Origin of the sequence: Oculatella sp. LEGE 06141 (genome assembly GCF_015207605.1) — a bacterium.
In the GTDB taxonomy this organism is placed as follows: Bacteria; Cyanobacteriota; Cyanobacteriia; order Elainellales; family Elainellaceae; genus Oculatella.
The window spans coordinates 1-45397 of the sequence record NZ_JADEWO010000051.1; the positions used below are offsets into that span (position 1 = coordinate 1).

41 protein-coding genes are annotated in these 45397 nt (G+C 52.1%); 24 read left to right on the forward strand and 17 right to left on the reverse strand.

Annotated features, from left to right (window positions below):
- The 5 genes from IQ268_RS24825 to IQ268_RS24845 all read right to left on the reverse strand — a co-directional run.
- Positions 1 to 1162, reverse strand: a 1162-nt coding sequence (locus IQ268_RS24825) for a serine/threonine-protein kinase (RefSeq protein ID WP_193884865.1), incomplete at its 3' end; no start/stop codon positions are given.
- A gap of 278 nt (positions 1163 to 1440) precedes the next feature.
- Positions 1441 to 2652: an esterase-like activity of phytase family protein gene (locus IQ268_RS24830; protein WP_193884867.1), complete on the reverse strand. Its 1212-nt coding sequence runs from the start codon at positions 2650 to 2652 to the stop codon at positions 1441 to 1443.
- 119 nt (positions 2653 to 2771) lie between these two features.
- Positions 2772 to 3317: a GAF domain-containing protein gene (locus tag IQ268_RS24835; RefSeq protein ID WP_193884869.1), complete on the reverse strand. Its 546-nt coding sequence runs from the start codon at positions 3315 to 3317 to the stop codon at positions 2772 to 2774.
- A 16-nt stretch (positions 3318 to 3333) separates the two neighbouring features.
- Positions 3334 to 4098, reverse strand: a complete 765-nt coding sequence (locus IQ268_RS24840) for an MBL fold metallo-hydrolase (protein WP_193884871.1) — start codon at positions 4096 to 4098, stop codon at positions 3334 to 3336.
- A gap of 151 nt (positions 4099 to 4249) precedes the next feature.
- Complete coding sequence (locus IQ268_RS24845) at positions 4250 to 5320, reverse strand: ABC transporter substrate-binding protein (RefSeq protein ID WP_228035694.1); 1071 nt, start codon at positions 5318 to 5320, stop codon at positions 4250 to 4252.
- 224 nt (positions 5321 to 5544) lie between these two features.
- Between IQ268_RS24845 and IQ268_RS24850 the strand changes: the two genes are divergently transcribed.
- Entirely contained in the window at positions 5545 to 6672 is a 1128-nt protein-coding gene (locus IQ268_RS24850) for an aromatic ring-hydroxylating dioxygenase subunit alpha (RefSeq protein ID WP_193884873.1), read from the forward strand.
- Positions 6673 to 6703: 31 nt separating this feature from the next.
- Here IQ268_RS24850 and IQ268_RS24855 read toward each other — a convergent pair whose 3' ends face one another.
- Together IQ268_RS24855 and IQ268_RS24860 are read right to left on the reverse strand one after the other, a co-directional pair.
- Positions 6704 to 8422, reverse strand: coding sequence for a serine hydrolase (locus IQ268_RS24855; RefSeq protein WP_339383561.1), 1719 nt, complete (start codon positions 8420 to 8422; stop codon positions 6704 to 6706).
- A gap of 351 nt (positions 8423 to 8773) precedes the next feature.
- The gene (locus IQ268_RS24860) at positions 8774 to 9574 is read right to left on the reverse strand and encodes an RNA methyltransferase (protein ID WP_193884875.1); all 801 of its coding nucleotides are present in this window, start codon (positions 9572 to 9574) and stop codon (positions 8774 to 8776) included.
- A gap of 100 nt (positions 9575 to 9674) precedes the next feature.
- Between IQ268_RS24860 and IQ268_RS24865 the strand changes: the two genes are divergently transcribed.
- The 14 genes from IQ268_RS24865 to IQ268_RS24930 all read left to right on the forward strand — a co-directional run bounded on the left by IQ268_RS24865 (position 9675) and on the right by IQ268_RS24930 (position 23715).
- Positions 9675 to 9824: a DUF2256 domain-containing protein gene (locus IQ268_RS24865; protein WP_193884937.1), complete on the forward strand. Its 150-nt coding sequence runs from the start codon at positions 9675 to 9677 to the stop codon at positions 9822 to 9824.
- 164 nt (positions 9825 to 9988) lie between these two features.
- A complete protein-coding gene (locus tag IQ268_RS24870; RefSeq protein ID WP_193884877.1) occupies positions 9989 to 10942 on the forward strand; it encodes an isoaspartyl peptidase/L-asparaginase in 954 nt (317 codons plus the stop codon).
- Positions 10943 to 11506: 564 nt separating this feature from the next.
- On the forward strand, positions 11507 to 13213 hold the full coding sequence (locus tag IQ268_RS24875) for an iron uptake porin (RefSeq protein WP_193884879.1): 1707 nt from the start codon (positions 11507 to 11509) through the stop codon (positions 13211 to 13213).
- A 328-nt stretch (positions 13214 to 13541) separates the two neighbouring features.
- Complete coding sequence (locus tag IQ268_RS24880; protein ID WP_193884881.1) at positions 13542 to 13979, forward strand: Rrf2 family transcriptional regulator; 438 nt, start codon at positions 13542 to 13544, stop codon at positions 13977 to 13979.
- A 90-nt stretch (positions 13980 to 14069) separates the two neighbouring features.
- Positions 14070 to 15029 (forward strand): cysteine synthase A, encoded by a 960-nt coding sequence (gene cysK, locus IQ268_RS24885; protein WP_193884883.1) that lies wholly within the window; start codon positions 14070 to 14072, stop codon positions 15027 to 15029.
- 54 nt (positions 15030 to 15083) lie between these two features.
- On the forward strand, positions 15084 to 15812 hold the full coding sequence (locus IQ268_RS24890; protein WP_193884885.1) for a J domain-containing protein: 729 nt from the start codon (positions 15084 to 15086) through the stop codon (positions 15810 to 15812).
- Between the two features lie 155 nt (positions 15813 to 15967).
- Positions 15968 to 17338 carry a ribosome biogenesis GTPase Der gene (gene der / locus IQ268_RS24895; protein ID WP_193884887.1) on the forward strand — a complete coding sequence of 457 codons (1371 nt, stop codon included), beginning with the start codon at positions 15968 to 15970 and terminating at the stop codon, positions 17336 to 17338.
- A 127-nt stretch (positions 17339 to 17465) separates the two neighbouring features.
- On the forward strand, positions 17466 to 18410 hold the full coding sequence (locus tag IQ268_RS24900) for an energy-coupling factor transporter transmembrane protein EcfT (protein ID WP_193884888.1): 945 nt from the start codon (positions 17466 to 17468) through the stop codon (positions 18408 to 18410).
- Between the two features lie 40 nt (positions 18411 to 18450).
- A complete protein-coding gene (locus IQ268_RS24905) occupies positions 18451 to 19908 on the forward strand; it encodes an anthranilate synthase component I (RefSeq protein WP_193884890.1) in 1458 nt (485 codons plus the stop codon).
- A 423-nt stretch (positions 19909 to 20331) separates the two neighbouring features.
- The gene (gene pipX, locus IQ268_RS24910) at positions 20332 to 20601 is read left to right on the forward strand and encodes a transcriptional coactivator PipX (RefSeq protein ID WP_193884892.1); all 270 of its coding nucleotides are present in this window, start codon (positions 20332 to 20334) and stop codon (positions 20599 to 20601) included.
- A gap of 125 nt (positions 20602 to 20726) precedes the next feature.
- Entirely contained in the window at positions 20727 to 21410 is a 684-nt protein-coding gene (locus tag IQ268_RS24915) for a YggS family pyridoxal phosphate-dependent enzyme (RefSeq protein WP_193884894.1), read from the forward strand.
- Positions 21411 to 21828: 418 nt separating this feature from the next.
- Positions 21829 to 22413 carry a cell division protein SepF gene (locus IQ268_RS24920; protein WP_193884896.1) on the forward strand — a complete coding sequence of 195 codons (585 nt, stop codon included), beginning with the start codon at positions 21829 to 21831 and terminating at the stop codon, positions 22411 to 22413.
- Between the two features lie 46 nt (positions 22414 to 22459).
- Positions 22460 to 23260, forward strand: a complete 801-nt coding sequence (gene proC, locus IQ268_RS24925) for a pyrroline-5-carboxylate reductase (protein WP_370584699.1) — start codon at positions 22460 to 22462, stop codon at positions 23258 to 23260.
- A 161-nt stretch (positions 23261 to 23421) separates the two neighbouring features.
- Positions 23422 to 23715 (forward strand): hypothetical protein, encoded by a 294-nt coding sequence (locus IQ268_RS24930; RefSeq protein WP_193884898.1) that lies wholly within the window; start codon positions 23422 to 23424, stop codon positions 23713 to 23715.
- Between the two features lie 5 nt (positions 23716 to 23720).
- Here IQ268_RS24930 and plsY read toward each other — a convergent pair whose 3' ends face one another.
- From plsY to IQ268_RS24950, 4 genes are all read right to left on the reverse strand, one after another.
- Complete coding sequence (gene plsY, locus IQ268_RS24935; RefSeq protein WP_193884900.1) at positions 23721 to 24395, reverse strand: glycerol-3-phosphate 1-O-acyltransferase PlsY; 675 nt, start codon at positions 24393 to 24395, stop codon at positions 23721 to 23723.
- A gap of 78 nt (positions 24396 to 24473) precedes the next feature.
- Positions 24474 to 25613: a DUF3086 domain-containing protein gene (locus IQ268_RS24940; protein ID WP_193884902.1), complete on the reverse strand. Its 1140-nt coding sequence runs from the start codon at positions 25611 to 25613 to the stop codon at positions 24474 to 24476.
- Positions 25614 to 25698: 85 nt separating this feature from the next.
- Positions 25699 to 26091: a DUF3119 family protein gene (locus tag IQ268_RS24945; RefSeq protein ID WP_193884904.1), complete on the reverse strand. Its 393-nt coding sequence runs from the start codon at positions 26089 to 26091 to the stop codon at positions 25699 to 25701.
- A gap of 134 nt (positions 26092 to 26225) precedes the next feature.
- On the reverse strand, positions 26226 to 27023 hold the full coding sequence (locus tag IQ268_RS24950) for an MlaE family lipid ABC transporter permease subunit (protein WP_193884907.1): 798 nt from the start codon (positions 27021 to 27023) through the stop codon (positions 26226 to 26228).
- A 717-nt stretch (positions 27024 to 27740) separates the two neighbouring features.
- Here IQ268_RS24950 and IQ268_RS24955 point away from each other — a divergent pair.
- The 5 genes from IQ268_RS24955 to IQ268_RS24975 all read left to right on the forward strand — a co-directional run bounded on the left by IQ268_RS24955 (position 27741) and on the right by IQ268_RS24975 (position 33597).
- Positions 27741 to 28031 carry a hypothetical protein gene (locus IQ268_RS24955; RefSeq protein ID WP_193884909.1) on the forward strand — a complete coding sequence of 97 codons (291 nt, stop codon included), beginning with the start codon at positions 27741 to 27743 and terminating at the stop codon, positions 28029 to 28031.
- Positions 28032 to 28203: 172 nt separating this feature from the next.
- The gene (locus IQ268_RS24960; RefSeq protein WP_193884941.1) at positions 28204 to 29829 is read left to right on the forward strand and encodes a pitrilysin family protein; all 1626 of its coding nucleotides are present in this window, start codon (positions 28204 to 28206) and stop codon (positions 29827 to 29829) included.
- 64 nt (positions 29830 to 29893) lie between these two features.
- Positions 29894 to 31429 carry a pitrilysin family protein gene (locus IQ268_RS24965; protein WP_193884943.1) on the forward strand — a complete coding sequence of 512 codons (1536 nt, stop codon included), beginning with the start codon at positions 29894 to 29896 and terminating at the stop codon, positions 31427 to 31429.
- Positions 31430 to 31665: 236 nt separating this feature from the next.
- The gene (locus IQ268_RS24970) at positions 31666 to 32823 is read left to right on the forward strand and encodes a beta-ketoacyl-ACP synthase (protein ID WP_193884911.1); all 1158 of its coding nucleotides are present in this window, start codon (positions 31666 to 31668) and stop codon (positions 32821 to 32823) included.
- A 165-nt stretch (positions 32824 to 32988) separates the two neighbouring features.
- The gene (locus IQ268_RS24975; RefSeq protein ID WP_193884914.1) at positions 32989 to 33597 is read left to right on the forward strand and encodes a response regulator; all 609 of its coding nucleotides are present in this window, start codon (positions 32989 to 32991) and stop codon (positions 33595 to 33597) included.
- Positions 33598 to 33636: 39 nt separating this feature from the next.
- Here IQ268_RS24975 and IQ268_RS24980 read toward each other — a convergent pair whose 3' ends face one another.
- Positions 33637 to 34431 (reverse strand): S-adenosyl-l-methionine hydroxide adenosyltransferase family protein, encoded by a 795-nt coding sequence (locus IQ268_RS24980; RefSeq protein WP_193884916.1) that lies wholly within the window; start codon positions 34429 to 34431, stop codon positions 33637 to 33639.
- Between the two features lie 340 nt (positions 34432 to 34771).
- Here IQ268_RS24980 and IQ268_RS24985 point away from each other — a divergent pair, with 340 nt between their 5' ends.
- Complete coding sequence (locus IQ268_RS24985; RefSeq protein ID WP_193884918.1) at positions 34772 to 35143, forward strand: response regulator transcription factor; 372 nt, start codon at positions 34772 to 34774, stop codon at positions 35141 to 35143.
- A gap of 55 nt (positions 35144 to 35198) precedes the next feature.
- Here the strand turns inward: IQ268_RS24985 and IQ268_RS24990 are convergent, their stop codons facing one another.
- Together IQ268_RS24990 and IQ268_RS24995 are read right to left on the reverse strand one after the other, a co-directional pair.
- Positions 35199 to 36524, reverse strand: a complete 1326-nt coding sequence (locus IQ268_RS24990; protein ID WP_193884921.1) for a four-carbon acid sugar kinase family protein — start codon at positions 36522 to 36524, stop codon at positions 35199 to 35201.
- A 113-nt stretch (positions 36525 to 36637) separates the two neighbouring features.
- Entirely contained in the window at positions 36638 to 36922 is a 285-nt protein-coding gene (locus tag IQ268_RS24995) for a hypothetical protein (protein WP_193884923.1), read from the reverse strand.
- 197 nt (positions 36923 to 37119) lie between these two features.
- Here IQ268_RS24995 and IQ268_RS25000 point away from each other — a divergent pair, with 197 nt between their 5' ends.
- Positions 37120 to 38871, forward strand: a complete 1752-nt coding sequence (locus IQ268_RS25000) for an EamA family transporter (protein WP_193884925.1) — start codon at positions 37120 to 37122, stop codon at positions 38869 to 38871.
- Between the two features lie 86 nt (positions 38872 to 38957).
- Positions 38958 to 39350: a DUF4359 domain-containing protein gene (locus IQ268_RS25005; RefSeq protein ID WP_193884927.1), complete on the forward strand. Its 393-nt coding sequence runs from the start codon at positions 38958 to 38960 to the stop codon at positions 39348 to 39350.
- Positions 39351 to 39438: 88 nt separating this feature from the next.
- Here the strand turns inward: IQ268_RS25005 and lnt are convergent, their stop codons facing one another.
- The 3 genes from lnt to IQ268_RS25020 form a co-directional block, all read right to left on the reverse strand.
- A complete protein-coding gene (gene lnt, locus IQ268_RS25010) occupies positions 39439 to 41091 on the reverse strand; it encodes an apolipoprotein N-acyltransferase (RefSeq protein ID WP_193884945.1) in 1653 nt (550 codons plus the stop codon).
- A gap of 174 nt (positions 41092 to 41265) precedes the next feature.
- On the reverse strand, positions 41266 to 43899 hold the full coding sequence (gyrA, locus tag IQ268_RS25015; protein ID WP_193884929.1) for a DNA gyrase subunit A: 2634 nt from the start codon (positions 43897 to 43899) through the stop codon (positions 41266 to 41268).
- A gap of 315 nt (positions 43900 to 44214) precedes the next feature.
- Positions 44215 to 44358, reverse strand: coding sequence for a hypothetical protein (locus IQ268_RS25020; protein WP_193884931.1), 144 nt, complete (start codon positions 44356 to 44358; stop codon positions 44215 to 44217).
- A gap of 195 nt (positions 44359 to 44553) precedes the next feature.
- Here IQ268_RS25020 and IQ268_RS25025 point away from each other — a divergent pair, with 195 nt between their 5' ends.
- Positions 44554 to 45321, forward strand: coding sequence for a YdcF family protein (locus tag IQ268_RS25025; protein WP_228035698.1), 768 nt, complete (start codon positions 44554 to 44556; stop codon positions 45319 to 45321).
- Positions 45322 to 45397: the final 76 nt, after the last annotated feature.

The window sequence follows — 45397 nt, forward strand, 5'->3', positions numbered from 1 at the left end:
GAGTGATGGTGATGGTGGGGGTGGGAGTAGGGGGCGCGGCTTGTCGTGAGGTGTTGAGTACAGCACTCACTACTGCCCACGCTGCAATCCCAGTGACGATCGCTAATCCGGCGGCGATCGCCACCACAGCCCAGGGGTTATCCCAAACGGACTCTTCTCGTGGTTCTGGAATGACCGGATCGGCACGACGAGGATAATTAGCGCTTTGAGACACCGGATCGGGACGGCGACCCACGGCCAGGGTTTGCATCCTCGATACTTCGGTGTTGCTGGGCAGATCGGGGCTGGCGGGTTGGGCTGGCAGCGTTGCCGCTGGATTGGCCGACAAGTGTAGCGCCTGAGCCACCTCGCTAACCGACTGGTAGCGATCGCCCGGACGATGGCTCAGCATTTTGTTTAAGACTTGAGCAAAATTAGGACTGATGTTGCTGCTGGCATAGCGCTGCCAAGTCCAACTCAGGCTGTGATCGTCATAGAGATCTTGCGGCTCTTTCCCGGTCATGAGGACGATCGCCGTCACCGCCAGCCCGTACAGGTCGCTATTAGGATAGGCTCGTCCCGTTTGCATCTGCTCCGGTGGGGCATAGCCCAACTTGCCAACCGTGGTGGCCTGCTGCACCGTATCGGGCTGCTGAATTCGAGTGGCAATTTCTTTAACAACGCCAAAATCAATCAAGACGGGCAGATAGTCTTGCTGGCGCAGCATAACATTGTCGGGGGCAATATCGCGGTGAATGATGCCTTTAGCATGAATGTGAGCCAGCACTGGCAGGAGTTGTCGCAGCAGTTGCTGCACTTCCGCTTCCGAGAAGGTAGTATGCTGAGCCTTGCGCTCATTCAACAATTCGCGGTAAGTTTTGCCTTCAACGTAGTCCTGCACCAAAAACAGGCGTTCGTTTTCTTCAAACGTGGCTCGAAATTGCGGAATTTGTGGGTGTTGAATCTGGTACAAAATGGCGGCTTCTCGTTGGAATAGCTCTTTCGACTTTTCCAGCGCATAAACGCCGCTCTGCGTTGGAATAAATTCCTTTAAAGCACATCGCTCGTTGAAGCGTCCCTGGTCTTCTGCCAGATAAGTGCGACCAAATCCGCCCTGCCCCAGGATGCTGAGGACACGGTAACGATTTTGCAGAACAGTCCCGACAACAATGGGTGATTGCATGACAGAGTGATCAGCCTTGACGTTCAATGCGAGACACCAGCATAGCCAACTGGGGTAGCCACCTGACCGTGAGCCAGGCTCAGAATCAGCTGAATCTTGAGCCTATCGCAGACTCAAGCAGTTCGCCAATAGCCATCCTGCTAAAAACGGATCTACTTATAAATTGAATGGATTCAGACAACGGCTAGTGAAGTAAGGAATGCATCATAGCAGTAAATTGAATCACCGCCTGATGGGGTTCATATTGCTATACGCCGACGCGCATGGGATAACCCTGGCTATCCGGGCAACCCACGCAACCGGAACAGCAGAAGCTGCGTAAATTGAGCATCGTTAAAGTTATCGTCGCTGACCAGGATCAGGCTATAGGAACCATCGGGTAGTTGAGGTCCCAGGGTCATGCCTTCAAGGTTATCCAGTGGCAGGTCGAGATCGGCTAAATCGAGCAACAGCCGTTTGCGAATCGGCGTAATGCCGCTGATGTCTCCACCCAGGCTGGGAATGCTTGACGTGTCTGTTGCGCCTCCTGTGGCAATTTGGTAGATTCGCGCTCGAATGCCTGTCCAGCCAAAGGCACGCTCCAGGCTGAGGAAATGCCCACCTTGATCTAAAACGACGAGTTCTGTCAGGCCGTTGGCGATCGCCCCATCCGGGTCTGGGTCGAGCAGATAAGCATGTTCCGAAATCAGCGTGGGGACATCTTCCCCCACCAGATAGTGCAACAGCCTGATGCGAGCCGATGCCGATTCATCATCAGGAGGGGCGATCGTCCGATCTTGGTGTAGCGATGATTCGGTTGCCGTAAACAGACGAAATGGCTCCAGCCAGTTGGGGCTAAAGCCACCCGGATTAAGGGTCAGCGCTTCAAACCCCAGGTTCTCTTGCACGCCAACGGGCTGCTCGTCCACCTCATTTGGTAGATAGCGAGTGGGAATCGGCAGGCTGTTCTGCAAGCGTCCGGTTTCCAAGTCATATTCATTCACAAACGGCGGCCAGTTCTGGGATGGAATGCCCTCGCTCGAGATGAAGACCGACTGGCGAGGCGAGAGCGCAATGCCTTCGGGATCAATCGTGCCTGCGGTGTAGGGTTCGCCGTTGGCTTGGCTCAGAACCGTAACATTCTCAAATACTGCATCAGCAATGCCAACTTGCTCAGGATTGCTGGAGTCTAACACCAGCTTCATGGTGTAAAATCGGGCGGGCGATCGCTCACTTCGATCGTCGGACAGCACATAGAAGCGATCGTTCTGGCGATCATACGTCAGGGCAGATAACCCCCGCACGGGCGTATCGGCAACGGTTGCGGTTGGGGCTACCTGATACTCATCTAAAAACTCTAGCGAGAGGTTGAGAAAAATTCGTTCTTCGGCGCTAACCTGCGGCAGGGAGCAGCCGTTCAACACCAACATTAACCCCATCAAAATGGCGATCGCTAACCCTGTTCCCCCCTTCTGCCACAGGGGTTTAGTTCCAGTTCTGTTCAGAAGCATCCTTAAATCAACTGCTAAGAGGGCATAGATCTCCAGCCTAGCAGCGTAACTGCTTCTGTTGGTTTCTCCTGCTGTGGAGAGGCAAGCGAGTCACAGTAACGATTTGCAACTGTTCGTGGTTATAACTTGATCTGGTGGACGTACTTCTCTGCCAGTGATCCCATGCGCTCTTGCAGTGCCGCTATGATGCGTCGGTTCTCGTCTGTCCAGATTCTCGGCAGGTCAAATACGCACGGTTCAAGAATGCCAAACAGGTGTCCGTTGTTGTAAATCGGCGCGTGAATTAATGCTCTGTGTTTAAAGCTTTCCTGCTCATAGGCCAGGTTCACCAGCGCTGGCCCTCCTGTTTCAATGTCGTCAACAAATACCGCTTCTGCTGTGCGAAAGGCGATCGCCATTAATGGATCGGTGTCTGCAATGTCGTCTGCCTCGATCCAGCTCGCTCCGGCCAGGTTGTCCCACTGGGGATCAGCGCAGAAGCAGTGCGTCACCGAGCCATGTCCGGTTTCAGGGTTGCGGAGATACAAAAAGGTGCGATCGCACGCCAACACGTCACAAATAGCTGGCATCAAGGCCGTCAGTAGCGCATCCAGGGATTGATCCGTAGCGAAAACCGATTCTAACCGGGGCGGTAGTTCATACTCAATCGAGGATCTGGGTGTCATAGTGTTGTATCTTGTCTCACGCCTTGACTTGCTCCGATGGACAGCCAGGCTGTCGCTTTGCTTCTAAATAGTCAACAATGATGGTTTGAAACCGCTCCTGGCCAAATGCTGGATAGTGCCCGGGATACACAGTCTCTACTGGCAACTGTTGCAGCCGTTTATAGGTATTGATGTACGTGGGAACATGGCTGCAATGCAGTTGATCGAGCAGTTCCCCGTCGTAAATGACATCCCCTGAGAACAGTGCTTGAGCCTGGGGATCATACAAGGCAATACATCCTGGAGAATGCCCCGGCAAGTGCATTACCTCAAAGGCGCGATCGCCCAAATCTAAAATATCTCCTTCTTGCAGGATTTGCGTTGGTTCTGCCGATCGCAGGGTGTATTCGGTCACGGTGAACCCTGCATGGGGTTGCTGCTCAAAATGTTCGTCTAATACCCAACCCTGTTCTGGAGAACAAAGCGCTTCGTAGTCATTACCCGTTCGCAGGGCTTCCGCCTCGGCCGCATGAATAGCCCGTTGCTCAAATTCGTACATGCCGCCTGCATGATCAAAGTGAACGTGGGAGGCGATCGCCAGCAGCGGCTTATCGATTAATGAGGCAATGTGTTGACGCAGGCTGGCTACGCCCAACCCGGTATCAATCAACAAATCTTGAGTTCGCCCTTTGATGAGCCACAAATTAGCGCGGTTCCACCAGTAATAGTGCGGTTCACTAATTAAGTACAGGTCATCACTAATTTGTTGAGTGGTAAACCAGCGATCGCAAACAGGTTTCATAGCAAAAGGGATGAGGTAGACATTGACGCACTAAATTGAAGAACTGCAACGAAGCCAACCAGCTAGCTGGTGTCAGAAATGCTGCGCTCCAGGAGTCCCTATCAGAAGTCCAGTTCGCCCATCGCCCCAGTCCTTAGCTTTATCCCCAACCTCAGGCTTTCTCCTGGGCTGCTTTCACAAAAGTTGGCTCCAATAATTGACTAATCGTTGCTTCAGACGGCGGCTGTGGAATCTGGTTTTGATCCTTGAGGAACTGACCAAGCGCATCCATGTGTCCCAGCAAATAGACCTCGCTTTCAGGATTGCTGAGCATCTGGATGTTGTCTTCCAGAGTGGTGAGTTTAACGCCCTGAAGCTCGGTTGCCACATCTTCCGGCGACAGCTCTAGCCGTCTGCCTGCAATTTCGTAGGCTTCGTCTGGATTGGTTTCAATAAACTCAATGCCCTTCAAAACACCATCCACAAACGCCTGCATCCCTGCCGGGTTAGCTTGCACAAACTCCGGGTTGAAGATGTACAAGTCTACGATCGCCGTTGGCATCTGGGTGGTGTCGTAAATAATTCGTCCATCCGGTTGGGCATCGTTGGCCTGTTTCAAAAAGGGCGAATAGGTGACGGCAATATCTGCCCGTCCCGCCTGGTAGGCCGCCGCCGCTGCATCCGGGGAGAGGTTGGTAATTTCAACATCATCGGCAGTCAGTCCCGCTTCTTCTAGCACTTGAAGCAGGAAGAAATGGCTAACGCCTCCCACTTCTACCGCAACACTTTTTCCTCTGAAGTCGGCAATGTCTGCAACACTGTTGCGCGCTAAAATGCCATCGCCACCGTTAGACGTATCAGCCACCATCACCACTCGAAAATCCTGCCCTTTTGCCGCCAGAGCAACCGCCTCAGAGGTCACGTTGTTCTGTCCATCCAGTCGGCCTGAGGCAAAGGCTGCGTCAATTTCTCCAGTGGTACTCATGACTTTGTAATCTAAATTGAGTCCACTTTCCTGAAAAAATCCCTTTTCCAACGCAATATAAAACGGTGTATAACCAATCCAAAGCGTGCTGGCGGTGGTCGCTGCAATGGATTCTGCCGGAGCGTCTGCTGAGGCAGACGTTGCATCTGAAGAGGTTTGGGGCTGCTGGGTACACGCGTGTAACGCCAAACCGCCTGCCAGTCCACCCATAATCCACAGGGTTCGACGACGAGTGATCATCTGAGGCATTTGATTCATAAGGGTAGCGCTCCTCAATAGGTAAGACTTGAAGCAGTGTTAAGCACATTAAAGGGATTTCAACCCTGGGAAAATGTCACACAAATTACACTTTTGGGGCGATCGCGCATTAGTTGCCCGCTTCGGTATCCGTCAGCAATTCCAGGCTGGTAAACGGTAGTGTTTACCACGGAAATCCGCTGCAATAGTCAGTAAGCCCATAGGTAAAGAACGAGGGTTGAACCATGACGTTGTCTTCACTGAATTGCTGGCAACCGCGATCGCTCTACCAAGAAGCTACAACGCTTCCGGCAGAGATGTACACATCAGACGAGATCTATCAGCTCGAAAAAGAACTCATTTTTGGCAAAACCTGGTGCTATGTCGGTCATAAAAACCAACTTCAAGGAAACGGTTCATACTTCACCGTAGAGCTAGCAGAACAGCCCCTGGTAATCGTGCAAACGCAGACAGGTGACCTGCGGGGATACTTCAACATTTGTCCTCATCGTGCTGGGCCTGTCGCCGTTGGCAGTGGCACCAGTCACCATTTAACGTGCCTGTATCACGCCTGGAGTTTTGATCTAAGTGGCAAACTGCGCGGCTTGCCAGATATGGAACTGGCCGAAAATTTCGATCGCGATCGGCATGGCCTACAGCCCATCCAGGTCGATACCTGGGGGCCGTTCATTTTCGTTAATCTCGATCGGAACGCCGCGCCGCTGTCGGTGCAGTTGGGAGAGTTGCCAGCGCTATTTCAGCACTACCGCTTTAGCGAATGGGCACGGGTTCATAGCGTTGACTACTCAACGGAGACAAACTGGAAGCTTTATGTTGAAAACAATGTGGAAAGCTATCACGAGTTTTCGGTTCATGCCAGCATTGCCAAATACTATAAAGCAACCCGGGCAGAAGCCAGACATTATTACTATCTGCAATATGCTCCGTTTCCTCCGGATGATGATGCCTACACCATGCCAGCCGATCGCTGCTTTGCCGGGTTAGGTGAGGTCGAACGGAACGGCAAATGGACGGTGAGCTTCTTTCCCAACTTTGCCTGGATTATTCGTCCCTGGATTGCCATCATCTATCTCATTGATCCTCAAGGGCGATCGCGCACTCGTATTCGCTGGGATTGGCTCGTTCCAGATACCGAAAGCGCCAAAGCGCCAGAGAACCTGGAGCCGCTGATTCAGTTTTTTGACACCATTCAACAAGAAGATTTGCGCTTGCTGCCAGAGATTCAAAAGCGAATTCACTCGCTGGGCTATCGCCCCGGTCGGCTTTCTCCAACGCGCGAAATGGGTACGCATCTCTTTCAAGAGCTGACAATGCAGCATCTCGCGTCCGGCTTTCAACCCAAACTCGATTGATGTGAGATACGGTGCTCGGTGATTGTCCAGGTTAGTCTAAACCTGTTGCAGGCGACTCGCCTGGTGATGCGCTCGCAGGGCTGGCCTGCGCTGGTGTGGCGCTGCCGGGAGACACCGGAACCGTATTAGCCGCAGGGGGCATACTAATTTGCTGGTATGTCATCCGCGCAATGTTTCGAATCAGGTCTTGGGCGCGATCGTCATTGTGAGGGCGTTTCATCATCACCGTGACCACATACCGCTTGCCGTTAGGCACATCAACAATGCCGGTATCGCCCACCATAGAGCCAATATCGCCCGTTTTATGGGCAATGACGGCACTTTCATCTAAACCAGCCGGTAGCAGTGTATCGGTCACGGTCTGCCGCATAATGTCGAGCAGGCGATCGCGCGATCGAATGGAGAGCAAATCTCCTTGCGTCACCATCAGCAGCAGGTCGGTTAGCTCCTTGGGTGTCGTAACGTTGGTTCCTTCCAGATCCGGCAAAATATTGTGCAAGGTTGTTTGAGTCAGCCCCCACTGCTGAAATCGCTGATTCAATACTTCTATGCCGCCCAGTCGGCGAATCAACATGTTGGTGGCAGTGTTGTCGCTGATGGTGATCATCTTGGTCGCCGTTTCCAGGGCGGTGAACTCAGTGCCAACATCCTGGTACTGCATATCACCCGATCCGTCAGCCACATCAGCCGCTTGCATGGGCAATCGCTCGTCCAGGCGAACTTTACCGGCATCCACATCCTGAAGGAACGCCACCAGGACAGGCACTTTAATCATGCTGGCTGCTGCAAAAACAGTCGTGCCGTTGACATTGAGGTAGTTTCCGGTATCCAAATCCATCAAAAACACCCCAGCCGTCAATTCGGGAAGGTCGCTGTTCAGGGCTTTAATTTGCGTCGCGAGTGCCGTCATTTCGCTACCCGGCTTCAACATACTTAACGCTGAAGCGGCGTTACTGGGTGTTGCATCTCGGCTCAAGGCTGAATGGGGTTGCCCCGGCGGATTTGCAGACGCAGCATTGAGTCCCATCTCGGAGGCTCCTGCCGGATAACGTACCGCAGGATTCCATACGGACAAAAATGTGCCAGCGATCGCCCCAATACCTACCCCCAAAATCAACAGGCGAGTGGCATAAACCAGTACCGATGATGACCGTCGCGATCGCCGCTGGTTTGGTCTGGTGCGTCGAGATGATGCCACCGCAAGCTGAGGCTTGGCAGTCCTGGAACGTTCAACGGCCTTGGGCACCAGTTGAATCACGTCATCCGCCCGGCGTCTTCGCAGCAGCGATCGCGCCTCTGGCCGTTGCAAAGGCTGGCTCAGGGAGGTCGCCCTCTGTCGGGCAGATGGACGCGTCATTCCAGACGACTGGCGAGCCGCATTGCGAGATAGGGAATTTGACGCTTTAGCAGTCGTTGCCGTAGGCGTTCTAACCTCCGGTAGCCGAGGCGAGCCGTCCCGTTTCGTCGGCAGGGTGACAGCCGGACGAGGTGTTTCGCCAAACAATAAGTGACGCAGGTTAAAACGAACATTTGCCGCTGCCGCATCATTGGCTGTTCGCCGAATGCTGGGCTGAGCAATCAAGCTACTCTGTCGAATGGGCTGATTGCCATAGTCAGCCCCAGATGCATCCGAGCGGTATCGCGCGGTTCGTTGCTGAAGCGGAACGGATGGCTGAGTTCGCGCATTCGCTTGTCGGCGAGTTAGGCGACGTCGTCGCGGTACCCCAGGTTGATTGCTCTGTTCCAGCACGAATCATTCCTCCGACACAGGTAGATTAATGAAGTCATTAGCATAGCCCTAGATGCGGTTGCTAATAACGTCTCTCACAAAAATTACCCCGAAATTATCCTGAAGTTTCGATTCTGTCTAGCTTTCTTTTTTTTGGCGGTCGCTCTAGCAGAATTCTCAGTCCCACTGTTATTTCAACCATAGACTGCCAGTCCACCATTTAACAGGCGTTTCAGGATTGCTGGAACCACTGTACTCAAATCTTTGACGGTTCACTATTCGAACCTTCCTACAGGTACCATTCAGACAAATTCGAATCCTACATCTATAGGGCTACACTCAACTCACAACGGGCATTGAGTAGCATTTAGCTTAGGAATTAGGATTTTGTTTAAGTGCCCACTCCATCTGGCTAAGAATGCCTCGCAACATAGCCAGTTCTGTTTCAGAAAGATCGGCACGATTGAACAGTTGTCTAAACTTTTCCATGCGACTGGTCGCCGTATGGGGATACAAGTAGCCAATTTTTAGCAGCAATGCTTCTAACTGCTGATAATAGCCTTCCAGGGCATCCAGCGATACCAAATTCAGCGATCGCGCCGCAGACGGCAAAGTACCTGGATGCGATCGCGCCGCTGCTAAAGACGCTTCTCCACCCTGGCAATTCGTTGCCATTGTGTAAAGTTCGTAGCAGCAAATGGCAACCGCTTGCGCCAAATTAAGAGATGAATAGTCAGGGTTAGACGGAATCCGCACAAAGCGCTGGGCGTAATTGAGTTCTGTGTTGCTCAACCCCCGGTCTTCGGGGCCAAAGATTAGCGCCGCCTCAGCGGTTTCGCCTGAAGCACTTCGGTTTAACAACCAGGGCAACCCGGTTTTAGGCAACTCCAGCGGTGCTTCAAGAGTTCGACTCCGTGCAGTAGTGGCGATCGCTCGTTGGCATCCTTGTAATGCATCTGGCAGCGTTGCTACCGTCAGAGCCGATTCCAACACATCTGCTGCATGGACGGCCATCTGTCGTGCTTCTGCCCCCACCGGATCGCACTGCGGATTGACGAGTACCAATCGGTGCAAGCCCATGTTTTTCATTACACGGGAAACGGCTCCCACGTTCAGCGCCCCGGCAGGTTCAACCAAGACTATCCGTATCCCAGTCAGTGGATTGTCGCTCATTGAATAACTGTAAGACTCTCCGCAAGATGTTAGGTTTTATATAGAATTTTGCATGGTACACCTTACCCTTTTACACCCTAGCCCCGAACGTTTGTTACTAATGGGACGCTATCGTTCTAAATCCGATTTACCTACTAAGGTTTGTCCTGTTTGCCAACGTCCGTTTACCTGGCGCAAAAAATGGGAAGATTGCTGGGATGAGGTGAAGTATTGTTCTGAGCGCTGTCGGCGACGGCGATCGCAAGCATAACGCCAAGCGTTAAAGGAAATCGTTTAGTCATCCCCCAAATTACTGAACCCAACTACTGAGTGAAATTCGCTTCTGTTTCACTCATACCGCTCGTTTTTGTGAAAACGAACCCGTCATACGAAACCATTGCCCAGCCTCTTAGTTTATTCAGTGAGCAGATAGTTATGCAGCAAATAGTGCAGCCAAAGCTAATCATTCATGGTGGAGCAGGCAGTTGCCTCAAAGGTAAAGGTGGAGCGGATGCCGTGCGGCAATCCTTGCATCGGGTCGTCCAGGAAATTTATGCGTTGCTATTGGCAGGTGAAAATGCTTCATCCGCAGTGGTGAAAGGGTGTCAACTCCTGGAAGACGATCCTCGATTTAACGCAGGGACAGGCTCTGTCTTACAGTCCGATGGACATATCCGCATGAGCGCAGCGTTGATGGATGGCACCAGACAGCGTTTTAGCGGCATCATCAACGTATCTCGCGTCAAAAATCCGATTCTGTTAGCGCAAACTCTGCAAGAGGGAGACGATCGCGTCCTGTCTGATTATGGAGCCGCTGAACTGTTGCGTGAACTTCAGCTTCCTCCTTACGATCCAACCACTGAACTGCGGTTGCAAGAATGGATGTTAGAGCGGAAAGGAGACTTTAACAGAGCAATGGCCGGAGTGGTTGCTGAACGAGAACTAGTTACTGAATCCAACGCAGGACGGGGAACGGTCGGCGTTGTGGCGCTCGATAGCCAGGGGCAGTTGGCTGCGGCCACCTCAACCGGGGGAAAAGGGTTCGAACGAATTGGTCGCGTCAGCGACTCGGCCATGCCCGCTGGCAATTATGCTTCGTCCGATGCTGCTATTAGCTGTACGGGCATTGGCGAAGATATTATCGACGAATGTTTGGCGGCTCGAATTGTAGTGCGGGTAACAGATGGGTTGCCTCTGGGACAAGCGTTCGAGCGATCGTTTTTAGAAGCACACCGCAATCAAAGAGACTTCGGCGCAATTGGCATTGATGCTCATGGCACCATTGCTTGGGGCAAAACGAGCGAAGTGCTGCTAGCGGCTTATCATAACGGGCAGACGATCGCTGATACGCTGAACGCAGATCTGGGAATGCAGACCGCTGTAGGCTAGCTTTAACCTGGCGAGCATTAAGGGCAATTGGTGGGGCTTAACTGAGGATGGTTTAGAGGATGGTTCAAAAGTAGCAACTAGGCTGCATTTGCTTCCTGATTCCGGTGTACCCAGCGGCTCTTACCCGTGTGAACCAAAAATAGGGACGCTTCGAGTCACACCCAGCACTTTCAAAACATCCTCTTAAGCCAACCAGTTCCAGGGTGAGCCAAACAAATCAAGATAAGCTTTGTAAAGATGGCAGGCGCTCCTGCCGCAGCTTGCTACACTTCAACCACTATTGCAGCGTAAATCATTATAATTCGGCAGTTTTGGGCTAAAGCTGTAGTCAGTTTCGGCGTCTAGCTCCTGGCTGGCTATGAAACGGTTTAAAGCTCAAAAAATACGAAAAATCGCTGCTACTCCCTTAATTTGGGCTGAGTTTGTCCTTGCCAGCGCTATGGCACTTGTCAGTCATTCATGAGATTTTTGTGAAGTCCACCTTGATCATCAAAAATCTCCGGCTTACAATGCTAATCTATAGTCTGAAGAGTCCTTTTTAGAATTAGGTGTGAGGACACGATAATGTTATCCAAAGTTCTTTGGAACTCTCTGCTGGTTACTCCAGCCGTCTTAGGTGCTGCTCTGCTGTCAGCTAATCCTGCGCTCGCTTCGGATGCTCAAGGCGTTTCTGAGTCCGCAGACGCTCTACTGACCGAGTTAACCGCAACGTCTGAATTAGATACGCTCGAGTCTGTATTGCAAGCAGACACTACCTCTATCAACGAAGTAGTTCCCGCTGCTGCTGTTTCTAACGTCGCACCTGAATCTCCAGTTCAGTTGGCTCAAGTTTCAACCGAGCAAGCGGCTCCGGCTGCTTCCACTAGCGTTGACTCTCTGGATCAAATCAACCAGTATGCCAGCGAGGGCAACCAGAACGTTCAGGGTCAAGTTACCTCTATTTCTCAGCTTTCCGACGTTCAGCCTACCGACTGGGCATTCCAGGCTCTCCAGTCTCTAGTTGAGCGCTACGGCGTTATCGCTGGTTACCCGGATGGTACCTATCGCGGTAACCGAGCCATGACCCGTTATGAGTTTGCAGCCGGTTTGAACGCTGCTCTCGATCGCGTCAACGAATTGATTGCGGCTGGTTTGGCTGATGCTGTTACCCGCGAAGATTTGGCAACCCTTCAGCGTCTACAAGAAGAGTTCGCTGCTGAGTTGGCTACTCTGCGGGGTCGCGTCGATGCGCTTGAAGCTCGCACCGCTGAACTGGAAGCAAACCAGTTCTCCACCACGACTCAGTTACGTGGTGAGACCATCTTCAGCGTCTCTGGCGTGATCGAGGAAGACGATTCCTTTGATAGCCAGGTCACCTTTGGGTATCGTGCTCGTTTGAACCTGGACACCAGCTTCACAGGCGACGACTTGTTGACCACTCGTCTGCAAGCACGCAACATTCAGGACTTTGATAGCGACCCCGTTGGCTTCTCCTACTCTGGCGATAGCGATGGCGATTTCGAGATCGACAACCTGATCTACTCGTTCCCAGTGGGCAACCGAGTTCAGGTCACGATCGGTGCGAACAGCATGGATATTGATGAATTTGTTGCTAGCACCATCAGCCCTCTAGATAGCTCTGGTAGTGGTTCTGTTTCCAACTTTGGTTTCCCACAGCAGTATGCGATCGCTGCTACTGGTAATGCTGGTGCTGGTGCCATCATCCAGTTGACCGACAACCTGAGCCTTGACTTTGGTTACACCGCTGGCGAGGCGGCTAGCCCTGATGCTGGTAGCGGTTTGTTTGATGGCGACTACAGCGCCATCGGCCAGCTAACCTTCTTGTCGGATGCCATTGATGCTGCTCTAACCTTTATCCACTCCTACAGCGGTGAAGACTTCAGCGTTGATGGTAGACCCGGTGTGGCAAACACCTACGGTGGTCAGGTGAACTTCAAGCTGTTCCCTGCTCTCCAGTTGGGTGGTGGTGTTGCGTTCTCCAACATTCAAGGTATTGGAGCTTCTCCAGACTTTGAAGCTTGGAGCTGGCAGGTTACGGCTGCTCTTCCCGACTTTGGCGGCGAAGGCAACTTGCTGGGTATCCTGGCTGGTGTACCTCCTTACTCTCGTGACTTGATTGACGAAACCTCCTTCCTGGTTGAAGGTTTCTACAAGTACCAGTTAACGGATAACATCTCTGTCACACCAAGCATTATCTGGATCAACGATCCATTCACCAGCGACATTGATGACACCTTCATCGGTACTCTTCGTACTACCTTCAGCTTCTAAGAAGTTGACTGTGGCAGAACGATGAAGCCGTTTAAGGTCTAAGGTTTCATAGCATTGATAACGCCCAGGGTCTAACCAGATCCTGGGCGTTTTTTGACGCTACATCTTGAAACAGAACCCATAGCTTTGCGAAAACGGACTTGGGGAAGGTGATTGGGGCGGCAATTGCTAAAATCTAGTCATCGATACGGAGAATCTGCCAAACCCCAGTGGAGAACCGGGGTATACTAGAGAGAGTCCTATAAACCTCAGGCTCTCAAGTGGCTGAGTTTAGCCAAGGCCATAATGTTTATTGGGATCAGCCCATTGTCCTTGATCTATCTTGCTTGTGGAACTCTCCTGCAAAAGCGAATATGCGCTGCTAGCGCTGCTAGAATTGACGGCTCATTACAACGGTGGAGAGCCGCTTCAGATTCGGCAGATTGCCGCTGAACAGAATATTCCAGATCGATATCTTGAGCAACTGCTTGCTACGTTACGACGATCTGGGTTGGTACGAAGTCAACGAGGTGCGAAAGGAGGCTATCTTCTGGCGCGAGAGCCTTGGAAGATTACCCTTTTAGACGTGGTGAGCTGTATTGAAGGGCTGGATTCTCAGCCACCTGAACCCAATAAAGATCCAAAATCCGTTGAAGGTATGATTGTTTGGGAAGTTTGGCAGGAAGCAGGTCAGGCTGCGGATGCCGTTCTTCAAAAATATACGCTTCAGGATTTAGCCGAGAAACGAGATTCCAGGCAACAACTCGACCTGATGTATTACATCTAGATCGAGTGTTGGAATGAATAACGAATTTTGATTGCTGCGTCTGATGCGGCAATGCAAGCCTTGTGATTCAAAATTAAACCGCTTAAAGCTATGCGTATTGCTCAAGACATTACTAAATTGATTGGTCATACTCCGCTGGTTCAACTGAATCGAATTCCGCAAGCTGAAGGGTGTGTTGCCCAGGTGGTGATCAAACTGGAAGGGATGAACCCTTCGGCCTCCGTGAAAGACCGAATTGGCATCAGCATGATTGAGGCGGCAGAGCGGGAAGGATTGATTTCGCCAGGGAAAACGGTGCTAGTAGAGCCAACGTCGGGCAATACTGGTATTGCTCTGGCAATGGCGGCAGCGGCGAAAGGATATCGTCTTGTTTTAACAATGCCTGAAACGATGAGTTCCGAGCGTCGCGCTATGTTGCGAGCCTATGGGGCTGAACTAGAGTTAACGCCGGGGATCGAAGGGATGGGGGGATGCATTCAGCGGGCGCAGGAAATTGTGGACAGCACACCGGATGCTTATATTCTGCAACAGTTTCGCAATCCCGCTAATCCTCAAATTCATCGAGAGACTACCGCGCTTGAAATTTGGGACGATACAGATGGGCAGATCGATTTTCTGGTCGCTGGTGTTGGAACCGGAGGCACGATTACAGGGGTTGCCGAAATTTTGAAACAGCGTAAGCCTGGGTTCAAGGCGATCGCCGTTGAGCCTTCGAGTAGTCCTGTTCTGGCAGGTGGCAGGCCGGGGCCGCATAAAATTCAGGGGATTGGTGCCGGGTTTGTGCCGCAAGTGTTGCGCGTTGATTTGATTGACGAAGTGATTGCAGTGCCTGACGAAGAGGCAATTCGTTACGGTCGTCGGCTGGCGCGTGAAGAAGGATTACTGTCGGGTATCTCTAGTGGTGCGGCATTAGCAGCAGCGATTCAGGTGGCACAGCGGCCAGAAAACGATGGCAAGCTGATTGTGGTTGTGCAGCCTAGTTTTGGTGAACGCTATCTCAGTACTCCACTGTTCCAAGATCCAGAGTTGGTTGCTGTAATGGGAGGCTAACGCAGTTGATTTGCGATCGCAGCAACTGTTACGACCACTGCTTACAATGTGCTTATGGCACATTCTTCCAACCATTATGAGACGCTGGACATCAGCCCAACGGCAAGCCAATCAGACATTAAGCGTGCTTACCGTCGTCTAGCCAAGCAGTTTCATCCGGACACGAACCAGGCAGCGACGAGCCATGAGCAAATCACGCAGATTAACGCCGCTTACGAGGTTTTAGGAGATCCGCAGCAACGAAAATCGTACGATCGCCAGCTCAACTACCAGACTCAACTAGAAGCAGTTGGGGTTGAGGTGAGTTCGTCGGCCAGCGATCGCCAACGGCGAGCCGCTGCCGCGCAAAGCCAGTATCGCCGCCGTCACCGTTCCGGAAGGGACAGTGATGAGCAGTTGCAGCAGTGGCTTCAGCGAGTCTATCAGCCCGTTAACCGGATGCTGTCCCAGATATTGAATCCGCTGCAAGATCAGCTAGATGACCTGGCCGCAGACCCGTTTGATGATGAATTGCTTGAAGACTTTCAGTCCTATCTGGATGATTGCCGAATTGATTTACAAAAAGCGCAGGGGCTGTTCCGCTCTATGCCTAACCCCTCCACGGTGGCTGGTGTTGCGGCTCACCTCTACTATTGTTTGAATCAGGTCGGAGATGGCATTGACGAGCTAGAACGGTTTACGTCAAGCTACGACGAGCACTATTTGCATACTGGGCAAGAGCTTTTCCGTATTGCAAACGGGTTGCGGCGAGAAGCCCAAGGAGCCATTCGAGACTTTCGCTAGCAGCGGATGCGTTCTTTAAAGGACAGCTACAGTTTGGAAATGGTATCAGAGGGTAGAAACCGAAAGCCTCACTTTCGCTTTTTTAAGCCACAATTTATAAAGTGCTAGTGTATTGAATTCTAGCGCCTGTTTTTTTGTTTCTCGGCTTTCTGCTTATGCCTCTGCCTATTGTTGCTATTATTGGTCGCCCAAATGTGGGCAAATCTACGCTTGTCAACCGTTTGGCAGGGGTGACAGATGCGATCGTTCACGATGAACCGGGCGTAACCCGCGATCGCACCTATAAAGAAGCCTTTTGGCGCGATCGCGAATTTTTGGTGGTTGATACGGGCGGCCTGGTCTTTGACGACGATACCGAGTTTTTGCCCTTCATTCGCGAACAGGCAATGGCGGCGCTGGCTGAAGCAAGTGCTGCCATTCTGGTGGTTGATGGGCAGGCGGGGCTTACGGCCTCGGATGAATCGATCGCCACCTGGTTACGGCAGCAATCGGTGCCGATCGTACTGGCGGTTAACAAATGTGAATCGGTTGATCAAGGGCTTGTCCAGGCGGCTGAGTTCTGGAATCTTGGCCTGGGCGAACCCTTTCCTGTGTCGGGTATTCATGGCAATGGTACAGGAGAATTACTCGATCAGTTAGTCATCCATCTGCCGCCTGCGTCCGAGATTGAAGCAACAGATGAGATCAAGGTTGCGATCGTAGGGCGGCCAAACGTGGGCAAATCAAGTCTGCTCAATGCCTTTGTGGGGGAAAACCGTTCGATTGTCAGCCCCATTTCTGGAACCACCCGTGATGCGATTGACATGGTCGTTACACGACGGGAACAGCGTTATCGGTTAATTGACACGGCTGGCATCCGCAAAAAGAAGCAGGTTGAATACGGCCCTGAGTTTTTTGGTATCAACCGGGCGTTCAAAGCGATTCGTCGTGCGGATGTTGTGTTGCTGGTCATTGATGCCCTGGATGGGGTAACCGAGCAAGATCAGAAATTAGCCGGACGGATTGCTGAAGACGGTCGTGCCTGTGTTCTTGTGGTGAACAAGTGGGATGTGATCGAAAAAGATTCGCACACCATTTACGAATACGACAGAACGATTAAAGACCGTCTGCACTTCACCGATTGGGCAGAGGCCATTTACGTCAGCGCCATGACCGGGCAACGGGTTGAAAAAATTCTTGACCTGGTTGATATCGCGGCAGAACAGCACAAACGCCGAGTCAGTACCTCTGTGATTAACGAAGTACTGGAAGAAGCGCTGAGCTGGCATACCCCACCCACCACCCGGCAGGGGCGGCAGGGCAAGATTTACTATGGCACTCAGGTTACCAGTTATCCACCGACGATCGCACTGTTTGTGAACGATCCCAAGCTATTTAACGAAAACTATCGACGATATATCGAGCGGCAGTTTCGCCAGCAACTAGGCTTTGCCGGGACTCCGATTCGGTTATTATGGCGAGGCAAGAAACTGCGCGAGATGGAACAGGGCACCCCTAACCGCGCTACTCGCGTTAAAACCGTCTGAAGTTCGTCAACTGTCTTGCAGTTGAGGGCGAAAATCAACAGTTAATCGATAAGGGTCAGTCGTTCAGCGTGCCAAAGCACATGACGTTGCGCCTTCAACCGACTTTCCTCTACGCATAGCTTTAGGAATGGATTTACTGCGATCGCTTCCCATTGGTCTTTACCTGGAACAACCGCTCACCTGGTTGCACAAGCTCGATCCCCGTGTGAAATTGCTCTGGTTATTGGGCTTTCTGCTGACTCCGATTGCAGCCAATCCATTCTGGCGACTCTTGTTAGTGGGGTTGTTACTTCTACTCACTGTTGCCGCTCGCATTCCGTTTCGTGTTTGGCGGCGACAAATGGGGCTGATTATGGTGTTCAGCCTGCTGCTATTTTTGGTCACCATGCTGGCTCCCGATGGAGTTAATGTGGCTCACAAGCCGCGTTTGCCGCCAGACGAACTGATCCTCTCTCAAGCAACAGTGGCTCCAGGCCGTGCCGCCGACCCGGAAAATGACCCACTGGCGATCGCCAACCTGCCGCAGCCAACCGATTATCAATATGTTTTGTTCGATCAAGGTGCGGTTCACATCACTCGTCGGTCTGTTGAACTCGCCGTTCGGGTTGGCGCGTTGATGTTCACCTTAATTTACAGCACCAATCTCTACCTGTTAACCACTGCGCCAGAGGAAATTACCGCTGCGCTGGACAATTTGATGCAGCCCCTGCGCCGCTTCAACGTGCCGGTTACCGAAATTGTATTAACTCTGACCCTCTCCCTCCGGTTTATTCCACTGGTTTTGGAAGAAGTGCAGAACTTAATTCGCTCGGTTAGGACAAGAGCGATCAACTGGAAGAAGTTGGGATTGCGGGGCACAAGCCAGGTTTGGATTATGGTGGGCGAGAAACTAATCGACAACCTGCTGCTGCGGGCTGAGCAAATTGCCAGCGCGATGCAGGTGAGGGGGTTTACCAGCCCAAACCGCCATCGCGTCAGGTGGCATCAGTTTCGCTTGAGGTCTCTAGATTGGTTTGTAGTCGTAGGGCTGGTTGGGTTTGTGGTGGTTCGGGTGGTTTGGGGCGGCACGTAACGGTGAGCAGTTCTCACGCTCCTGGCCGCTGGAGTCAGGCATGATAAATACACTGCAACCCTGGTATTGGCGATCGCTTCCCCTCCATCGCCGAAGCGGCTCGGATGTGTTCGATGCGCTGTTTCGCTCAGCAACAGCAGCAAATCCAGGGGCGATCGCAACACTGCTAGAAAGTCCTTGTCCAGCAACTCAAGCCGAGCGGATTAACGAAGCACGATACTCTATCTGCGCTGGAGCGCCGCGCCAAGTAGACGGACAACCGCAACTGTGGACACCGCCGTTGGGTACGATCGTGCCCTGGTTGCGATCGCGCTTGCAAGACCTATCGCCCTGTGCCGAATCAGCACCGCCGCTGCCGTTTACGGGAGGGTGGCTGGGTTGGCTGGGGTATGACCTGGCCTGGGAAATTGAACAACTGCCCTCTCTCAATCCTGATCCGTTACCCTTCCCGGTTGCGTGTTGGTATGTTCCAGAAACCTTTGCAGTGCTGGATCATTGGGAGCAAGTTGTGTGGCTGGCGGCCAGCGATCCCAATCAGCTTGATCTGCTGGAGCAGCAGCTCACGAAAGCGTGCAAGGCAGAGCGTCATCCGCTCAACACGTTAGAGCCAAACACCGACCCGTTTCCTGCGGCTGAGTGGTCTGCTAAATTGCACTTCGCTACCTCCCAACGCCAGTATGAAGCAGCGGTGCGACGAGCAAAGGACTACATTCAGGCGGGCGATATCTTTCAAACCAATTTGTCGGTACGGTTTGGGGTACACACTCACGCCAGTAGCTGGTCAATTTATCAAGCCCTTCAGCAAATTAACCCGTCTCCCTTTGCGAGCTATTGGCAAACCCCCTGGGGTGCGATCGCCAGTTGCTCACCCGAACGGTTGGTTCACTTACAGGACCAAGTTGCCCAAACTCGGCCAATTGCCGGGACGCGATCGCGTGGTGCAACTCCGGCTGCCGATCGGCAGCTTGAACAAGAACTGCTCGCCAACACCAAAGAGAATGCAGAGCACATTATGTTGGTTGACTTAGAGCGCAACGACTTAGGGCGCGTCTGCCGGTGGGGATCAGTTCAGGTGAACGAGTTGCTCACCATCGAACGCTACAGTCATGTGATGCACTTAGTCAGTAACATTCACGGATACCTGCACCCTGAGCAAACGGCGATCGACTTAATCTGCGCCATGTTTCCTGGGGGAACCATTACGGGTTGTCCCAAAGTACGTTGTATGGAAATCATTGAGGAACTAGAACCGATTCGTCGTAACCTGTTCTACGGCTCGTGCGGCTATTTAGATTGGCGAGGACAGCTTGACCTCAACATTTTGATTCGGACGCTGCTCTGCACTTCTGCATCGCCTGATCACCTTGACCAGACGGTTTGGGGGCAAGTTGGTGCTGGGATTGTAGCCGACAGCGATCCGTCTAACGAATGGCAAGAATCCTTACAAAAAGCGAAAGCCCAACTGTTAGCCATTCGCTTGGCCGAACACTCTAACTAAGGGTTGAATTGCATTAAATAAGGGATGCGATCGCCTCAAACGCTGCGTCAAATGTACATTGATATACAGAAAAAATACGGTTTACGTTATCTCACTCACGCAAGTTATAGTGCACAGATATTACAATTCGTCTGGACTCTCAACCATCAGCCAATTGGGAGTGATTTTGGCCTAAGAAATACCGTAATTTTGTAGCAGAGTGGCACACTTTCTCATACAGTAGTGAAATAGCTGTGCAACCAAATTGTATTTAGCATCTGCCGTGACCTCAAAAACGATTTCGATGTCATGCTCACAACACACATCGTTTTGCAGACCTCTCGTTATCGTTAATCCATTTGATATCCACATGTGTTTCGCTGACAAATACCATTTTTTGACTCAATGTTAAACCCAGCCACTACTGAGACAGCCCAAGTCCGAATGAGTACCGAAATCTATCTCAATCATCCGACCTTTGGTTTGCTGTATAGAGTGTGTCTGGTGGAAGAGAGCCGAGAACTGTTTGCCACCCTCTACGCCCAGCGTTTGTTCTTCCTGGTCACTACCAAGCCAGACGGAATCCATTTTGATCCAATTAGTCGAACAGATGCACGGATCATGGTTGAAAATCGGCTCCGATACCTGCGCCGTAACGGGCAGCATCAAGACCTCAGCTCGTTACAGGTGGTGCATAAGCAAACATTTCAGTAGTTCATGAGCCTTATTGGCAGAGCGGTTGGGTAACGTATGGGCAAGGCTTTCGTTCTCTCGGCGTTTGTAGCACCAGGAAAATAGGCGGTTGCCCGGTCGTTCAGGAGACAATGTAAGGGGCAGGAATGACAGGTTCTCTCTCGACCAATGTAATTGCCGAACGGATTCGCCGAATTCAGCAGACTTTACCAGATTCAGTTCGGCTCATTGCGGTTACAAAACAGGTTCCAGTAGAGGCAATTCGGTTTGCTTATGAAGCAGGGCTGCGAGATTTTGGCGAAAGCCGTATTCAAGAAGCCGCTGAAAAACAGGCGAAACTGCACGACCTGCCCAACATTACCTGGCACTTGATCGGGCACTTGCAAAGCAACAAGGTGAACAAGGCGCTCGACCACTTCCAGTGGATTCATTCGTTAGATAGTCTGAAATTGGCGCAGCGGATTGATACACTGGCCGCTACGCTTGGCACAAAGCCCAACGTTTTGCTACAGGTCAAGGTTCTACCCGATCCAACCAAGTATGGATGGACGGTCGATGACCTGCTAAGCGACCTGCCCGCTTTGGATCAGTGTTGCAATATCAACATTGTGGGGTTGATGGCTATCCCGCCCTACGGCCTCAGTTCCACCGAAACCTTAGCCGTTTTTAACCGTACGCGTGAATTAGCAGAAAAGATTCGACAGCAAGACTGGTTGCATATTACAATGCAGCATCTCTCAATGGGGATGTCGGAAGACTATCCGCTAGCGGTTCAAGCTGGGGCAACGATGATCCGACCGGGAAGGATATTGTTTGGCGAAAGAGGGTAGGCTAATTCGTTGAGTCTGCCCGATCCTTGACCTCATAACTATTATTTTTCCCATGCAATGTTTGCTACATTTTTGTTGTTTGATGGGTTGATGTCATTTAATCAAGCCCTTTTACTGTCAGCAACTCTATTTGTAAGGTGGCAAACCATTGCAGATTTTTTCATCAGCGTTTCAGTAGAGCCTTGAATTTAGAGAATTGATGTATACTAATGTCTCAATCAAACGAGCGACTAACAGGGTGTTCGTGAATCCAATCTCCTGGTTTAAGGCATTAACCTTTTTTTAAGCCTTATATCAATCTAAAAGCCTCAATCGAGTAGTAGCTTTTTTGATGAACTGGTGTATTCTGTTTTTGTTTGATATCTGTCGATTAGAGGCTGATTTCTTGAGCTAACCCTATCGTGATGGAGCGTGAACAGTGAATAGCATTTTTTCGAAGCTACGAGACTTTGTTGGTTTCAACGACCCTGCTGATTATGAATACGAATATGCAGAAATGGATGGAGAGGAGTATCAGAATCTTTATCAAGAAGAAAATACTCAGCCTGTAGCAGAAGAAGAACCTCGTCGTCGTCGGATGCGCGATCGCGCCATGCTAGCCTCTGAAGCTGGAGTTGGAACTACTATGAGTAATGTGATCGGAATGCCTGGAGCGGTGAACGGTATGTCTGAGGTTGTGGTGATGGAACCTCGGACATTTGAAGAGATGCCACAGGCAATCCGGGCGCTGCGCGAGCGCAAATCGGTTGTGCTAAACCTGACGATTATGGACCCAGACCAGGCGCAACGGGCAGTAGACTTCGTTGCTGGTGGAACCTATGCGATTGATGGCCACCAGGAGCGGATTGGCGAAAGCATCTTCTTGTTTACGCCGAACTGTGTCCAGGTCAGCACCCAATTGGGCGGCACAAATGAATCGCCTGCACAGCAACAGCCTCAGATGCGTACGGCTCGCCCAACCGCGCCATCTCCTGCGTGGACTGCTGATGCTCGGATGGCCTGAAAGTTTACCAATCCTTGTCGTTACGGCTTAGGAGACAGCGAACCAGTTGTCAGTCAAACTTGGGATGATAGGTGGCGGGGTAATGGGAGAAGCTCTCTTATCCCGCCTCGTTGTTCAAACAGTAGTGACACCAGATTCGATTCTGGTGAGCGACCCGGTTGCCCAGCGGCGAGAGTATCTGGCGGAGCAATATGGCGTGAACGTTACGGCAGACAATCAGACCGTTGCGGCTGAGTCAGACCTATTGCTGCTGGCTATTAAGCCTCAGGTTTTTGATCTGGTGGTGGCTCCGTTGCAGCTCAAGCGACCTGAGCAACTGGTGATTTCAATTCTGGCGGGTGTTCCGTTAAATCGACTGGAATTAGCATTTCCAAATCAGCCTGTGGTGCGGGCGATGCCCAACACGCCGGCAACCGTGGGGGCAGGAATGACCGCGATCGCATCGGGGCACCATGCAGATGCAACCCATCTACAGCGAGCCAGACAGGTATTTGAAGCCGTTGGTGAGGTGGTTGAAGTCCCCGAAGCGATGATGGATGCCGTCACGGGGCTGTCTGGTTCGGGGCCAGGATATGTCGCCGTTATGATTGAGGCTTTGACCGATGGTGGGGTTGCGGTGGGGTTGCCCAGAGCTGTTGCGGCCAAACTGGCGTTGCAGACCGTGCAGGGAACCGCAGAATTGTTGCAGTCTACCGGGATGCACCCTGCTGAGTTGAAAGATCGCGTTACCAGTCCTGGCGGTACGACGATTGCGGGGATCGCTCATCTAGAAAAGTCGAACTTTCGCTCGGCACTGATTGAAGCGGTGCGAGCGGCTTATCAGCGTTCTCAAGCCTTGGGGGAATGACCTGCTCGGAACCTCAAGAATTGAATCAGCCGCAACGAACACAAGACTAATGCTGATTTATCCTGAGAGCTGAAGCACAATTGACCTGATTGGGTTAAATAAACTTGGAGCTGAACAGAAATGCTCAGCTCTATTCTGCATTTTTGCATACAGAGGATACCATGGATGTCCCTCATTTATTGGTGCAGCTTGTTGTCGCGCTCGCATGTGCAGGTGCCGCAACAGTCCTGATCCCACGTCAAATTCCAGGGCAGCTTGTGGGCCTATTCTTGGTTGGATTCGCTGGGGTTTGGTTAGGAGAGTGGGGTTTTGGGCTACTCTACCGTGAGTATGGCCTCGACCATCAACTGTTGCGCTGGCAAATTCAGGATGTGCTGATTGTGCCAGCTATTATTGGGTCGGCGATCGTGCTTTACGTGGTCACGGCATTTTTAAGGTGGGGACGGTACAGCTAGTTCTGCTAAGAGTGGCTGGATTCTGGTTGGGTTTGCCCCAGTCTGGGTTCAGTTCCAGCGATTAATCGCTGGATGTTCGTCTGGTGCCGCCAAATCACATATAACCCTCCCGCGATCGCCATGAGCTGGTAGGGCAAGGGCTGGTTGAATACAACCATCAAAACACAGGCGGCGATCGCGGCCAAGATAGAGCCTAATGAGACAATTCGTGAGAGCGCCAATATCAGGCCAAAGAGACTCAGCGCCCCAAGACCCACTTGCCACGACATGGCTAGCAAGACCCCCAGGCTGGTTGCAACTGATTTTCCCCCTGTGAACTGAATCCAGATAGATTTGCTGTGACCCAGAATAGCGGACAACCCAACCAGGGTGACCGTCCAGGGCAGCCAGGTCTCTAAGTCAACGGAGGCGGGTGCTACCTGGGTAAAGGTTGGTACAGCATACAGCCAGCGGGTAAGGGCGATCGCCAATGCCCCTTTCAGCACGTCAGTTAGCAGAACAAACAAGGCGGCTCCTTTACCAACGGTTCGCAGCACGTTCGTTGCCCCGGTTGACTTAGAGCCGTGTTCCCGGATATCAATTCCTTTGAGAATGCGGCCTGTCCAATAGCCCGTTGGCAGCGATCCCAACAAATAAGCGACTACCAACAGTAACCCGTTCCCCAACAGCCAACCTGCCATTTTATGTGCCCTCCTTCCGGCCGTATTTAGTCTACCGCGCTGTTATGCGCTTTGTTTGACTACAGGGCATTGACCCGATCAAATGAGCGGAGGATTCATTGGGTCTACAGCAAAGGCCAGCCAAAGCGGAAATTGGAGCAGGGAAAGGTTAATCAGGTCTTCTGATTCGTCAATCAGGATGAGCGGCAAGTCACCCCGTTTGACGAGACGATCGGCACGCTGAGCCAGCGGTTCGGGGGCTTCAAATAAAACAACACCCTGCTCGGCACCAAAATCGCCCCGCGAGATGCCAAGACAGTCTTGCAACCCTCTGCGCCATTCCCCCAGCCGTTCGGGGGAGTCGGCTAATACAAGGGTGCGGACGCGATCGCCATAGAGCGTTCGTAGGATTGAAATGGTGGCTGAACTAATCAAAATATTTTGCAACCGCGATCCCATCGAGCGCAACGCCCCCCGCCCCCCTTGATTGAAAAACCAATTCGAGACGCGTTCCGCGTGAATCGGTTCAAACGTGCGGCGCAGCCGCCAGGGTGGGCCATAGTAGTCGGGCACGGTTCGATACTGGTCTAACAGTTTGCGGATTTGTTTGGCCTCCTCCTTGAAGCTTTGCTCAGCAAACTTGGGAGACACTGGCCTGTCTTCTACGGGCTGCGGCTCGTCAACCATCGCTCGTGGCGATCGCTCCCCTGGTTCGGAAACCAGTTGCAGTTGTTCTGCCGCGATCGCTAAATCTTGCAAACTGCCAACTAGATAGTCTTTAAACCCCTGCACCCGAATCGCCAAATCTTGAGACACTCCAGCAAAGCTAGTCCGCATTTCGGCTCGAATGCGCTCTTGCCGTCGTTCAAGCTGCTCGACTGAAATTTGCAGCGTTTGCTTGCGCCGTTCTAGCTCGGTTAACCCTTCTTGCACTAACCGCCCTACCGTCATTTGGGCTTCGGCCACCTGCTCTTTCAGCATGGCATTGTAAGATGCCTGCAATGCAGCCACGTCTCGCTTCAGGGTTTGCTCTTGCCGTTTTAAGTCGGCTACTTTCTGTTCCAGGTCTTTGATCTCACGGCGCAGCAAATCATCAGACGCATCGCGAGCGATCGCCGTTCCATCCCTGTCTGGGGGGATGATATCTGGGGAAATGGTGTCTGGCGAGGGGTCAGCCGCTTGTTTCGCAGGCGGATTGGTTGATTGCGGGGCAGAAGGCAAGAAATCGTCTGAGTTCATAGCGTATTTAATCAGTTGTTGCTGGTTGCTAGTTGTGCGCAGACGAAGGCTAACAGCAAACCACTAACAACTTGGCAGCAGAGGGTTAGCGAGTCGTTGGGCAACGCTGTTCCAAACAGGTTTTCAATTGCTTGGCATCAAACAGGATCGGCAAAAAGTGAATGCTTTTGACCTCTTTGAAATAAAACAATACAGGCACATTAGACCAAAAAATTTGCCAGTTTTGCCAATGTTGGTAGGGAAAGCGGCGAATCAACGTCTCTCCACGATAGATATCCAGGTCTGTTTCTGTAAACAGCAGCCGCAACGTAATGGCCTGGAACATTAAGAATACGCCAAACAGGGCGATCGCTCCGCTTACCCAGGGTTGCACCCACAGCAGCGGGATAGATAACAGCACCAGCGCGATCGGCAGTGAATAGCTCGGAGCCAGTTGCACCGTTTCAGTTTGATTAGCAGTCGTCGGAGTAGTCGTCACAAGCGCTAGACCCAATAGAACAGCGTTGATTACACCTGTAGCAGCAGAACCGATAGGGAATTGTTTAAGGATCGCGTCTCAAGACTGCATCCTTCCAACTAGCGGTTCACCTTCCATTCTAAAGGGTTGCGTCCTCAGGAACCGGTGATTGTCGCGCTGCCCTGCCCCTGAAACATCAACCACGACAGGAAAAAATTGACGATAAAAATGAAGAGTAATGCAGTTACAACGGCAGTTGTAGTAGATTGCCCCACCCCTTTAGCGCCACCTGTTGTTGTTAACCCCCAACTGGTGCCAATAATGGCAATCAACACGCCAAATACAGCTCCTTTGATCAACGGACTGATTAGATCCCAAACGCTGAGAAAGTCACGCGCCGAATCCAAAAACACGCGTTGCGAAATGCCGTACAACGCATCCGCCAGGATCATGCCGCAGGTCATGCCTGTGATAAACGACAGAATGGTGAGAATAGGGAGCATCAGGCAGCAGGCAATCACTCTGGGAATGACCAGGTAGTCAATGGGGTCAGTTTTGAGCATGTACAGCGCATCGATTTGCTCCGTGACCTGCATCGTGCCAATTTCAGCCGCGAAGGCAGAACCCACGCGCCCGGCGATAATCACGGCTGTTAAAACAGGGGCTAATTCTCGAGCGAGGGCGATCGCCAATACACCACCAACGGCTGTTCCTGCACCCAGGTTAATAAACTCGCGGGAAACCTGAATTGTAAAGACCATTCCTACAAAACCTGCCGTCACCAGCGCGATCAGCAACGATTCGGGACCCACGACCGACATTTGTTCCAATGTGTTGCGGCGATGAATTCTTCCCCTGAGCAGGTGAATGAAGACCTGTCCCCCTAGCAGAACAGCCGCCAGCAACCGCCGACTCCATAACGCCAAACTAGAACGGTTTGCAGTTTCACTCAATTGGGGAAGTCCTATAAAGCCGAGGCAGTAAGGTATCTGACAGTGTCAACAATAGCGGATTTTCATAATCTTTGTCGGGTATTTCGTTTCTACTGCAATTGATTAGCTCTGTAAGGTTTAGTTGCAGATTGAAACAGTTTAGGGCTGAGCCAACCCGTAAATTTGTAAGCTGAGGTGAATACGCCACGGGTACTATCCACAGTCCATTCTCAGTCGGAGAGGGTATTTGAAGGGGGCTAAATGCAACTCGAACCGTTCCTTTTCTGGCTTGCCGCAGGCGCTAAACGCCCCTTTTTGGCTTCAACATGAGCGCTCAGCCGAGCGGGGTTGAAACCAGAACTGGCTTGGGATTTCGTCGCCGGGAGAGTCAGGGAACGAATGCAGCCCGTGCGCCAGGTTCAAACAACCTCTGGTTGCCACAGATCGATGGTGATAGGAGGGGTGATAAGAGGCCATATGTGCGTATAACCCCTCTCTTCAATTCATATTCATGTAGACCTCCCTTTCAGGGTGCTAACTCAGCTATGGCAACGGTATCAGTATCCATTGTTGGGCGGGTTGTTACTGATTTTTACAGATATTTACCAAAGTCTTTAATAGAAATTTAAGATTTCTGACATCCCGGTTAAGCTACGGCGATCGCCCCCTATCGTAGAAATTGGCAAGGATTAGTTTCTCTCGTCTGTCCTGATTGACTCTTTGAGTAATTATCTCTCTATGAGTACTCTGCCTAACGTCTTGCTTTCTCTTCTACTCACCAGCATTTTCAGCTTTCTGGCTCCCGTCTCATTGATTGGCGCATTGCTAGCCGTGCTGTTTCTGATTGGATACCTGCCGGGGCTAGACGCAGTTGCACAGGTTGGCGTTGAGCAAGTATCTCAATTTTTGTCGATCTTTGGCACGGGCAGTTCGCTTCACGGCACCTTAACCATTGGTTTGGTGTGTAGTCTGGTCGGAGTACTGTTCGATATGTTTACGTTCTACCGCTACCAAAACTTGCGAGATTAAGCCTTGAGCGCTCCTCACGTGTTCATTCATCAAAATTAACCGATCGCCACAGCTCTGCCCCACACAGCAGACTTGTCGTTTCGGGTGAGTCTTGGCCGTTCAAAAGTCTCTATGCTGGAACTTGGTACTGCTTGAATCCAATTCCATGCATCAAGTCCGTCAATTAGTGGCGATGCTCGGCGATCGCCCACAGCAACTCAAACTAGGCTTTCTTCAACCCAAACGATGGCAACGGTGGTTTGCTGCCTTCCTGGCCGCAACGTTATTCTGGTGCGGTTTGCCGCAAGCAATTGCCCTTGCCCGCGCCGAACCACCCCAACCAGCGACTGGTTCAATTCAGCCGTATCTGGATGCAGTAACCGACCGTGTTACTAGCTTTACCCTCGACAACGGGATGCGGTTCATTGTGTTGGAGCGGCACCAGGCACCTGTGGTTTCGTTCATGACCTATGTCAACGTCGGTGCCGCGTATGAAGCCGAAGGAAAAACTGGTGCGGCTCACTTTTTAGAGCATTTAGCCTTTAAAGGGACTCGCCGCATTGGCACTCAAGATTACCGTGCAGAGCGGCCTCTATTGAATCGTCTGGATCGGCTGTTTGACCGCATTCAAGCGGCGAGAGCTGCCGGACAAGAGGAACAAGCCGCTCGCCTGGAAGCGACCTTTGAAACGGTCAGAGCTGAGGCCGCCAGCTACGTGAAGCAGAATGAGATGGGAACCATTGTGGAGCAAGCGGGTGGGGTAGGGCTAAATGCCACCACGTCTGCCGATGCCACCCGTTATTTCTATAGTTTTCCAGCCAATAAGCTGGAACTGTGGATGTCGCTAGAATCAGAGCGATTTTTAGAACCCGTCTTCCGTGAGTTTTACGAAGAAAAAGATGTCATTTTAGAAGAGCGGCGCATGCGAACGGATAATTCGCCCATTGGCCGCATGACTGAAGCTTTCTTGGAAACGGCCTTTCCAGGGCATCCCTATGGCCGTCCTATTATTGGCTACGAGGAAGACATCCGGAACCTGACGCGCAGAGACATTCAAGAGTTTTTTGACACCTATTACACGCCCGATCATATCGTTGCCGCCGTGGTGGGTGATGTGGATGCCGAGCGGGTACAGGAATTAGCGGAAGCCTACTTCGGACGCTATACCGCTCGCTCCAGGGCACCAGACGTTGAGGCGATCGCCCCAACCCAGACCGAACCGCAGGAAGTCACGTTGCGGCTTCAGTCGGAACCCTGGTACCTGGAAGGCTACCAGCGTCCGGGGATCAACGATGATGACAGCGTTCTCTATGGCATGATCTCATCGCTGCTGGTTGGGGGGCGCACGTCGCGGCTCTATCAATCGTTAGTGGAACAACAGCAATTGGTGCTTAATGTCGGGCTTCAGGATGGCTTTCCGGGCGATCGCTACCCCACTCTGATGTTGATTTACGCCCTCTCGGCTCCTGGCCACACCATTGATGAAATTGCAGTGGCAATGAATGCAGAAATCGATCGCCTCAAAACCGAACCCGTTTCGGCTGAAGAACTCGATCGGGTCAAAACTCAGGCGCGGGCAGGGCTGTTACGTACCTTGTCATCGAACAACGGCATGGCAAGTTTGCTGGCCGAATATGAGGCTAAAACGGGCAGTTGGCGCAACCTGTTCGATGAGTTGACCAAAATCGAAGCGGTGACGGTTGACGATGTGCAGCGCGTAGCCCAGAGTATCTTCCAACCGAATAATCTAACAATTGGACGATTGCTCTCGGTTGGCTCAGGAGAGGCCGAATCGGAGAGCGTCGAGGTTGGCAATTAATTCAGTGTTGAGCGATCGCGTCTCTCCTAGCCTCATCACGAACTATTCAGGAGTTTTGTTAATCATGCAGCGGTTTGTTTTTTGGCGTAGCAGTCGAGGGAAACGACTCGCTAGCTATGTCTTCATTGCAATAGCAGTAGTAGTGCTAACGGCCATTAGCTCATGGCGATCGCCAGCCCTGGCGGTTACACCCCGCCATTACACCGAATTGGAGTTTGCTCCCCCTCCTGAAATTCAAGTGCCGGATTACACCCGGTTTGAACTCGACAACGGCATGACCGTGTTTCTCCTCGAAGACCACGAACTGCCGTTAGTCAGCGGTTCCGCTATGTTTCGCACGGGCGATCGGCTAGAACCCGGAAAGAAGGTAGGGCTAGCCAGCATTACGGGTGAAGTGATCCGCAGCGGTGGCAGTGAGGCGCATCCGGCTGATGAACTGAACCAACTGCTAGAGCAACGAGCCGCCTCCGTTGAGACTGGAACGGATATCTCCACCGGCAGTGCCAGTTTTAGCGCCTTAAGTGAAGACCTGGAGGATGTCTTTGGGCTATTTGCAGAGGTGCTGCGTCAGCCAGCGTTGCCCCAAGACAAAATTGATTTGTCTAAAGTGCAGTGGCGAGGCTCGATTGCCCGCCGCAACGATGACCCAGGGGAAGTAGCAAGCCGCGAGTTTCAAAAGCTGATCTATGGAGCAGAAAGCCCCTATGCTCGCACGGTTGAATATGCCACGCTCGATAATGTGTCGCGCCAGGATATCGTCAGCTTTTATCGGCAGTATTTTCGACCTGAAAATATGTTGCTGGGCATTGTGGGAGACTTTGACCCGGACGCAATGCGATCGCTAATTGAAGCGCAGTTTGGCACCTGGCGACCGGAACCCGTTTCCGGTTTCCAGACCTCGCTGCCGGAGGTTACCCAGCGCACCACAGGCGGTGTGTTTCTGGTTGATTTACCGCAGCTAACCCAAAGCTACGTTCAAGTTGGGCATCTTGGTGGCCAGCTAAACGAGCCAGACTATGCAACGCTGTCGGTGATGAATGAAGCGCTCAACGGTTTTGGTGGACGCCTGGTGAATGAGGTGCGATCGCGCCAGGGGTTAGCCTATGTCGTGTATGCCTTCTGGAGTCCCCGGTACGACTTTCCGGGCACCTTTGTGGGCGGCGGGCAAACCCGGTCTGATGCAACCGTACCCTTTGTGCAGTCGATCTTGGCAGAGTTAGAAGAAGTTCGCACCACTCCCATTACCGAAGCGGAGCTAGCGCGAGCCAAAGAATCGGTTCTCAATGCCTTCATCTTCAACTTCCAAAGTCCCTCACAAACGCTATCGCGGGTGATGCGGTATGAGTATTACGACTATCCGCAAGACTTTATCTTCCAGTATCAGCGAGAAGTAGAAGCCACAACGCCAGAGGCTATTCAGCAAGCCGCACAAACGCATCTAAAACCGGAAAATATTGTCACGCTGGTGGTGGGAAATGCTGCCGATATTCAGCCGCCCCTGAATACCCTGGTTCCCGATGGGCAGCAGGTAACCACGATCGACATCACGATTCCACCACCACCATCAGACGCTAGCCCGGAGCCAGGTACGGGTGTGTAGTTGATCCTGTGTCGTCACGGGTATAAGGGGACGAGTTGTTTTCAGGCTGGCACTAGTGTTTGGCTAGTCGGCTGAAACCACTCGTCCTTCTCTTTAAGCTGGGGTTACAAGCAGCGCTGCTGAGACGCCTGTTTGAAACGGGTTGCATCGCCAGTGGGCTGTGTTGCCCTTTTTCATCCTCTAAGCCTGACAGACCCAATTTCTCAACACCAACATCGGGACAACTATCGAACGTCATGAGTAGCGCTGTAGAGGTTGTTGTAACTGGGATAGGGCTAGTCTCTGCCCTGGGCAATTTGCAAGAAACATGGCAACGGTTGCTAGTCGGAACCTCCGCCGTTCAGTTGCACCAACCCTTTCCAGAATTAGCGCCTCAGCCTGTGGCGTTGATTGCCCAAACCCCATCCTCGCTGCTGGCTTTGACCCACCAGGCCGTCACGCAAGCGCTGCTGACCGCTGAATTGGCACCACCTTTAGAGAATTGTGGTGTCGTGATTGGTTCAAGTCGCAGTCATCAGGCTCAATGGGAGGACTGGTTGAGGGCTAGAACCCATGACGACGATCGCCTCTTGCCCTCCTTAACAACCTGGCTGGACACCTTGCCCAACGCAGCGGCGATCGCCACGGCTCGGCAATCTGGTTGCACGGGGCCTGTCCTGGCACCAATGGCAGCCTGTGCCACAGGGCTGTGGGCGATCGCCCAAGCCTATGAACTGCTGCAACTGCATCAGTGCGATCGGGTCATTGCAGGGGCAATTGAAGCCCCCATTTCCCCCCTGACCCTGGCTGGCTTCAGTAAAATTGGTGCGTTATCGCGTTCAGGAGCCTATCCGTTCGATCGCCACCGCGACGGCTTTGTGCTAGGAGAAGGCGGTGCCGTTCTGGTGCTAGAAACGGCAGAGGCGGCTCGTCGTCGTTCGGCCACGGTGTATGGGCAAATTTTGGGCTTTGGGTTTACCGCCGATGGTTACCATGTCAGCGCTCCTGACCCTGGCCAGCGAGAAGCGGCGATCGCCGTGAAACAATGTCTGAAGCGCAGCCAGCTTCAGCCTCAGGCCATTGGGTATATCCATGCCCATGGGACAGCGACTCAGTTGAACGATCGCAATGAGGCCGCCTTAATTCAGCACCTTTTCCCTGGGGGAGTCGCGGTGAGTTCCACGAAGGGGGCAACAGGGCATACGCTTGGCGCATCGGGTGCCATTGGGGTTGCTTTGTCCTTGTTGGCGTTAAAGCAACAGGTGCTGCCGCCCTGTGTTGGTCTACAACAACCGGAGTTTGATCTGGATCTAGTAACGGCTTCTCGCCCTAGCACCGCAGCCTACGCGTTGTGTCTTGGCTTTGGTTTTGGTGGGCAAAATGGCGCGATCGCCCTGAAGCGAGTTGCATCCTAGATATCGCCCATTTTTGGAGTTCTAGTGGGAAGATTAAGGATAATAGGTGGATTTTCTGCGTGTATCCAGTGTTTTGGCACAGGGTTGTGGGTCAAAACACTGGCTGATGATAGTTCTTCACGGTTGATTCATCCCCTAATGCATCTCACCGCTTAATCTCCTCACATGGCTGATCCACGCAAACTGATCTTGATAGTGCATCCCACCGGATTTCAAGGTTTTATCTGGCAAACGGTTCTGCGTTCTCAGCAACTCGCTGTTATTTGGGAATCACCTGATGTCAACTTAGTTGAAACAATCAGCCATCTAAAAAAGGCTGGCTTTACCCTGCCAGACCTGCTGTTGCTCGATACTCGGTTACAAAACATCAATCCGTACTCCTTTTGTCGTTGGCGACGTCAGCATTGTCCAGAGATGAAAGTGGTATTGGTTAACGGTGCCCAACCCGAGATTTTGCTCTCAGAGCGGCAATGGGCTATGTATCAGGGTGCGTCAGATTTATTGCCTCGCTTTGAGCGAGAAAACCTGGTCAGCGGAGCAGCTACCAAAGTGCGACAAATTCTTGACCTGTTAGGAGAGCCAGTGTTGGATACTGGGGCACTCGTTTCGGTATTGCTGACGGTAAAGGAAGAGCTGAAGACACGTCGCCCTAATTCCTCCTCCATCTTGTCGTCTAGCGCCAGCGCTGCCTTTGTCGCAAAACGCGCCAAGCCGGATACTTGGGACTCTCGCACCTCCGGCGTTGAAGAACCTCATTCCTTCCGCTTCGATTGACCGCTGGCTCACGCCGTTAGCAGAGAAAACAAGCGGAGACTATGACCCTGTAATCAGGGCAATTCGCTGGGTTAAGCGCGGTTTGCCAAATCGTCTCCAGGCGCTTCCTCCGCGTAAGAACAGTTCCATCCAGCGCAGTGGTGTACCGTCTACATCTGACCAGCCAGAACTGCCGGGTGCAAACGCTAAGGTGCCCTCTGGAACTCGAAAACTGCCATCCGAATAAATGGCATCGCTAACCACATCCCCAACGCGAATCACCACTTTGGTTTCGGGTTCCAAATTTATCGTATGGGCTGGAATAGTAGTCTTAATGTTGCCGTAACCATCGACCCAGGCAATTCGGTTATCGGGACGGTCAGGAAGTTGGTTGGTGGCGATCGCCTCTCCCAGCAGGCTGAAATCCTCATTGGCGATCGCTGCGGCTGCCGTTGGAAAGACATCCCGCGATCGAAACTGTGATCCCCCACGCGATACGTTAACGCTGTGCAGCACAGTAGCGTGCTCCTTAATAAAGGACAGGGAATATCCGGCGTTTACCCCAACCACTTTGACCCCATTAGGCAACACGGCATAGGTTAATCCTTCCCCCTCGTTGTCTCGTCGCGCGTCGGGATCGTCTTGCCGGGGCGCACAGTTGTGATAAATTAACCGCTGTTCTGGTCCAGGGTTAAGACCCAGTTGTGCAATCCAAAAGCCGGTTGCCAACGTATTAAACGGTGGAATAGAAAGTAAGTGCACCTGCGCTTGCGGCAGAAGCATCAACAATCGTTGAGACACTTCTAAAAAAGCCGGATCGCCTGTCCCATAATCAGCAATAAGGGAAATGAACATAGCACCCCGTCGTTGCTCAAATAATTTAGACAGTAGACAGTTTAGCCTTGTGTGAGTGCAAGATAGAGAAGGGTAAAAATGTCTTACACCCTGGGTGGATTGATTGGGCAACCTATAATAGGGTGCGATCGCTACAAATTGCGAATCAGGTGGCAAAAGATGGGGCTGTACCAGGCTAGATTGGTCTAAATGAGAGCACAAGAAACTGGGAATACTGCTGAGGGCAATGACAATATCTAAGAGTGCATCTTGCTTGGCTCTGGTTCTGGGAATGCATGTTCCAGTGATGACAAAGCGCAGCGTTTGCCCAAAGCAACTATGTGGGACGAAGTAAAGAATTATGAGTACAGTTCTAATCGTAGATGACAGTCAAACGCTGCGAGAAATGCTCTCAAAAATTTTGCAGAAGCAAGGGCTGACCGTCATTGAAGCGACCAATGGGCTTGAAGCAAAAGAGAAAATTCAGCAGAGTCCCCCAGATCTGGTGATTTTGGATATCGTAATGCCACAGATGAACGGCTATGAACTCTGCCGCTGGATTCGAACTGATGCTAAGAACCCAAACGTTCCAGTCCTCATTTGCTCTACTAAAAGCGAAGAATTCGATCGGTATTGGGGAATGAAACAAGGTGCAGATGCTTACATCACCAAACCGTTTCATCCGCTGGAACTGGTGCAAACCGTAAAGCAACTGCTGCGCGGTAGCCAATAGCGTTGGCACTCTAGCCGTTAGGCTCTCTGCCAGTTTCCAGAGCCAGCACCACGGCCTAATGCGGTTGACTTAAACGAGCATGCACAGCGGCAAGCGCATCGCGATCGCCCACATTTCCTGGAAATAGCACCACGGGTAAATCGGGAAATTGAGGATGATCGGTAGGAGTACGTACAATTGATACACCCGGCAAGATTTGCCCCAGAAGACGAGCCGATCTCAGCGCCAGACCGTCGCTCAATACATCATTAGAAGTGATGCCACCTTTACTAATCAAGAACCCCAGATTAGACGGCAACCCACGCACAATGTCCATCAGCAGAGCGGATACCGCTTCCCCAAACTGCAATCGAGTTTGAATCGTGTCGAACGTGAGTTCATCCCGACTGGTATAGACAACAGACGTTTTGCCTGCTCGATGCACATTGTGAATCTGTTGCAGCGTTTGCTCCAACTGTTCAGCCCGTTGGGATTGCGAATCTTGCAGCAAATGCACCACGTCTACTTCAATCCCAACCACGGCCTCAGCCTGGAGCAGAGCTTCTAGCTGTTCGGTTGTCTTTTGGACATGCGAGCCAATGATCACGGCTCCAGGTTGGTTGTCTCGTGTATAGGTAGCCATGTCCTCAGCAGCCACAGGTTGCGGCGGCAGGTTGGCTAACGCGGTCAGTAAACTGGCGGCACTGCGAAACAAGAACCGTTTGCCTTGGGAGGCGGCAATCAACACATCTGCCGCAAACCGATCGAGGTCAGCTTGAGTCTCTGCATCCACGGCAACGCACTGGTTATCGTGCAGGTGCATCAGCCGATCCACGGTTCCTGCTCGAATGTCGCTGAGCAAAAACCGTTCAACGTCCTCTGCGGCAATTCGCCCGTTCGTCTTCTCTTGCACATAATCGGGCAGATAGCTATGGCGGTAGCCAAACACCGAGTCCTGCGCGAATTCCGTTTCGTGAACCGGGGTTGGCACTCCGTTGACCAGGAGATAATGAATGCTGTCACGGGTGAACCGCCCGCCCTCAAAAAAAGCAGGGGTGAGAAAATGGGCATCAAAGGAGCCGAGTTCGGCAGCGATCGCGTCTGTTTCAATGGGATAATGCCCCCGCAGCGTCGAGTCTGAGCGGCTGACGATCAAAAAGTCGTGGAGCTGCTCCGCTGCGATCGCCTGCTTGAGATGACGACACACCTCTTGCGTCGTTTCCAGCGCTTTGTCTGGCGGCTTGGCACGGGTGTTAGTTAGGACAAACACAATGGGAGAGTCATCTGCTAAACCCAATCGCAACGTGTCCACATCCCAGCGCATCAGCAGTAAACAGCCGTGAACGGTTTGAGAACCCGTTGGATCGTCATCCAGCACAATAATTTTGGGATTGGTCGTCATTCAGTAAGGGTAGCGATCGCCCCGAAAAACAGTTTGCTATGAACCTTACCACGATCAGAGATTCAGGGCAGCCCGTTTAGCTTTAGTCTCGCCCGCCTGAGAGCGCTGGCACTCTATTCCTCATTCTCTCTTTCCTCCCCAGGTTGGCAATTGCCGCGATTTGGGTACACTCGACTTGGTAATAACTGCCAGGCAGATGCATCTGCGGCCCAATTACGAAATAGGGTTTGACGTGCAAATTGGTTGGCAAAATGCCAGTTGTAGACTCGCTTCCAGGCAATCGGCCACTGAGCCGTTTTATCGGCTTGCTGCAGGGCACGAACGTCAGCTTCCAGGGCAGCAGCGTGCTTTTGAAAGATGGTCGCTAACGCTTCAAAATGGGCTTGAATAGGTTGCATTTCTCCAATGGATGAGTTGGGCAAATGGTTACCTTTAGAGATATCATCCTTTCAACCAAGTTGGGGTTTTACTCTAACTCATTGAGCCATAGCACGTGAACCAGTTTACTCAAAGCCATTTTTCGTTAATACACTAGAGGTTGCGCGTAATGGGGCGACTAGAAAATCTATCTGAAAACGTTGGATCAACCGATCCCATGACTGCGGAGCAAGCTTTGAAAACCGTTGCTCAAGACTTGCAGAACCTACAGCATGATCTAGTAGCTCAGCTCAACCAGGACGTGAGACGGCTCCAGGTCGAAAAATCGCTTCTGGTCAACGATATTGAACGGTTGCGAGAGCAGCGAAAACAGCTACAAACGCAGAATCAAGTCGTGCTGTCGCAACAGCAACTTTTACAGCAGCAGGCCTGGGCAAAACAACTGGCCTATGTTTTGGCTAATCATTTGCAAGCGGCATTGGTGCAACGTTTACACCAGGCAGCAGGGTTAGATACCATCCCTGGCGAGGCCAGTTCGTCTCTAACAACCGGAGTTAACGCCCATCATGAGAATGCTCATAAACTGCTCTCTTCGCTGGATGATACGCTAACGCGCACCTTTACGGCACTGCGGCAGGACTTGAACAGTTACGAGGGATCGATCGCCCAGCAAATTAACCGAATGCATAACCTGGAGCAACAGGGCGAGGCTATCCTCGAAATGCTGGTCAATCGCCTGAGTCAGCATCTCAGGGTAGAAGCTGCCAGAACGCAGGCCGCATCCAGCGCAATGGGCAATGGCAACGGGCATGGCATTTCCGATCATCCAGTTTCGTTACCCAGAACCGACTCGATGCCGTTACGACAAGGGCCGCCAACCGTGCTGCCTGTCGCGCCAGTGAGTGCGCCAGAACCTCCGGTTGCCCCGGTGCGATCGCCCCTGCGGTATGGATTCTCTCAGTTCAAAATTGGCTTCGCGTTGATTTTGCTGTCCACGGTTGCCCTATCCCTGCACAATGTTGCGGTTGGCGTGATTGGGAATCCCAGTAATGTTCTGGGATTGTTCCAGGTTGGAGGCTTCATCAAGCTCAACAGCGTCGGTAACTCTTTGTGGATTTTGCTGATGCGGATGTGGGTCGTGGTACCAGCGATGGCTAGCTTAGCCTGGTTTCTCTATAAACCCACCTGGCACGACATCAAAAAGTTCTCTTTGTCGAACGATCGCGCCCTGTTGCGTAGCGTGGTGGGCAGCGGCTTCTTTCTATTCTTATCTCAAGTCTTAATCTACATTGCGATCGGGCAGATTGGGCCAGGGGTGGCCGTCACAATTCTGTTTATGTACCCGATTGTGACGGTGCCGTTAGCGTGGTTGCTGTTTGGCGATCGCCCATCGCAACTCCGGGTGGTTGTAATGGTTGCCATCAGTTTAGGAGTGGTGTTGACAGCGTTGCCGAAGCTGGCCGCGACAACCAATATTTCCTGGATCGGGATTGGAGCTGCAATCATATCTGGCATTTCCTTTGCCTGCTATTTAATTTCCATGCAGATCAGCTTTCGCAAGCTGCATCCTGTTCCAGTTAGCTTGATTCAGTTCGTCACTATTTTTGTGCTGACTCATTTAATGCTGCTGTTCTTTCAAGTGGGAGAGCCGCCTGCTAATGGATTTGGGCTGTTTCTCTCTGGCATTGTACTGGGTGTACTAACGCTAGCCGGATATTTGCTCAATAACTTTGGCGTGCGGTTTATGGGGGCAGCGCGTGCGTCTATCATTGCCTCAAGTGGCCCTGTGTTGACGGCTCTACTGGCATTTGTGATTACACCGGGCGATCGTACCGAACTAAAACTGGTGCAGTGGTTGGGCATTTTCATTGTCACCTCTGGCGTGGTTGCCCTCAGCTTCGAGCGAATGGTGAGTCAAGGCAAAGCCGCTAAACAGGTGCAGATGCAGGCGAAGGACGCGAAAGGTTAGGGAACTCAATGCCGCTGCTAGAGTCATGACGCTTGTCATCTTGCAACCACAGCGCGTAGGCTAGCGGTAATGCGCGCCCACATCCTATGAAAAGCCTAAAGATTGGAGCGTCTTTGCTCGGGATAGTTTTGCTGGGACTGGGTGTTGCCATGGCGGTGACAAATCCTGGTCAGGCTGACTATGAACTCTATGCGGTCGATCGCCTCAGCGAGTATTTAGAAAGTAATGCGTGTGGTCAAGCGTCTGAAGTGTTGCGACCACAGTGTGAATCGCTGCTGGCGGATAACCAGGATCAAATCCAACAAATTATTGCAGAGAGTACTCAGCGTCAGAACTATGGCGTTGTGAGTATCTACACCACTAATTTATCGTTTGAGCAATATTTACCGCCGTTTCTCAGCCAACTGTTGCCGTCCTATCGGTTTGAGACAGTGGGAGTGTTTCGCAACTTCTACACCTACAGGCTAGATCGGCAGTAGTGCAGCGTATCCGACAGCGTACAGGAGGCAAGCGATCGCCCCCCAGGGCAGCGGATGTACTGGCTAAACGGGGCTAAAACTGCTGTGTCTAACGATCGGTTCGAGGGGAAGAGACGCTCCAGGCCACCAGCCCCATCGCTGCCAGTAATGGTGTTAACCAGTCTCCCCAACGAACGTAGAGCGTGCGGCTCTGCCTTCGATAGAGGGTGTCGGCGTGGGTTACATACGTCCTGAATTCCGACAGCCAGACGGTTCTACCATGAGGATCAACTATTCCAGAAAGCCCTGTATTGGTTGCTCTAGCTGCCCACCGATCGGTTTCGATTGCCCGCATCGTATCCTGGGCATGATGTTGTGCCATCATGGCACGCCCATAGGGATCATTATTAGATGCCGTCAGGATAAATTCGCCACCAGCAGCGGCCTGGTTCCGAAACAGTTGAGCAAAGGCTGACTCATAACAAATTCCGGCGATCGCCCGACCGAATGGAGTCTCAAACCGCTGGTCATAGCGGCCTGGGAGCATGGTGGCTTCGACGGGCGACAGCCGACTAATCAATCGTCCAACGATTGCCTCAAACGGGATGTATTCTCCGAGCGGCACTAGCTTTACTTTGTCGTATCGGCTGAGTACTTCGCCCGTTCCTGCCAGGGTAAACAGGCTTTGAGTGATTCGGTTCTGCTCTACTCCAACCGTTCCCACCCAGGCGGGCACGCCCTGCTCTACGATGGCTTGATACAGTGGATTTTCGGTTTGGCGAGGGCTACCGACCCAGAGCCAGGGCAAGGCTCCTTCTGGTGTCAGCACGACATCAACTCCCTGCTGTACCAAACTGCGATAACCCGTTACATAGGCCGAAAGCGATCGCCGTAGCCCCTCATCAAACAATTTAATTCGAGTCGGAATGTTGCCCTGAACAATACCGATTCTTAGCGCATTTTCTGGCGGTGATGCTAGCGATGATCGGTAGAGTCCACCTCCAACCAGGTGCAGGCTAAGCAGGAGCGACGCTGCACTGAGCAGATAAGGTCTAGCGGCAATCGAGTTGGGGGAGCGAGTGGTGTTGAAGCGATGGTATAGCCTCAGCCATACGGCTTCGGCAATGCAACCGTTCACGGCAACGATCGCTGCTGTTACAGCCATCGGCCCTGACAGCCTGCCCAAGTGAAGAATGGGCAGATTATAAGGACTTTGTGTATAGGACAGGGATGTCCAGTACAGCGCTCCAGAACTCCAAAGCGTTTCCAGGGCGCACCAAAGCGCTGTGCCCATTAGAATCCGTAACCAGGAGGGAGCGCGGGAAAGGGAAGGAAACGAAAAGGATTTGGGCGGCTGGCGTGGCACCCTAGGCATAAAGCGCAACCTGGCACGCAGAAATTGCTGAACATCAGCCCATGACAATCGACATAGGATGCTCAGTCCGAGTGCCCAAATGGTGACCAGTAAAGCGCCCCAGATGGTGATGAACCCCCAGGCAAAGACGGTAATGGCAATACTGCCCAACCACGGTATGCCCATCCAGGTTAATGGATGCAAGTCTGTAATCCACGACAGCGCTAAGCCGTGATATCCCAGACCCCAAAGGAGCGGTCGTAGAACGAATCCCCAAAAACGATCGCGCCGAGATGGCTGGATTGCGCCGGATTGAGTATCAGCCGCAACAACGATTGCCAACCATAATGGCACGAGCGCAATCCAGGCTAAGAACCAGGCATTCACAGGGGCAGGCGTTAACCCCATTAAAACACCGCCCGCAAGGGCGGTGAGCGGATGAGCTAGAAAAGACGGGGTGGGAATTAGAAGTTTGCTCTTGAACACTGCGATCGCTGTCGTTACTGCTTACACGGGTGCTTATCACTATCCTAGAGTGTGCTTCTAATCCCTTGCATCTTACTTGCATCTGTTGCGTTGCATCTATTCTGCGGCGGCTTCGCCTTCCTCTGCCTCAGGTTCCTCGACTGAAATTCCTTCCACTCCAGCTTCCTCAGCCGCAGGAGGCACTAACGCGACGGCAATGATGGCATCGTCTCCATCCAGTCGTTGAACTCGAACACCCGTTGCCGCTCGTGATTGGCAGGGAATGGCTTTAACCAATTGGCGAATCACAATGCCGCGACTGGTGACCAGGATAATTTCATCCTCCTCGCCCACGATTCGCAGCGCAGCCAACCGATCTTGTGGCTTGCGGAACTTGATCGCCCGTAATCCCATCCCGGCTCGCTTTTGCAACCGGAACTGAGACACAGGAACCCGCTTCCCTAAGCCACCCACGGTAATTACTAGCACCCAGGGACCTTGATTGCGGCTGGGTTCCACTTCTAACTCTTCAGTATCGACCTCAATTGCCGCATCCGTGTCTATCTCTGTCTCGGTATCTGCGTCATCAGTGGGTACCATCGCGTCTACGATTTGGCTGGGCAGGATATCCATACTGATGAGTTCATCCCCCTTTCGCAGCGCCATTGCCTTAACCCCACGGGTGGGTCGTCCCAGTGGACGCAACTGCTCATGATTGGCGCGGAAGTGAATGGTCATACCTTGGCGGGAGCCAATTGTGATGCTGTCCTCTGCACGAGCACGGCGCACCCAGCGCAACTGGTCGCCTTCTTCTAGAGAGATGGCAATCAGGCCATTGGCTCGGATGTTGCTAAACGCAGACAACTCAGTCTTCTTGATGTATCCACCCTGAGTGAGCATCACCAGATATTCGTCGTTGGTGAATTCCGTCACCGGCACGATTGACGTGATTTTCTCAACGCGGGGAATGGGTAACAACTGCACCAAGGGAACGCCGCGCGATGTGCGAGACCCTGTTGGGATCTGGTATGTCTTCAGGAAATAGGCAACGCCGCGATCGCTAAAGAACAGCACACTATCGTGATCGCAACAGGTGAAGAAATGCTCGACACCATCATCCTCTTTCATCCGGGTACCGGCTTTGCCTCTCGTCGCTCGACTTTGCGCCTCAAACGTGCTAACGGGCATTCGTTTGATGTACCCCTGTTCGGTCACCAAAATGATGACCTGCTCATTGGCAATTAAATCGGTGGCATCGAGTTCACCTTCGACCCCTTCAATCACCGTGCGACGGGGCGTTGAGTGAGTAGCTTTCAGCTCAGCCGCTTCCGTTTCAATCATCTGCAAAATTCGTTCGCGCCGCGCCAGAATATCTAGCAGGTCAGCGATCCGGGTCTGCAAGTCATCATACTCATGCCGAATCTTTTCAGCTTCGAGAGCTGTTAAGCGGCGAAGCTGCATTTGCAGAATGGCATCGGCTTGCAGTTCAGACAAACCGTGCGTGTCAATTAGCTCTTGTTTTGCGGTTGGCCCATCTGCAGAATGGCGAATGAGGCTGATAATTGAATCGAGGTTTTGTAGCGCAATTAATAACCCCTGCAACAGGTGTGCCCGCTCTTCTGCTTTACGAAGTTCGTAGCGAGTGCGGCGGGTAATCGTTTCAATGCGGAAGTCCAGAAAGACCTGGAGCAACTGCTTCAGGCTCAGGATTTGGGGTTCGCCGTTCACCAGCGCCAGCATGTTTACCCCAAAGTTAGCCTGGAGCGGTGTTTGCTTGTAGAGATTGTTTAACACTACGCGCGGATAGGCATCGCGCCGAAGTTCGATCACAATCCGCATACCGTCGCGATCGCTCTCGTCTCGAATATCAGCGATGCCATCAATCCGGTGATCGTTGACCATCTCTGCAATCTTTTCGATCAGAGCGGCTTTGTTCGTTTGAAACGGCAGCTCAGTGATGATGATGGCTTCGCGATCGGGACGACCTCGGTGTTCGATGGTTTCGATCGCCGCCACGCCCCGCATGGTGATCGACCCGCGCCCGGTCATAAATGCTTCACGAATACCGCTGGTTCCCAGGATCTTGCCGCCTGTGGGGAAGTCGGGACCGGGGATATACCGCATTAACTCCATATCCGTAATTTCAGGATTATGAATTAATGCCACGACTCCATTAATCAGCTCTTCCAGGTTGTGGGGAGGAACGTTAGTCGCCATCCCAACAGCGATCCCAGACGAACCGTTCAGCAAAAGCTGCGGCACTCGAGCTGGAAGGACTAACGGCTCTTGCTGAGAGTTGTCGTAGTTGCTGGCAAAATCAACCGTTTCAGATTCAATGTCTCGAATCAGTGCGTCAGTCGTAAGAGGACGCAGCCGACATTCGGTATATCGCATGGCCGCAGGCGGATCGTTATCTACCGACCCAAAGTTGCCGTGCCCGTCAATCAGCGGCGATCGCATCGAAAAATCTTGCGCCATCCGCACCAGCGCATCGTAAACGGCCGTGTCGCCGTGGGGATGGTATTTACCGATTACATCACCCACCACACGAGCGCATTTTCGGAAGGGGCGATCGGGGGTTAAGCCCAATTCATGCATCGCGTAGAGAATGCGGCGGTGAACCGGCTTTAGACCATCCCGCGCATCCGGCAATGCCCGACCCACAATTACGCTCATGGCGTACTCTAGGTAAGACCGGGACATTTCGCCCCGCAGATCCGTAGGAATAATCCGCTCCTGGGAGAAGGTCATACAGTAAAAAACTCCAAAAATGCGAGCTTTTGGCAGCGAAAAGCTGAAATATGGCGAAAAATGCTGCCTAAATTCTAGATATTTGCCAATTTTTGTTGCTTAGTTATACAATTTTAGCACATTTTTGTTACTCTCTTGAGCCTCGCTGAGGGCAGGGCAACGCTCCTTGAGGGACATGTGTGGCAGCTTTCACGGCTCTCGCCTGCTCCAACCAGCCGGGGTGATTGAACGTTCGTTGAACCAGTTTCGTTTAGCTATATAGTTCAGCGGGTCATCTTAATCTGAGAGCCTGGATCTGAGTTTGATACTCCCAACTCAACAGTTCAATTGCGGCATTCCATCAACCACGGCACAGTAGCCGACTGCGGATGGAACCCCATCGGTTTCGATGATTCGGTTGATCTTTAAGCAAATCTGAATCAAAGGGCACAGCATGGGGCAGGCGGGTTGGTATTTCATATCTATTTACTTCAGTGGATCACCCAACGTCTGGTTGAAAACAAGGCACCGCCCTGGTGACGTGGCTTTGGCTGTATGCGTATGGAAAATAACACCGTAGTTTGGTTTCACCAGGCAACCGTCCGGCTCAATCGTCAAAGTGTCCTATCCACCTGCTTCAATTCATTGATCATGGCTAAAGGAAACTAGGACGCTATGCTTGATTCGGCTTTTTGTCCTGAAACTTCGGCAGCAACATGGACTGCCTTTACCGCGATCGCCACCCGGTTTGTGTCCAGACCTGGAATAGTCGTCTTCCTGATGGTGGTTGCCTTCAGGTTGATTCAATGGATTCCAATTCGGCATGGAAAACGGCAGCTTAACGTCCTGATGGCTGGTCTTTTAATCCTTTACTGTTCAGCCTTTTTCTCGCCAACCTTTCATCTGGCAGAGCATACCTTTTTCAACGTGCTGCCCCGCGATTCTGGAGAAACCGTGGACGCGATCGTGGTTCTGGGTCGGGGAAAACCCTTCAGCCCATCGCGAGTGGAGCTAGCTGCCCATTTGTGGAAGGCTCAGCGGGCACCCTTTATCTTTGCTAGCGGCATTAACGATGCGCCTATCTTGCTAAAGCTGTTACGCAAAAAAGGAGTGCCTGCCTCTGTTTTACAGGGTGAAGATTGCTCAAGGACCACCTATGAAAATGCACAATTTACGGCAGAGCAACTTCGCCCCCAGGGGATTCAGCGAATTCTCCTGGTGACTGATACACCGCACATGCTGCGATCGATGCTCACGTTTCAAGGCTTTGGCTTTCAAGTGATTCCAGTTCCCAGCCTCGTACCTGGTACTCTCGATCGCAACCGAAAAGCCAATGTGATGCTACGCGAATACATGGGATTGGTCGCTTACGGGCTAAAAGGACGGTTCTTTCAGCCTAACTACCAAATTTCGCAATCCAATTATCCGTCTTCGTTCAACTAGGCGCGTTGTCTGTTCAATGGTTGTTGGCGCTCAATGCTGTAAGCAACGGGTGTTCGCAAGCATTGTAGGGTGGGGC

Excerpts from the sequence above, each read along its gene's own strand:
- IQ268_RS24995 (WP_193884923.1), bottom strand. The coding sequence starts at position 36,922 with ATGCAACCTATTCAAGCCCATTTTGAAGCGTTAGCGACCATCTTTCAA.
- plsY (WP_193884900.1), bottom strand. The coding sequence starts at position 24,395 with ATGGCAGGTTGGCTGTTGGGGAACGGGTTACTGTTGGTAGTCGCTTAT.
- IQ268_RS24930 (WP_193884898.1), top strand. The coding sequence starts at position 23,422 with ATGGATGTCCCTCATTTATTGGTGCAGCTTGTTGTCGCGCTCGCATGT.
- cysK (WP_193884883.1), top strand. The coding sequence starts at position 14,070 with ATGCGTATTGCTCAAGACATTACTAAATTGATTGGTCATACTCCGCTG.
- IQ268_RS24905 (WP_193884890.1), top strand. The coding sequence starts at position 18,451 with ATGATAAATACACTGCAACCCTGGTATTGGCGATCGCTTCCCCTCCAT.
- IQ268_RS25025 (WP_228035698.1), top strand. The coding sequence starts at position 44,554 with ATGCTTGATTCGGCTTTTTGTCCTGAAACTTCGGCAGCAACATGGACT.
- IQ268_RS24870 (WP_193884877.1), top strand. The coding sequence starts at position 9,989 with ATGCAGCAAATAGTGCAGCCAAAGCTAATCATTCATGGTGGAGCAGGC.
- IQ268_RS24915 (WP_193884894.1), top strand. The coding sequence starts at position 20,727 with ATGACAGGTTCTCTCTCGACCAATGTAATTGCCGAACGGATTCGCCGA.
- IQ268_RS24850 (WP_193884873.1), top strand. The coding sequence starts at position 5,545 with ATGACGTTGTCTTCACTGAATTGCTGGCAACCGCGATCGCTCTACCAA.
- IQ268_RS24860 (WP_193884875.1), bottom strand. The coding sequence starts at position 9,574 with ATGAGCGACAATCCACTGACTGGGATACGGATAGTCTTGGTTGAACCT.
- IQ268_RS24875 (WP_193884879.1), top strand. The coding sequence starts at position 11,507 with ATGTTATCCAAAGTTCTTTGGAACTCTCTGCTGGTTACTCCAGCCGTC.
- IQ268_RS24965 (WP_193884943.1), top strand. The coding sequence starts at position 29,894 with ATGCAGCGGTTTGTTTTTTGGCGTAGCAGTCGAGGGAAACGACTCGCT.
- IQ268_RS25020 (WP_193884931.1), bottom strand. The coding sequence starts at position 44,358 with ATGAAATACCAACCCGCCTGCCCCATGCTGTGCCCTTTGATTCAGATT.
- IQ268_RS24980 (WP_193884916.1), bottom strand. The coding sequence starts at position 34,431 with ATGTTCATTTCCCTTATTGCTGATTATGGGACAGGCGATCCGGCTTTT.
- IQ268_RS24900 (WP_193884888.1), top strand. The coding sequence starts at position 17,466 with ATGGATTTACTGCGATCGCTTCCCATTGGTCTTTACCTGGAACAACCG.
- pipX (WP_193884892.1), top strand. The coding sequence starts at position 20,332 with ATGAGTACCGAAATCTATCTCAATCATCCGACCTTTGGTTTGCTGTAT.
- IQ268_RS24970 (WP_193884911.1), top strand. The coding sequence starts at position 31,666 with ATGAGTAGCGCTGTAGAGGTTGTTGTAACTGGGATAGGGCTAGTCTCT.
- gyrA (WP_193884929.1), bottom strand. The coding sequence starts at position 43,899 with ATGACCTTCTCCCAGGAGCGGATTATTCCTACGGATCTGCGGGGCGAA.
- IQ268_RS25000 (WP_193884925.1), top strand. The coding sequence starts at position 37,120 with ATGACTGCGGAGCAAGCTTTGAAAACCGTTGCTCAAGACTTGCAGAAC.
- IQ268_RS24955 (WP_193884909.1), top strand. The coding sequence starts at position 27,741 with ATGAGTACTCTGCCTAACGTCTTGCTTTCTCTTCTACTCACCAGCATT.
- IQ268_RS24890 (WP_193884885.1), top strand. The coding sequence starts at position 15,084 with ATGGCACATTCTTCCAACCATTATGAGACGCTGGACATCAGCCCAACG.
- IQ268_RS24845 (WP_228035694.1), bottom strand. The coding sequence starts at position 5,320 with ATGAATCAAATGCCTCAGATGATCACTCGTCGTCGAACCCTGTGGATT.
- IQ268_RS24940 (WP_193884902.1), bottom strand. The coding sequence starts at position 25,613 with ATGAACTCAGACGATTTCTTGCCTTCTGCCCCGCAATCAACCAATCCG.
- IQ268_RS24830 (WP_193884867.1), bottom strand. The coding sequence starts at position 2,652 with ATGCTTCTGAACAGAACTGGAACTAAACCCCTGTGGCAGAAGGGGGGA.
- IQ268_RS24835 (WP_193884869.1), bottom strand. The coding sequence starts at position 3,317 with ATGACACCCAGATCCTCGATTGAGTATGAACTACCGCCCCGGTTAGAA.
- IQ268_RS24985 (WP_193884918.1), top strand. The coding sequence starts at position 34,772 with ATGAGTACAGTTCTAATCGTAGATGACAGTCAAACGCTGCGAGAAATG.
- lnt (WP_193884945.1), bottom strand. The coding sequence starts at position 41,091 with ATGGGGTTAACGCCTGCCCCTGTGAATGCCTGGTTCTTAGCCTGGATT.
- IQ268_RS24840 (WP_193884871.1), bottom strand. The coding sequence starts at position 4,098 with ATGAAACCTGTTTGCGATCGCTGGTTTACCACTCAACAAATTAGTGAT.
- der (WP_193884887.1), top strand. The coding sequence starts at position 15,968 with ATGCCTCTGCCTATTGTTGCTATTATTGGTCGCCCAAATGTGGGCAAA.
- IQ268_RS24990 (WP_193884921.1), bottom strand. The coding sequence starts at position 36,524 with ATGACGACCAATCCCAAAATTATTGTGCTGGATGACGATCCAACGGGT.
- IQ268_RS25005 (WP_193884927.1), top strand. The coding sequence starts at position 38,958 with ATGAAAAGCCTAAAGATTGGAGCGTCTTTGCTCGGGATAGTTTTGCTG.
- IQ268_RS24960 (WP_193884941.1), top strand. The coding sequence starts at position 28,204 with ATGCTCGGCGATCGCCCACAGCAACTCAAACTAGGCTTTCTTCAACCC.
- IQ268_RS24865 (WP_193884937.1), top strand. The coding sequence starts at position 9,675 with ATGGGACGCTATCGTTCTAAATCCGATTTACCTACTAAGGTTTGTCCT.
- IQ268_RS24975 (WP_193884914.1), top strand. The coding sequence starts at position 32,989 with ATGGCTGATCCACGCAAACTGATCTTGATAGTGCATCCCACCGGATTT.